Raw genomic sequence first — 54,714 nt, forward strand, 5'->3', positions numbered from 1 at the left:
TAACCGGTGACGTCGAGTTCGGCGTACATGCCGGCCGAGTAGTGGTCCGGGAAGTTGCACAGCAGCTCGTATCGGCCCGGTCGCAGTGTCAACGTGGTCCAGCTCGTGGATCCAGGAGCTATGCCGTTCCCGGCGCCCGCCCCGCACGTACGAGACGCCTCGCCGAGGCTGCCCGCCTCGCTGACGCGCCCGTCCGAACCGGTCACCCGCCGTCCCGGCGCGTGCCCCGCCGGGAGCGGCAGCACGACGACCTCGTGGGCGAGGACCCCCTTGTTGTACGCACGCAGCGAGACCTTGCCGGCGGGAACGCTCGAAGGCGTGGCCGTCAGTCTCATCCGCGTGCCATGCGGCCCTGAGCCGTACGGGGGGCCAGGGCGCACCATGCCGGATCCCATCTCCCCGAGGGACACATCCACCACATGCCCTTGGAGCGGTGGCGCAGTGCACGCAGGCTGCTGATGTGGCGTGATCGCCGCACCCGGCGCGGCTCCCCCCAAGCCGAGGTTTGCGCACATGACGGCGCTGATCGATGCGTACCTGATGGTGTGCAGCCACATGCTCGGCACCTCCGTCGCTCCGCCTCCGCTTGAGGCCGGCCGTCCTGAGGCTCTGGGTGAGGAGACCTCACCCAGGGCCCCTGCCCCAACGGAGCCATGGCATGCCCACGCCCCCATCCGTCTCGTGGCCGCCTTCGCCGTCGTTCAGTGCAGGCGAGTCAGCCAGGCAGCAACTCGCCGAGCAACTTCTCCACTTGGAGGCGGATGTCGTCGCGGATGGCTCGGACGGCGTCGATGCCCTGGCCGGCGGGGTCGTTGAGCTTCCAGTCCTCGTACCGCTTGCCGGGGAAGATCGGGCAGGCGTCGCCGCAGCCCATCGTGATGACCACGTCGGAAGCTTGGACCGCGTCGACGGACAGGACCTTGGGGCGGGCGGCGGTGATGTCGATGCCGACCTCGGCCATGGCCTCGACAGCGACCGGGTTGACCTGCTCGGCCGGGGCGGAACCGGCCGAGCGGACCTCGACGCGGTCGCCTGCCAGGTGGGTGAGCCAGCCGGCGGCCATCTGGGAGCGTCCGGCGTTGTGCACGCAGACGAACAGGACGCTGGGCTGGTCAGGCATGCATGGGCTCCTTGGCGAACAGGCGGCGGCCGGCCAGGCTGACGTAGACCAGGGCGACCAGGACGGGAACCTCGATGAGCGGGCCGACCACTCCGGCCAGAGCCTGGCCGGAGGTAACGCCGAAGACGCCGACCGCCACCGCGATGGCCAGCTCGAAGTTGTTGCCGGCGGCGGTGAAGGCCAGGGTGGTGGAGCGCTCGTAGCCCAGGCCGATCAGCTTGCCGGCCAGGAACGATCCGCCCCACATGAGCGCGAAGTAGGCCAGCAGCGGCAGCGCGATGCGCGCGACGTCGCCGGGCTGGGCGGTGATCGTGCCGCCTTGCAGGGCGAACAGGATGACGATGGTGAACAGCAGCCCGTACAGGGCCAGCGGGCCGACGCGTGGCAGGAAACGGCTTTCGTACCAGTCCCGGCCGCGGGCGCGTTCGCCGAGCCTGCGGGACAGATATCCGGCGGCCAGCGGGATGCCGAGGAAGATGAGCACGTACTGGGCGATGTCCCAGGCCGAGACCTCCAGCGCGGACTGCGCGAGGCCCAGCCAGCCGGGCAGCACCTGCAGGTAGAACCAGCCCAGCGCGCCGAACGCGACCACCTGGAAGACCGAGTTGAGCGCCACCAGGACGGCGGCGGCCTCGCGGTCGCCGCAAGCCAGGTCGTTCCAGATGAGCACCATGGCGATGCACCGCGCGAGCCCGACGATGATCAGGCCGGTGCGGTACTCGGGCAGGTCGGGCAGGAAGGCCCAGGCCAGCGCGAACATGACGGCCGGGCCGAGCACCCAGTTCAGCACCAGGGAGGAGAGCAGCAGGCGGCGGTCGCCGGTGACGGAGCCCAGACGGTCGTAGCGGACCTTGGCCAGCACCGGGTACATCATCAGCAGCAGTCCGAGCGCGATCGGCAGGGAGATGTCGCCGATCTTCACCGCTTCCAGCGCGGTGTTCAGCCCCGGGACGAGTCGTCCGAGCAGCAGTCCGGCGGCCATGGCCGCGACGATCCAGACTGGCAGGAACCGGTCGAGCGTGGACAGGCCGGCGATGACGCCCTGCGCGGGCGCGGCGGCCGGCGGTGAGGTGGAAGAGGACATCGCGTTGTTCCTCAGACGGGCGCGGGCACGTCGAGCAGGGCCGACAGCTCACCCAGCGTCTCGGGAACCAGCCGGTAGTACACCCAGGAGGCACGCCGCTCCGAGGTCAGCAGGCCGACCTCCTTGAGCACCTTCAGGTGGTGGCTGATGGTCGGCTGGGACAGCTGGAACGCGCCGGTGATGTCGCACACGCACACCTCGCCGCCGGCCCGGCTGGCCACGATCGACAGGATGCGCAGCCGTACGGGGTCGCCCAGCGCCTTGAACACGCGCGCCACCCCGGCCGCCTGCTCGGCGTCCAGGGGCTCGCGCATCAGCGGCGGGCTGCACTCCAAGAGCTCCAGAGGTTCCACGTCTTCTCCGTACGAAATCGATGTCTCTCTATATTGACACATATCGAAGCCATGAGACGTCGGGGAGCTTGGGTGAGATCTCGTACGGCGAAGGGCGCAACGCGGCTCCAGCCGAACGGCGGTCCGCGAACCGCCGTTCCGAGCGGCGACTCAGACCCCGGTCGAGGTGCTGCGGCGCTCGATCATCAGCACGTCCCGCCAGAGGCCGCGGTGACAGCCGATGCGCTCGCGGGTGCCGACCACCCGGAAACCGAGGCCCTGGTGCAGGGCCAGGCTGGCGGCATTCTTGGGGAAGACGCCGGACTGGATCGTCCAGACGCCGGCGTCCTCGGCGGCGGCGATGAACGCCGCCAGCAGCGCCCGGCCGATGCCGTGAGCCTGGCAGCCGGGGTGGACGTAGATGCTGTGCTCGACCACTCCGGCGTAGACCGGGCGGGACGACACCGCCGAGGCGGCCACCCAGCCGAGCACTTCGCCGGAGTCGCTGTCGGTCGCCACGTACCGCAGATGCGGCAACCGGCTCGCGGTGAATCCCTCCCAGCTGGGTGCGGTGGTCTCGAAGCTGGCCTGGCCGGTGTCGAGCCCGGCCTGGTAGATGGCCAGCACCTCGGCGGCGTCGCCCTCGCGCATCGGCCGGATCTCCAGGCCGGGCCCGATGGCGGGCTTGACGGCCTGGGCGATGGCCGAGTGCACGCCGTCTCCGTGATCGACGGTCAGCGTGATCACGACGGCGACGAAGCCGGCCGCGACGAGCAGATCCCGGTACTCCTGCACGGTGAGCGATCCGGCGGCGCAGCCGATGCGCTGCTGGGCCCGCCGTCGCGCCTGCTCGTCGAGCGCCTGCGCGGTGACGACGTCGCTGCCGCCGAACCGGCCGCCCGGCCGCAGCACCCGGTACGCCTCGGCCAGCACCGCCGCCTTGTCGTCGGACAGGTTGATCACGCAGTTGGAGATGACCACGTCCACCGTGTGGCCGGTGCGGGCCAGGGCGGAGCAGTGGTCGACGATCTCGTCGTGCGCCATGGGATCTCCTCAGTCGCAGACCGGTGCGGCCGGCACGGGGTTGCCCATCACCACGTCGGCGGCGGTGGGGAAACAGCTCACGCAGGCTTCGTTGATCCGGTACAGGCTCGACGTGCCTTGCCTCTCGACCAGCACGAACCGCACGTCGGCCAGGATCTTCAGGTGGTGCGAGACGGTGGACTGGCCTACCCCGGAAGCGGTCACGATCTCGCCCACGCTCATCGGCGCTCGCCTCCGCGCAAGCAGCGACACGATCTGAATCCGAGTGGCGTCGGCCAGGGCCTTGAACCAGCTCGCATACTCCTCAGCCTCGGCGCGCGGCAGAGGCCCCCTTGTCTCATTCATCGAAAATCGACGATAGTCGATTTACGGCGGGCATGGAAGCCTCTCATGGCACACGCCGCGAACACCGGCTCGCTGGACGCGACCCGCTCGCCGCGCCTGCCCTCGCGACTTGGCGTCCCCGACGCAGAAGCGCAGAGGCGACGAACCGATGTAGAGCGATCGGAGGGTGGGCGGCTTGCGGGTGCACTGCACGAACGAGGATCTGAGCAGGGCCGGACAGGAAGTCGAGCCGGCGGCCGAAGACGGCAACCAGGGCATCCTGCTCGCCGGGGCGGCGACGCCATCGGGGCCCAGGCCGCACGGAAGCGGCGAGAGGCCCCGACCAGCGCTGACTGGCCGGGGCCTCTTCCTGACGCGGCCGTCACCTACCGCTGTAGACGGGGAACACGCTGGAGTCGCCGTAGTCCCGGGCGTGCAGGTTCTTCAGGGCGCCCATGTCCGCCTCGGAGATCTCGAAGTCGACCTCGGCGTTGGAGCGCATGTGCTCGGGGTTGGAGGTCTTGGGCAGGGACACGGTGCCCAGCTGCAGCGTGTAGCGGACGCACAGCTGCGGGACGGTGACGCCGTACTTCTCCGCCATCGCCACCAGCTCGGCGTTCTTCAGGATCTCGCCATGCGCGATGGGCGAGTAGGCCTCGACGAGGATCTGCCTGTCCTCGCAGTACGCCAGGAGCTCGGTGGGCGTGTTGCCGGCGTGCACCAGCAGCTGGTTGACGTGCGGCGTGACGGTCGCGCCCCGCAGGAGGCTCTCCAGGTCCTGCTGCAGGAAGTTCGAGACGCCGATCGAGCGGATCCTGCCGGCCTTGTGCGCCTCCTCGAGCGCGCGCCAGGCCTGCCGGTTGCCCTCGGCGTAGTCGTCGCCGCGGAAGTCGTCCCACGGCTGCGGACTGTGGATCAACATCAGGTCGACGTAGTCGAGCCCGAGCTTCTTCAGCGAGCCGTCGATCGCGGCGACAGCCCGGTCGTGGTCCTTGATCTCCGCGGCCAGCTTCGTGGACACGAACAGCTCGTCGCGGGGTACGCCCGCCGTGCGCACGCCCTCGCCGACGCCGCGCTCGTTGCCGTAGGCCTGCGCGGTGTCGATGTTGCGGTAGCCGATCCCGACCGCCTCGCGGACGGCTCCGGCTGCCTTGTCGTCGTCGATGAACCAGGTGCCGAGGCCGAGCCTGGGGATCTGGACGCCGTTAGACAGGGTGTAGGTCTCGTTCAGGATGGTCATGCGCTCGTTCCGTTCTTCGGCAGCGAGCCGTACGCCTCGTCGGTGACGGGCTCGAGCCGTTCGTTGCCGAGGTTCTCGCCGGGGGTGATGACGGCGACGTGGGAGAACCACGCGTCGGCCTTCGCCCCAGATGTGCCAGTTGTTGCGACAGCCCGGCTCGAAGCTCCCCTTGCTGGCCGGGACGCTGCCGTCGGCCAACGGGGCCAGGTAGCTCTGGCCGATGAAGTGCCGCGCGTAGGCGTCGTTGGGCTCTGCGAGCGGGAAGCTCTGGTCGAACTGGGTGGCAGCCACTCGTGGTTACTTCCCAATCTCATGCGTACGCCACTCCGGGCGCGGTGCCCGACCACCGGGTCCGGAACGGTGGGGGGTGAACGCCTGCTGCGTGGCTTGCGCCGGTACGGCCAGCAGACCGGTGGCGCCGACCGCCATCGCGGTGGCGATGAGGGGGGCGGATCGGGAGCGTCTTCGTCATCTCTTTTCCTGTGAGTGCTCCGGATCTCACTCTGACGCGTGCCGCCACCCGGCGCCTTCTCGTCCGGAAGGGGTGAGCCCGGACCGGACGCGGCCGATGCGGGAGGTGGCCATGCCCGGGAAGCCGGAGGTGTGCCAGGTGGCGCCGGTTGGAGTGACGGCGAACGCTTCTACGCCGGAGAGCCCTTCGATCCAGGCCCGGGCCGCCGTGCCCATCGCGAAGGCGGCGGTGGCGTAGGCGTCGACCATGGTGAGGCCGGTGCCGGTGAGGGTGATCGAAGCCAGGTCCAGCGCGGGCCGGCCGGTGTGGGGGTTGGTGATGTGCGGCCCGCGTTCGGCCGTGCCGGAGGTCGCCACGGCCAGGTCGTCTCCGGCGATCACCGTGGCGGTCGTCCCCGGGCACAGCGGGTGGGCGACCGCGATCCGCCACGGCCGGTCGGGCGCGGGTCTTCCAGCGCACTGGAGGTCTCCGCCGCCGTTCAGGCAGTGATTCACGGCCCCGCAGCGGGTGAGGATGCGTGACGCCTGCTCGATGGCCCATCCTTTGACCAGACCGGACGGGTCGAGGTGGCCCGAGGGGCGGGTGGTGAAGTAGCCGCCGGACACCTCCGTCACCGACGTGCACAGTTCGAGGACGTCGGCCACTTGCGGCGGGCAGTCGTCCAGGCCGATCTCGCCTGCGTCCAGGCGGCTGACGGGGCTGTCCGCGCGGTAGGTCGAGAAGACGGCGTCCACCTGGTGCAGCCAGGCGACGGCCTCGGCGACGGCGTGCCGCCCGTCGCCGAACGGGGGGCGGAGGTCGAAGGAGAAGACCGTGCCCATGACGTGCTCGACGTGTCGCATCACAGCCCGGCCCGGTCCAGGGCGCTCTGCAAGGATTGGACGTAGCCCTCGCTGGTGTACGTGGCCCCGGAGACAGCGTCGATCTGGGCCGATCCTGCCGCCAGCGCCTCGTCATTGAGCGTCGGCAGCGCCTGGCTGTTGATGGCGACGTCGCGATGATTGCCGTCGGGGGCCTGGAGCACCCGGATGCCGGCCATCTTGCCGCCGGCCAGGACGAGCTCGATCTGCACGGGCCCCCAGCGAGTGGTGGCGACGTCACCCGTGACGACCTTGTCCCCGCCGGTGGCGCCCGCGACGGCGCCCGGCCCGGTCCAGGTGCCGTTGACCTGCGGGACGGTGACATCCTGCCGGCGAATCGAAGCGCTGTCTGCCTTCCCGTTCTCGTCCTCGCTGTCGTCGCCCACGTCCTTCTGCCGGCGGCCGGCGGGAGGCTCGCCGGCGCTCGACGGCGGGGCGGTGGCCTGGGAGACGGCGGACGGCGGCGACGCCACCGTGGTGAGCTCGTGCGGCTTGAACGACAGGAGCAGCACCAGGCCGACGGCGGTGACGAGGACGGCGAACATCGCTCTGCGCATGGGGATTCCTCAGAACTCGAACGACTCATGATGAATGTGGCGATCCGGTATTCCGGCGGCGCGCAGCGCGGATACCGCCGCGCCGGTCATCCCGGTGGGGCCGCACACGTAGACCTCGTGCCGCGCCAGCTCGGGCACCAACCTTGCCAGGACCTCCGGCGTGAACGGATCTCCGACCTGGTCGCGCGGGCCGACGCAATAGTGCAGGGCCGCCTCACGCCGGCCGGCGATCTCCGCCAGCTCCGTACGGAACACCAGATCCTCTTCGCTGCGTGCGCGGTAGAGGAGGGTGAGATCGCCGGGCGCGGCGGGGATCGACTCGAACAGGGCACGCAGCGGGGTGATGCCGACCCCGCCTGCCACGAGCAGCACCTTGCGCCCGTGGCGCCGCCGGCCAGGGGTGAACGCGCCGCTGGGGCCTTCGGCGACGACCCAGGTGCCCGGTCGCAGGCGAGCGAGACGTCTGCTCTGGTCTCCCAGGTCCTTGACGGTGATGCGCAGTTCGTCGGGCTGGGGGACGGCCGACAGCGAGTACGGGTTGGCTGACCACCACAGATCCCTGGTGAGGAACCGCCATCGGAAGAACTGACCCGGCTCGGCCCTCAGCCTGTCCAGGCGGCGGCCGGAGAGATAGACGGAGACGACGCCCGGCGCCTCCGGCTCTACCCGGTCGACCCTGAGCCGGTGCCGCAGCGCCTGGCGGATCGGAGTGAGGAACCGGTACCAGGCGAGCACGGCCGCGACCCCGAGATAGAGGGCGTACCAGGCGGCGCGGGCGACGGGCGAGCCGACGAACTCGCTGCCGGTCGACAACTGGTGCCCGAAGGCCAGCCATGCCGCCAGATAGGTGTAGAAGTGCAGGTGGAACCAGGTTTCGTAGCGCAGGAGCGGCCGGATCGCGCGTGCCGAGACGATGCCCACGCCCACCAGGAGCAGTACGGCCACCGTGGCCGCGAGCACGTCGGGGTACGACAGGTTCAGCGTCACCGTCTCGCTCGCCACGTCGGTGCCGTCCGCCACGGCGTAGCCCCAGATGATCAGCAGCGTGTGGGCCGTCGCCAGTGCGACCACGTAGCGACCGCCCATCGCGTGCCAGCGGGCGAGGCGATCGGAGCCCACGCCGCGCTCCAGCGGCGGGATCCTGGCCATCAGCGCGAGCAGCACGGCGATCCCGTATGCGGCCAGCAGACCGGTGATCCGGCCGGCCCCGCCGAGCCAGTCCCCGAGGCCGGCGACACGTGGGGTACCGCACCACCACAGGACCAGCACGGCCGGCACCCCTGCGGCGATGACCGACAGGACGGCGGCGGGATGGGCGCGGACGGCTCCGCGCCGCCCTGTCCCTGTCCCTGCCCCGGTCGCGACTCGTCCGGCCGAAGCGATGCTCACGATCGTCCCCCTTGGGCGGAGTTCCTTCTCCATCGCGAGCACACTGCCAGCCGAACTTCTCTGTTCCCTCTGAACGAGGCATATCTCCGCCGTTCAGAGGGTTCTCAGAGGTGAGACAGACGGTCCGCAGAGCGAACAGGGGGATCCTGATAGACACCATGCAAGCCAGTGCCCGTGAACTTCCCGAACTGCGCCGCGCCGACGGCGCGCCCGTTCGCGTGCTCGTCGTCGAGGACGAACCCGACCTCGCCGAGGTGCTCGGCACCGTGCTGCGCGAGGAGGGCTGGCAGGTCCGCACCGCGGGCGGTGGTGCCGTCGCCGTGAACGTGGCCCGTGACTTCCGGCCGGACGCGGTGCTGCTCGACATCATGCTGCCCGACCTGGACGGCCTGGAGGTGCTGCGTCGCCTGCGGGCCGACGCGCCGCAGGTGTGTGTGCTGTTCCTCACCGCCAAGGACGCGGTGGAGGACCGGATCGCCGGGATCACGGCAGGCGGCGACGATTACGTCACCAAGCCGTTCAGCCTCGCGGAGGTCGTCGCCCGGTTGCGCGGCCTGCTGCGCCGAGCCGGCATGGCCCAGATCGCCGAGGGGAACCGGCTGGTCGTCGGCGACCTGACCATGGACGAGGACGCCCGGGAGGTGACCCGCGCGGGGGAGCTGGTGGAACTCACCCCGACCGAGTTCGAACTGCTGCGTCTCCTCCTGCGTAATCCGCGCCGGGTGCTCAGCAAGGCCCAGATCCTGGACGAGGTCTGGTCCTACGACTTCGGCGGCCAGGCGCACGTGGTGGAGCTCTACATCAGCTACCTGCGCAAGAAGATCGACTCCGGGCGCACGCCGCTGATCCACACGGTGCGGGGCGTGGGTTACGTGCTCAAGCCATCATGACGCCGCATACCCTTCGCGGCCGGCTGATGGCCGGAGTGCTGGTCCTGCTCGCGCTGGCCTGCGCCACGATCGGCGTGGGCACCTCGATCGAGCTGGAGCGCTTCCTGGTGGACCGGCTGGACCAGCAGTTGTCCATGGCGGCCGGCCGGTTCGCCGTCACACTCGAGCACCGCCGGGAGGAGGAGCGCGAGCGCGGCGACAGCCGTGGTCAGTCGATCGGCACCCTTGGCGTGCGCATGGTGAACGGCCAGGTGATCAACGCAGCCGTGGTCCGGTCCCGTAGCGCGGACGACGCCGAGCCCAGTCTCTCCGCCCAGGACGTCGCCGCCTTGGCCGCCGTACCGGTGGACGGGCGCGGCCATGCCGTGGAGCTGTCCGAGCTGGACGACTACCGGGTCATGGCGACCCGGGGCAAGGACGGCGACGTGCTCATCGACGGGCTCCCGATGGAGGGAGTCGAGGCCACGGTGCACCGGCTGATCCTGGCTGAGTTGGTGGTGTTCGCCGTGGTGATGGCCGCGGCGGGGACGGCGGGCGCGCTGTGGGTGCGGCTGTCCCTGCGGCCGCTGCAGCGGATGGCTGCCACGGCGCAGCGGGTCAGCACGCTTCCGTTGTCCAGCGGTGAGGTGGCGCTGCCCGACCGCGTACCGGTTGAGGACCAGCGTACGGAGATCGGCCGGCTGAGCGAGGCCTTCAACCGGATGCTCGGGCACGTAGCTGATGCGCTCACCCGGCGGCACGCCAGCGAGCAGCGGATGCGGACCTTTGCTGCCGACGCCGGCCATGAACTGCGAACCCCTCTGGCCACCATTCGGGCTCACACGGAGCTGGCTCGCCGCCATGCCGCCGAGTTGCCGGCCGCGGTGGGGCACTCCTTGGAGCGGATCGAGGCCGAGTCGGCACGGATGGGCACGCTCGTCGACGACCTGCTGTTGCTCGCCAGGATCGACGCGGGACGGTCGCTGGCCCGCGAGGAGGTGGATCTGACCCGCGCGGTGATTGACGCGACCGGCGACGCCCGAGTCTCGGCCCCCGACCACCTCTGGCGACTGGAACTGCCGGAAGACCCGGTGACAGTGATCGGCGACGCCGCGCGTCTGTACCAGGTGGTGGTGAACCTGCTCAGCAACGCCGCCCTCCACACCCCTCGGGGTACCACGGTGACGGTATCCGTGCGCGTCCTGTCAGAGGAGGTGGAGCTGACCGTGACCGACGACGGGCCGGGCATCCCCGAGGAGATCCAGCAGGAACTGTTCGAACGGTTCGTCCGCGCCGACAAGGGCCGCTCGCGTGCCCTGGGCGGCAGCGGGCTCGGGCTGGCCATCGTCAAGGCCGTGACCCTCGCCCATGGGGGAGCCGTGTCCCTCCATAGCCGGCCAGGCCGTACCGCCTTCCGCGTGACTCTCCCCGCCGCGAGCCGTTCTGAGGCCGGACCGCATTAGATGGTCGAGCGAGGTCGACGACACGCTCGCCGTGGCCACCCTCTACTGGGCCACCAGCGGCATCGGTTCCTCCGCAGCTGACGCGGCTCCCGACGACAGCTGTGATTGTCCGCAGAGGAGCGGCGATCATCGCAGGTTGAGGTAGGCACGGTCGCTGGTTCGTAGCACCCCGCCGTGGAACATGCCGTCGTCGACCAGACGCCCGGGCCCTTCGTGGAAGCTGACGACCGGTGAGCGATCCGACGACCAGACGGCGGGGAGGACGGCTTCGGCCCATGTCGGATCAACGTAGTCGGCGCTCGACCACCCCTCAAAGGATGTGCGTGCGGCGTTCATGCGAGCCGAGCCGGCCGCCTGCCTACGCGCGGCCGGCCAGGGTGTGGGCGACCAGGGCGTTGGCGTGGCCGTGGCCCAGGCCGTGCTCGGTCTTGAGCCAGGCGACCAGTTCCATGTGCTTGGTCAGGGATGAGGTGTTGATGAGGTCGATCCAGTCCTGGACGGGACGTCCGTACCTGGTCTCGATCGAGGGGAAGTAGCTGGCGGGGTTGCCCTTGGCCGGTGCGGTCATTCTCTGAGCTCCGTTTCTGCTGATGAGGGTCAGGCCAGTGCCCTGCGGATGATGTCGGCGCTGGTGAGAGGGTCCATCGCCAGGCCCTGATGGTCGCCGGGGAACACCAGCGGCACAGTGCCGAGCCGGTCGGCCAGCGCCTTGGCCGACAGGGCGGGGACGCCGTCGCCGGAGGCGGCCCCGACCCCGACGAAGATCGGAACGGAACCGGACCGCAGCGCGGCGACGTCCGGCTCGAAGCGCAGCACGGGCAGCAGGACGTGGCCCAGGAAGTAGTCGAGGTTGCCCTGGATGCGGCCCATCATCTCCAGCGCTTCGGGCGGCATCAGGGAAGGGTCGGGCATGGCGGGCGGCGGGGCGTCCGGCCCGTCGACGGTGGCGATGAACTTGCCCATCGCCGCGCCGACGCCGTGGTCGCGGTGGGTGTCGTGAACGTCCTGGAACGCCGCCCGCCACCGGTCGTGGTCGGGCAGCAGTTCCGGGAGCGGCGGCTCGTGCACGACGAGGGCGCGCACCTGCTCGGGGTGGCGGGCCGCCAGCTCCAGGGCGGTGAGCGCGCCGCCGCTGTTGCCCAGCACGTAGGCGGGTTCGTCGGTCAGGGCGGCCAGCAGCCGGGAGGCGTCGGCGGCGAAGACCGTGACGTCGGTGTCGCCGGGTGGCCCGGTGAGGGGGCTGCGGGACAGGCCGCGCTGGTCGTAGGTGACCACGGTGTAGCGGTCGGCCAGCATGGCTGCCAGTCCGGCCAGCGCCCCGGCGTCGGCGGGGGCGCCGGGGATCATCAGCAGAAGCGGCCCGGACCCCCGCACCTCGTAGTGCAGACGCGCACCGGGCACCTGGAGCGTCTTGGTCTCGGCCTTGATCTGGACGTCGTTCATGAGGGTTCCGTTCTCGGTCGGTGAGGGTGAATCAAGAAGGGGATCAGGCAGGCCGGTAGGTCAGGTCGAGGACGCCGTTGGCGAAGGTGGCCGACCGGGTCAGCTCCAGCGGGACCGGCGGGGTGCCCTCAGGGAACAGGCGCATGCCGGCGCCGACGACCAGTGGGTGGACCAGGAGCCGCAGTTCGTCCAGCAGACCGGCTGCGAGCAGGGCGCGGACCAGGCTGATGCTGCCCGACAGCGTGATCGTGCCGCCGGGCTGGTCCTTGAGTTCCTTGACCGCCGCGATCGGGTCCCCCTCGATCAGCGTGGAGTTGCTCCAGGTGACCTGGGTCAGGGTCGTGGAGGCCACGAGCTTGGCGATGCCGTTGATCGCCTCGGCCATCTCGCCGTTCTGGTGCGGCCACACCGCGGCGAACGCCTCGTAGGTGACCCGGCCCATCAGCAGCGTGTCGGCCTCGGCGTACATGCCGCCCACCGCCGCGCCCATCTCCTCGCTCAGGTACGGGAAGTGCCACCGCTCCGGTGCCTCCACCACGCCGTCCAGCGAGACGAACAGCCCAGCTACGATCTTCCGGCTCATTTCACGAACTCCTGACCAGGTAAAACGTTATGTGGACGGCATCCACATCTGAATGCGAGAGGAGTATGGCATACTTTTGTGGACGCCGTCCACATGAGAGGTTCCGGCCATGCCCGAGCGCCCCGGCAAACCCACCCGCGACACCTACCGCCACGGCAACCTGCATCAGGCGCTCGTGGAGGTGGGCACCGAACTGGCCCGCGCCGGAGGCCCGGACGCGATCACCCTGCGCGAGGTCACCCGGCAGGCCGGGGTCGCCCCCAACGCCGCCTACCGGCACTTCCCCAACCGCGACGCCCTGGTGCAGGCGGTCTCACTCCGAGCCATGGCCGAACTCGCCCACGCCATGGAGGAGGACCTCGCCGCCCTCGATCCGACCGGCGACCCGGCCCGGACCGCCCTGGCCCGCTTCCGCGCCGTCGGCACCGGCTACCTGCGCTTCGCCCGCACCGAACCCGGCCTGTTCCGCGTCACCTTCTACGTCCCCGACGACATGACCCGGGCCCAGGTCCCCGCCTCCGCCGGACCAGGCGGCCTGACCCCGTTCCAACTGCTCGGCGCCGCCCTGGACGACCTGGTCTCCTGCGGTCTGATGTCCCCCGAACGCCGTCCAGGAGCCGAGTTCCTGGTCTGGTCGTGCGTCCACGGCCTGGCGGTCCTGCTCATCGACGGCCCCCTGCGCGGACTCCCCGACGAACTCGCCGATCCAGCCGTCCACGACCTGATCGACCTCGTCGAGAAGGGCCTGCGACCAGGCGCCGAGTAGTGCTGTGTCGGGTCCGCCGGCGAAACTGGCGCGGCGGGAGGCTGCGACTCGGCGTCGACCCCCTTGTATCGCTCTGCGAGTCTGTGGCGCAGATCAGCGCCGCTTGACTGTTCGCCACCCGGCGCACCTCCGGCGCGATGTCGTACCTGACCTGTCTCCCCTCGGACCAGTACGCCCCCGAGAGCGCCGCGGCGGCCAGCGCGCGTCCTCGCGCCGTGACGTAGGGGGCGACGAGCCGGTACGGTCCGCCACGGGCGATGTACGGTGGAGCAAGGTCGTCCGGCGAGGGCGGTGTGACGTCCGGCTCGGGGCACGTCAAGCTGACGCTTCCGGCGGAGCCGTACGACGTCGGGACCACCACGAAATCCGGGAGGACGAACGTCACGGTGACCGACGACCCCGGCACTCCCCGGAAGATCACCGTCACCAGGGCGGGGGCCCGGGCGGGTTCCGCGTCACGTCTGCTGTCCCGGGTGCGGTGTCCTGCGTCCAGCGGCGGCGGCGGTAGTCGCCGGGAGTGGTCCCGTACTGCTGGCGGAAGGCCAGGTGGAAGCCGACCGTCGAGTGGTAGCCGACGCGTTCGCCGATCCGGCTGTGGGGGAGGGTGGTCTCGCTCAGCAGGCGCGCGGCCTCCTGCATGCGGCGGGCGGTCAGGTGCCGGATCGGCGCCTCGCCGACCAGCTCGCGGAAGGTCGCCGCGAACGCCGAGCGCGACATCCCGGCCTGGGCGGCCAGCGACTCGACCGTCCAGGGCTCGGCGAACCTCGTCTGTACGGCGTGCAGCGCCGTCCCGATCGCCGGGTGACGCAACGCCCGCAGGACCGGCGAGCCCTCGGCCATCTCGCCCACCGCGGCCCGCAACGCCAGTACGAAGACCAGCTCGAAGGCGCGCAGCGCGACCAGCGTCGCGCCGGGTTCGGCCAGGTCCCATTCGCCGGCCAGCCGTCCGAGGGTGCCGTTGAGCAGCCCGTGGCCTTCCAGCGTGGCCCGGTCGAGCACCAGGACGGGCGGCAGCGCCCGGTAGATCGGCGAGCCGGCGGCCCGGTCGTAGTGGAGCCCGCCGCAGAGCAGGACGGTCCGCTCGCCGGGCCCGCCCAGCTCGACGGTGCGCACGCCGCCCTGCGGCCGCTCGGGCAGCACAGCCGCGAGCGGCACGGCGGGACGTCCCGGCCGGTCGCCCAGCCGGTGGGCGCTGCCGTGCGGGAAGACGGCCAGGTCCCCGGCGCGCAGCAGGACGGGCTCGGCACCGGGCAACTCGACGGCACACGTGCCCTCGTGCACATAGTGCAGCAGCGCGCAGTCCTCGGCCTCGCCCGCGACGCCCCAGGGCGACCCGGCCTGCCAGCGGCTGTGGAAGACGCCCTCCAGCCGCAGCGGGGCCAGCAGAGCGCTCAGCAGGTCACCATCCACCGGACGATCCTTAAATAAATCGATATTTCGTTTTATGGAGCGTATCGCCGACTCGGTGGAGGCTGTCCGGTATGACGTTTCTTGTGATCGGCGCGGCAGGCGCCCAGGGCGGCGCGGTCGCGCGGCGGCTCGTCGCCGAGGGGCACACGGTACGCGGCCTGACCAGGAGCGGCCGAGTGCCGCACGGGGTGGAGCCGGTCGTCGGCGACCTCGGCGACGCCGAGGCGGTGAAGGCGGCCTTCGCCGGGGTGACGCACGCCTCGGTGACGCTGCCCATGGTCTACGAGCCGGACACGGTGGCCGCCCACGTCCATCATGTGCGCGACGCCGCGCTGGCGGCCGGGGTGCGGCGGCTGGTGTTCAACACCGCCAACCGGCTGCCCGAGGCCGCCACGCAGGTGGCGGCCTTCGAGACGCGCCGGTGGGCGGTGCGGACGCTGCGGTCGGCCGGGCTGCCCGTCGTGGTGCTGTGCCCGCCGGTCTACCTGGACAACCTGGCCGCGCCGTGGGTGACGGGCCCGCTGGCGGCCGAGGGCGTGCTGCGCTACCCGCTGCCCGCCGACCTGCCGGTGCCCTGGCTTTCGCACGACGACCTGGCCGCCGCCGCCCACGCCGCGCTCGTGCGTGACGATCTGGAGGGAGCCGTGCTGAGGCTCGGCGGGCCCGACGTGGTGACCGGCGACGAGCTGGCGGCCGCCTTCGGCGCCCGTTACGCCGCTCAGGATCCGGCCGAGTTCGAGTCGGGCCTGACGATGGCGCTGGGCGCGCCGACGGCCGCCGCGGTGGCTGCCACCTACCGCTGGGCCGCCGCCGACCGCGACCTGTTCGCGCCCGACCCCGCGGTGGCCGAGCTGCTGGGCCTCCGGCTGACGCCGCTACGCACCTGGATCGCCGCCCAGCCCTGGGCGAACCGGTGAAGGGCGTCGAGGCGGAGATCGTCCGTCACCACGAGGTCATCGAACGCTGGCTGACCGGCGCCGCCGCGCGGCAGGAGTTCGCCTGCTTCGCCGACGCCCACGCCCCCGGCTTCACGCTCATCACCCCTGACGGCCGGACGCTCACCCGCGGCCAGGTCCTCGCCGAGGTCGAGGCACTCCACGGCAGGGCGCCAGAGCTGACCATCGAGATCCGCGACGTACGGATCGTCGCCTCCGACGGCGCGCTCGTGGCGGCCACCTACCAGGAGGTCCAGCCGGATCGGACCCGGCAGTCCACCGTGGTCCTCCGGTCCGCCACGTGGCTGCACCTGCACGAGACCTGGCTCCCGTGACGTCCCCGGAGGAGCAGCTCACGCGCGTCGGTGGTGACGTGGTCCTTGTCGTTCGCGGCGAGCACGATCCCGAGGCGATGGCCTTCCTGATCAGTTGCTCCGCTCCAGCCGGGACCGTCACCTCGCCACGTCGTGAGCGCCACGGCGGCCTGCCTGGCTGCTGCCCAATGTTGCCTACGCCGCCGTCGTCACGAAGGTACGACCGCCGCCGGCGCCGGCCGGCTCCTCTTGTCCTTCTCTACAGCACGCGGACGTTCTCGGCCACGTAATCGAAGCTGTCCTGTGACCGTTCGACGCAGTCGAATTCGACCTGAACGCGGGAACCTGGCCTGGCGCGACTACCTCGCCACGTGGACCCGGCTCACCCGCGACCTCCTGCTGTCCCGGCCCTGGCTGCTGGATCTGCGCCAGGGCACCCCGCCCATGGGCCCGCGGCGGCTGCTCTGGCTCGACCGGGCCCTGGACGCGCTGTCCGATACCGGGCTGGACGACGGCCAGAAGTTCAACGCCGCCACGGTGCTGAGCGGCTACGCCCTCACCGTGGCCACACTCACGCACTCGCTCGGCGCCGGCGGTAAGGAGCTCGCGGCCAGGGCCGAGGGAGCCGCCGAGTACGGCGAGGTGCTCACCGAGGTCCTGGACCCCGCGACGTACCCGGCACTGTCGGCCATGATGCGCTCCGGCCTGCTCAAAGACTCCACCGGCTGGACAGAGGACGCCGACTTCCGGTTCGGCCTCGACCTCCTGCTGGACGGCATAGAGGCGCTGATCGCCCGCCGGGCCCGATAGTCGCTCCCCGGCGGAGCAAGCCGTCGTTCCCGCCTCGTTCGGGCCGAAGAGCCGACTCGACACGGTTCTTCGTGCACCGCCTTGACCTGCTCGAACAGCCCGTAGCGCTGATCGCTGTCCCGTTGTTCTTCGCCCGCGAAGCATGCCCCGACCGGCTCGGGAACTTTCGGGTGATCGCTCGGACGCCCTGAAGATCACAATGACTTCCAAGCCAGACACCAGTGCCATGCACAACGGTGGGCGTCATCCCGACGGCGTGGGGTCGTCATACGGCAGCTACATCGGCAAGTGCCTGCGCGGGCAGATCGCGGTGAGCGGGGGCTACGAGATCATCGACTTGTACAACGAGGCGGCCGTGCCGGACGTCATCGTGTCCAAGGCGGCCCTGGTGTTCGACGCCGACGGCAAACCCCGCAGCTACGAGGTCAGGGCCAAGAATCCCACGGACCGGTTGCTCAACGTCTACTCCCGCGTGCACTGCGTCCCGGAGTGAGGCATCCTGCGAGATCAGGGTTGAGGTCAGGGTTCCGCGTTTCCGCAGACTTGATGCGATGGCCGTCGCCGTCCTGTTCGAACGCCACGGCCGCCTGCCAGGCCGCCGGGTGGCCGGCCTCGACCGACCTCGCGGACTGACACCTCGCCGATCAGGCGACGGGTAACGGCGGGCGCTCCGTCGTAGGCGTTCTGCTCATGAAAGGGGTCCGGGCAGATCAGCTCATGCGAGCTTGGCGTGCTCCCTGGGACCGGCCACGACACCATGTCCTTGCCGTACGCAGAGGCAGGAGGCAGGGGCGCCGCCGACGGCTGCCGGTACGGACGTGGCCGACGCAGTGCTCTGGAGCAGTACGCGCGGGTCGGGCTCGCCGTCCATCTCGAACGGCCAGGCCCATGTCACCTCCGCCGGCAGCCCGCGCCGAGCGGCCACGATCGTCGCCTGGGCACCCGGGTCGGCGTGCTCCGTCCAGGCAGCCATGGTGACCAGGGCTTGCACGCCACGCCACGCCCACTGGTCGAAGCCGGTCACGTCCTTGAGCACGTCATCGCCGGAGCGGCCGCATTCGGCGGTGCCACGGCGGGCCGTCGCGACCGCGCGGATCGCGGCCTTGGGGGAGGTGATCCAGAACCGTACCTCCAGCGGCTCGTCCAGTTCCGGGAGCAGCAGCTTGCCGCTGTAGGCGGGCACGCCGTCCGGCGGCATCCGTGAGAAACGGGCCGCGGGACGGCGGAGGCGCCGCTCAGTGGCCGCCACCGGCGGCGTGCTCGCGGCGGTCGAGGTCGGCCCGCAGCTGGGCGAGCCATTCCCGGCCCCTTCTACGCCCGTCGGGGAGCTGGTCGTCGCGGTCCCAACGCCAGGAGACCGCGAGGGCGAGGCTGAGGATCCGGCAGTCGGCGAGCAGCCCGGAGTCGGCGCCTGGGTAGTGCGCGGCGACGTCCTCCGGAGCATGGGCGAGGTCGAACTCGACGGGTCCGCGGCAGGCGGTCTCCAGGTCGATGAAGAGCGGTCCGTCCGCGGTGGCGAGCAGGTTGCCGGGGTGCGGTTCGCCGTGCAGGAGCTGTTGCCGCGGGCCGCGGTCCAGGATCGCGCGGCTGATTCCGTGGAGGGTGTCGGTCAGCAGGGCGCGTTCCGCGGCGCCGAGGTCCGGGCTGACGACGGGGTCCTCGACCACCCTGAGGGCGTCGGCGACGCGGTCGGTGAAGTGCGGGGCGGTGAAATGCGGGGCGGCGAGGTCGATGCGGCGTAGGCCGGCGTGCAGCCGGGCCAGGGCGTCGGCGTAGGCGGCGGGCGGGTGGTCCTCGGGTGCGGCGGTGGGCTCGTAGTAGGTCCAGAGGGTGACGGCGAAGCCGTCGCGGAGATGGACGCGCGGCTCGGCCCTCGGATCGAGCCCCGCCACCGGGCTGCCGGTCCCGGCGAGGCGCCGGACGAGCTCGACCTCGAAGTCGGGGCGGTGCGCGAGGGGCGCGACCCGGGCGAGGATGCCGCTGGGCCGCAGCCGGACGGCGATCCGGTTCGAGTTGTGCAGCACAGCGGCGTCGTCGGTGCCCAGGCCGTACTCGGCGGCCGTGTCGACGGCCGCGGCCACCGCCCGCGGGATCTCGGTGTCCTTCACGTGTTCGGTGCCTCTTCCTGCTGAAGTCGATGTGTGCGGGGCAAACCCGTGGCCTGGCCGAGCGTCCTTTACGTCGTGACCAGCCCGGCGCGGCCGGGCATGGCGGCCCCGAGGCCATGGTCGTCCCGGGCCGTCAGGGGCCGGTCAAGGAGAGCGCTCACGTCCGGATCACCCCGAAGCAGCGCCGTGCTGGAGCCGTCGCCGCTGAGCCGGTGGCCGGCCGCGGTGAGGGTGGGCGTGAGCGCGTCGGCCTGCTCGGGAGGGCGCGGCAGCGGGAAGGGGCCGAAGTGGCGGGCGTCGTCGGTGGGGACGCGGTTGCAAGGTACGTCCGGTGGGCGGCCGGCGTCGCGTCGGCACCTGCGTGCGGTCGACTGCTGATGGAGAAGTGCGAGGGCCGGTCACGTTGGTATGCAACACCACCCGGCCGGTTCGGCGCATGCGGTTTGTTGCCGGTGCTGGTGTCGAGCCGGTGGGGACCGCCACACGGGCATCGGCGGCTCGGGAACGGGCGGTGCGAAGCGCCGAGCCGCCACCGTCAGCGCGCCACCCTGAGCCGCGCTCACCAGGCCGACGAAGCCCTCGGCTCCACGGGTTCTTGGTCAGGTTGGTCGACGCGCTGCGAGACCGGCCGTCCGGGGGGAAGTGGATGACGCTGGGGCGTGCCAGGCCCTCGACAGCACTGGCGCAAAAAGTCAGCTCAATGCGCGACGCGCCGTAGATCCGCGAATTTCATCGCGGGATGGCCGCGCCTCAGCACATCGACGGGATGCAGGTGAACGGGTTCTCCATCGGGGACGGCGGCTGCGGCTGGGCGGGCGCCTGGGTGGGCTGCTGCGACGGCTCGCGCGTGGGCTCCGGCGGCTTCTCCGTGTTCCGGGCGGGCGTCGGGTGGGGCGCCGAGCCGTCGTCCATGGGGCTGCTCACCGCGTCGCCCGTCCTGGCCGGCCGGGTCGCGGGGGCCGAGGTCCTGGGCCGGGCCCGCGGCGTGGCCGACGGGGACGACGTCCGCCGCGCCGTGCTCCTGACCTGCTGCGGCGAGGCGGTGACCGCGGCCGGGGCCGGGGCGGTGGTGATGCCGGACGGCGGGGGAGCGGCCGAGCCGATCGTGGCCGGGGGCGGCGGGGGCGGGCCGTCCGCGACGATCAGCACGCCGCCCGCGACGAGCAGCGCCGCCGTCGCGGCGGCCGCCGCGGGCAGCGCACGCCGCCGCGCCCGACCGGCCTGACGCCCCGGCGGCAGGGGAGACCCGGCGACCGGTGCCGGTGCGAACTCGCGCGAGGTCAGCCCGGTGACCAGGTCGTCGGCGCTCGGCCGCGCGGCCGGGTCCTTCGACAGGCCGGCGGTGACGAGCCGGAGCAGGACGCCGTCCAGCCCGGAGACGGCCGGCTGCTCGTTCAGGATGCGATTGATCACGGCGGGGGTGGAGTCGGCGCCGAACGCGGGCCGCCCGGAGGCGGCGAACACCATGGTCACGGCCCAGGCGAAGACGTCGGCCGCGGCCGTCACCTGCCCGCCGCCGATCTGCTCGGGCGCCAGATAGGACGGCGTGCCCATCAGCGGGCCCGTCGAGGTGTTGCCCGGCGCGTCCAGGGCCCGGGCGATGCCGAAGTCGATCACGACCGGGCCCTCGGGTCCCATGAGGATGTTGGCCGGCTTGAAGTCGCGGTGGAGCACCCCGGCCCGGTGGATGGCGGCCAGCGCGGCGGCGGTGCTGATCGCCAGTCGCTCCAGCGCGGCCCCCTGCCGTGGTCCCTCGGTGGCGACCAGGTCGCGCAGCGAGGGGCCCGGCACGTACTCGCTGACGATGTAGGGCCGCCGGCCCGCCAGGTCGGCGTGCAGCACGGGCGCGGTGGAGAACCTGGCCACCCGCCGGGCGATCTCCACCTCGCGCAGGAACCCGGCGCGCGCGCCGGGATCGGTCAGCAGGCCGTTGTGCAGCAGCTTGACGGCCACCTGGCGGCCGGAGGGGTCGCGTCCCAGATAGACGACGCCCTGGCCGCCCTCGCCGAGCCGGGCGACGAGCTCGTACGGCCCCAGCCTGCGCGGATCGTCCTCCACCAGCTGGTCCATCTGGCTCCCTGGAACATATGAACGGACAGAACAAAAGGTGTTGCGATGACGCCTGTTCTTTCAGGCTGACAGTCCGCTCGGGTTGGCGTCGGCGACGAGGCCGAGAACGATGTCGTGCTCCAGCAGCGCCTTGAGGGCACTGATCAGGAACGTGAAGCCGCCGGTGGAGTCGGTTACGTGGTGGACGAGCTCGTCGCCGGTGCCGGTGAACCCGGTTTCGGTGACTTGGACGTAGGTGGTGTCGTCGGGCATGGGGATGAAACGGAACTCGACTGTGGTGGGGGCGTCGGGCGCGTAGTTGCCCCAGGTGAAGCGGATGCGACTGTATTCGTCCACCTCTTCGACCGAGGCTTGAGTCGACGCCCCGTACATCTCCCATTCCCAGGTCAACTCGGCGCCGGGGGTCATCGTCCCGCTGCTCTTGGTGTACCAGATCTTGCTCGTGATGGCGGGGTCCACGATGGCCTGGAACACCTCGTGGACGGGGCGGCGGATGAGCATGCCGACCTTCGTCGAGGGGGTCGTGGTGAGCTCGATCGTTCGTGCGGACATGCGGTGGTTCTCCTTTTCGCGGTCCGGCGGTACGCGGTCAACGTGTCAGGAAGGCGTGTAACGCGATGATCAGGGCGGCCGGATTGTCCTCCTGGACGTTGTGCCCGGCGTCCGGCACGACCACGAGCTCGCCGTTCGGGACGTGCGCGACCAGGCGTTCGGCGGCTGCCTGGGGGAGCACCCTGCTGCGTCCGCCGCGCACGAGCAGTACCGGCGTCCTGCTCAGCTGGGCGGGCAGCCGATCGATGGCCGCCAGGATGGCGGGGAAGTCCGGAGGCCGCGGATCGCCCTTCGGCACCCAGCCGCCGCCGGGTGCCCGGCGGAACAGCGTGCTCATGCGGTAGGCGACACTGGGCCGGTGGGCGCGTGGATTGACCCGCATCGCGGCCTCCACCACCGTCTCCAGATCCCGCACCGGACCGAGCCCGCTGATGAACGTCCGCACCCGCCAGGTGCTGTCGAAGTCCACGCCGGGTGCGACATCGATGAGCGCCAGCCGCTCCACCCGGCCGGGATGCTCATCGGCGACGTGGGCCGCGATGACGCCGCCCAGCGACATGCCGACCAGGTGGACCCGGTAGAAGCCGAGATGGTCGGCCGCGGCGACGACGTCGGCAGCAAGGGTGCCGACGCGGTAGTCGCCGGACCAGCCGCTCTCGCCGTGACCTCGCAGATCCAGCGCGATCAGCCGGGCAGCGCCGCGCAGGCCGAGGCAGACGAAGTCCCACGTGTGCGCGGTCAACGCGCCACCGTGCAACAGCAGCACGGGAGATCCCGTTCCGCCCCAGTCGAACCCGTGCAACCGGCAGCCCGCGCGGGAGATGTGGATCTCGCGGGGCGGAGCCGGATCGTCGATCGTGACACCCAGTGCCGCCGCCAGCTCGGTCATCGCCGGAATCGTGAAGTGTCCCCGCACGCGCCACCCCCTTACCTTGAGCAATCAAGGTAAGCGAGGCTGCCTTGGCCAGTCAAGGTAAGGTGGGCGCATGGCCACCCGAGTACGACGTCAGCCCGAGGATGCCAAGCGGCTGATCCTCGAGGCGGCGAGCAGGTTGCTCGCCGCGGGTGGCCCCGCCGCCGTGCAGGTGCGCGCCGTCGCCGCGGAGGTCGGTGTGTCCGACGCCGCGGTCAACCACCACTTCGGCACGCGTGACCGACTGCTGGAGTCGCTGTTGCGGTTCGGCGGGGCCAAACTGAAGGCCGAACTGCGCACCGTGCTCGACACGTGGGCTGACGCCCCGATCGATCCCGCCGAGCTGGTGCGCACGCTGGCCGCGCTGTACGCCGGTGGTTACGCCGAACTGGCGCTCGCGCTGCACCGTTCCGGCTGGCGGGACGCCGGTAGCGGAATGCTGGATGAGGTGGTGGACCGGCTGCACGTCCAGGCGCGGCAGCAGTGCGCGGCCATCGGGCGGCCGCCGCCGTCCCGCGAGGCGATCCAGCTGACCGTGTGTGCGCTGCACCAAGCCGTCGCGACGGAGCCGCTGTTCGGCGACGAGTTCCGCCGGAGCGTCGGACTGGACGACACCGCCCGGGACCGTCTGCTCGACTGGTGGACCGAGACCCTGCGCACGACTGTCGCCGGAGAGTACGGTGCGAGGTGAGTGTCTAGGGTTCCGCCGCCCGGCCCGTTTCATGCAGGTCTGGTGGGCCTGGTCCGAGCGACACCGCCGGCGGCTTCGGTGGCCACCGGTCAACTGAAGGGGCAAAAGCCTGGAGGTCGTGGTTCCCGCGAGTGTGGGAGCCGGAGAGGCCTTCCGGTGTGCCCGACCGTTGTCCTGTTCGTCCAGCATCTGCCCGGTGGGATCGCGCGACTGAGCGCGTCGGCTCTTGAGTCGTCCACCGGCCTCATCCCCGCGCTGATGACCGCGTCACTGCTGGCCTTCGCTCTGGCCTGGCTGTCGTCGGTGGGCGGCGTGGGTGGCGGCGTGTTGATGCTGATCGCGCTCACCGCCCTGTTCGGTCTTCAGGTGGCCCTGCCCACCCTCACGTTGACTCAACTGGCCAGTAACGGCGGCCGCGTCTGGTTCAACCGGCGCGCGGTCCAGTGGCGGCTCATCAAGTGGTACGCCCTGGGCGCCGTCCCCTTCGCCCTGGCCGGAGGTCTCCTGCTGCCCTACGTGCCGGTCGAACCGCTCAAGCGCGTTCTCGGCGCGTTTCTCGTCGTCACCGTCTTCTGGCGGCGCTTCCAGCCGGTCCGCGCGGTGCCGGCCGACAAGACGTTCGCCGCCATCGGCGCCGGTTGCGGACTCGTCTCAGCCCTGTTCGGGGCGGCAGGACCGCTCGCGGCCCCGTTCTTCCTGGTCAAGGGCCTCATCGGCGGCGCGTACATCGGCACCGAAGCCTCCGCCTCCCTGGTCATCCACCTGACCAAGATCGTCGCTTATGGCGCGGGCAGCCTGCTGTCCGTCCATGTGCTCCTCCTCGGTCTGGCTCTCACCCCGGCCGTCGTCGCCGGCGCGTGGCTGGGGAGAAGAACCGTCGCCCGGATGAACGCCCAGGCCCTCGTGCTGGTCATCGAGGCCGGAATCGTCGTCGCGGCGATCTTGTTGATCGCCGGGATCTGAGCCGCGGCGCATCCTGGTCGACGTCGTCAGGGCGGCGGCCCGCCGATCAGCGTCGCGATGCCCTCCAGGAGGCGGTGGAGCCCGAACTCGAACAGGGTGTCCAGGTCGAGTGAACGGAATGGGACGAGTGCGAGATTCGGGAACGCCGTTTCGCCTGAAGGCCCCATCAGCGCCGGTGTGCCGCGGGTGTCCATCCACTGCTCGTCGGTGATCCCCGAGTGGGCCACGGCCGCGGCCTCGGACTCCAGGTTCGCGGCCACCCCCCGGACGTAGGCGGCCACGCAGACATGGATGTGCAGGCTCGTGGCCGGGTCCAGGCCGAGCCCGTCCAGGGCGCGCATCATCCACTCGCTGTGGACCATCGCGCGGGGAGCGGGCAGCGGGCGGGTGAAGGAAATGGCCTGAGCCAGCCACGGGTGACGCCGGTACATGGCCCACTGCTGCCTGGCTGCCGTCTCCAGGCGGTGGCGCCATCCGGGCGGCAAGGGCTCCGGAAGCGGGAACTGGCCGAAGGCGGCGTCGGTCATGAGCAGGATCAGCTGCTCTCTGCTGGAGACGTGGCGGTAGAGGGCCATGGTGGTGACGTCCAGATCGGCGGCGAGGCGGCGCATGGACAGTGCGGCCAGCCCCTCGGCGTCCGCGATGGCCAACCCCGCGCGGACGATCCGGCCCCGGTCCAAGGACGCCGTCGGACGTCTGCGATCGTGCGGCGTCATCGAGCGGCCCCCCGGCGTGTCGACGACCGTGCCGACTCCGGGAACCGGCCGCGCCAGGCCGGCCTGCCGCAGGGCGGTCAGCGCCTTCGTGGCGGTGGCCATGGCGACGCCGAATTCCCGGACGATCTGCCGCGTGGACGGCAGCAGCTCACCGGGGCGGAGCTCGCCGCTGTCAACGCGTCGGCGCAGTTCGGCGGTGATGCGCAGGAAGGGCGGATCAGCGGGGGGCTCGGCAGGGCTCATCACAGAACTCCCTTCATGGGGCCGCACTAGTGCACCGACGCTCGAATCGGCCGTTGCTCCAGCCGCGTCATCCCATTTGAACCAGCCGCACTAGGGCACGCTTGGCCGTAGGCGCCTCCGCAGTCTACGGTGCACACATCCAGCCGGAACCGCCTGGTCGGAGACCGAAACGATCGGAGCACCGAGATGCCGAGCGCGATCCCCACCCCGGTACGCGCAGCACTGGATCTGGACGGACGCCACCTGTCCTACCTCGACTTCGGCGGCCCTGGCCGGCCCCTGCTGGCACTGCACGGACATCTCGGGCAGGGCGCGATGTGGAGCGGCCTGGCGGCCGAGCTGGGACCGCACTGGCGGGTCATCGCGCCCGACCAGCGAGGGCACGGCGAGTCGGACCGAGCCACGGACTATTCCCGCGAGGGGTACGTCGCGGACCTCGCGGCCTTGCTGGAGCACCTGGACGCAGGCCCGGTCGTGGCTCTGGGGCACTCGCTGGGCGGCCTGAACGCCTACCAGCTCGCCGCCGCTCACCCGGCCCTCGTCCGCGCCCTGGTCGTCGAGGAGATCGGCGCCGTCGTCTCAGGCCCGAGCCGTCTGGACTTCCTGCTGTCCAGTCCGTACGAGGCCGCCACCCGTGAGGAGCTGGTCGCCGGGCTCGGCGCGGCGGGTCCGATGTTCGCGGGCAGTCTGCGGCAACTGCCGGACGGCGGCTGGCGCCTGCCGTTCCACCCCCACGACACGGTCGAGTCGGAACGCGCCAACTGGGGCGACCACTGGGCCGACTGGCTGGCGACCGACGTCCCCGCGCTGCTTCTGGTGGGTGAGAACAGCCCGATCACCCGCGGCCAGGCGCACGAGATGGCCGAGCGGCGGCCGCACACCCGGCTGGTGACACTCCACGGTGACCACTTCGTGCACCTCCAGGACCCGGCGGGTTTCACCGGCGCGCTCCAGGACTTCCTGCGAACGCTCGACGCCACCTCCGCGTGACGAACGGCTGACGTTCCGCCGCCGGACCACGTACGTGCCGGCGGACCGCCGACCGTGACAGCGCCTACGTCGTGGCGGCCCGGACGCCGAGGACGACGAGCACCACCGCCGTCACCCTGGCGACCGCGCGCTTGAAGCGGGCCCTGTGCAGGATGTGCGCCCCTCGTCGAACCAGGACCGTCCAGGTCAGCAGCCACACCGCCATCAGCAGGGCATGGGCGGTGGCCAGGGTGAGGATCTGCCCGTCGAGGGGACGGCCGGGCACGATGAACTGGGGGACCAGGGTCAGGTAGATGGAGGCCGCCTTGGGGTTGAGCACGTTCGCCAGCAGGGCCTGGGTGTAGACGGAGCCGGTACGTCTCGGCCGATCCGTGAGCTCGGGAGGCGGGGGCAGGGTGGAGGAACGCCAGGTCCACAGGCCGAGGCCGATGAGGTAGGCCGCCCCGAGGAGCTTGACGACGGTGAAGGCCTGGCTGGAGTGCATGACCAGAGCCGACAGCCCGGCGATGGCCAGGGTCGCGTGGGCGTACAGCCCGCTGACCGTGCCGAGGATGATCGGGAGGGCCTGCCGGTGACCACCGGCCGTGACGTGCTGGACGAGCAGGGTCAGGCTGGCGCCCGGAGTGGCGATGACGGGCAGGATCGCCAGGAGGAACGCGGTGACCGCGTACGTGTGGGTCATGCCTGGAGCACGACGCGGAAGTGGGTGGTGAGGCGGTGGTCGTCGTCCAGGACGTGGAAGGCGAGGCCGGGCGGTTGGTCGCGGTCGGCGGGCCGGTCGCCCTCCCACGGCAGGCGCAGGGTCCAGGTGACGGCCGGCGCGACGATCAGGGGACGACCGGCGAACGTGGAAGCGGCCGCGGTGTGAGCGTGGCCGGTGAGCACGGCGACGACCTGCGGATGCGCGTCGAGCAGCGCGGCCAGGTCTCCGGGCGCCTCCAGCCGCCCGGAGTCGGGCAACGGGTGGTGGAGGACGACGGGCGGTTGATGGAAGGCGATCAGCGCGGGCGTGTCCGGCGCGAGCCCGTCGAGGGTGGCGTGCATCCAGGCGAGGGTTTCGGCGTCGAGCCGGCCCTCGTCGCGCCCGGGAATGGTGGAGTCGCACATCAGGATGGCGGTGCCGCCGACGTGGTGCACCTGGTTGACGGGGCCGGGCGCGGGTGGCCGTCGCAGCAGCGCCTTGCGGTAGGCCGGGCGGACGTCGTGGTTGCCGGGGCAGGTGAGCACCGGGAAGGGGGCGGCCAGGAGCTGGGCGGCCTGCTCGTACTCGGCCTCCGCGCCGTGATCGGCGATGTCACCGGTGACCAGCAGGGCGTCGACCGGGCGGGGCAGCGCCCTGAGGTGGTCCATGACCTGGGTGGCGCGCCGGGTCGCCCGGTCGGTGCCGTCCAGGTGCAGGTCGCTGATCTGGGCCAGGAGCAACGTCATCGTGCGATCCCCAAGCTGTCTAATGGTTAAATGGGATTTAGCGTTAGGGACCATAGAGTACAGAAGAGGACGTGAGCAACCGGGAGGTTGGAGTGGAGCGCTGGCCGGCACTGGAACTGGCGAGCACGATCCGCCACGACGGCGACGGCGGTGTCGCCGACGACCTGGCGACGGCGCAGAGCACGACCCGCTGGATCCATCAGCAGGCCGAGCTGCTGGCCGGCCGCGCCGACGTAGCGGAGCTCACGGTGGGGGAGGAGCTCAGGAGCGAGATCGTCGGGCTCCGCCGGGCCGTGCGGGCGCTGTTCGCGCATGCGGTCAGCCCGGCGCCTCCGAGCCGGGCCGACGCCCACCGGCTGATGCCGGTCGAGCAGGCGCTGGCGCACCTCAACGCCGCTGCCGCCCGTGAGGCGATCGTCCCGCAACTCGACTGGCCCGCGAGCGGAACACCCCGTACGGAAGTGTTGTCGACCGAGCGCGATGCGGGCGTCCAGTTGATCGCGGCGCTGGCGCGAGCCGCCATCGAGTTCCTGAGCGGTCCGCAGCGTGAGCAGTTGCGGGCCTGCAACGCGCCGCGCTGCGTACGCTACTTCGTCAAGAGCCATGGGCGGCAGGAGTGGTGCAAGCCGTCATGCGGCAACCGCGCCCGGGCCGCGCGCCACTACCAGCGCCACAACGCCACGACCGCCCAAGAGGTGGCCGGGCCCTGACCACTGCGGGATGAACCGGGCGGCGCAGCGGCGATCCTAGGCGGGATGACGCACGCGGCGCACGCCCTGGAGCCGCTGTCGCGCGTTGCTCAGCGTCGCCATGGGTTCCAGGATGCGATGGTCGTACGTCTCCAGCGGCAGGCTCCGCGACACGCGACGGGGGAGATCGGGGTTGGCCAGCGCGCCCCGGCCGATGGACAGCAGGTCGGCATGGCCGCCGGACAGAACCTGGGCCGCCTGCGAGAGATCGTGCATGCCGCCGTTGGCGATGACCGGAAGACCGCTCACCTGGCGAGCCAGACTCGTGATCGTGACGCCGCCGTCCAGCCGGGCGGTCTCGATCCAGTCGCGTCCCTCGCTGGCGATGTGCAGGTACGTGGCACCCGCCGCCGCCAGCGCGGCGAAGATGATCCGCGCGTCGGCCGCGCCGCCAGGCCAGCGGTGGCCGAAGTCGTTGACCTTGCCCTGCGACAGCCGCACGCCGACGCAGAAGTCGGCGCCGAGCTCGGCCCGGATCGCGGCCACCACCTCGGCCGTCAGCCGGATCCGGTTCGCGACCGGGCCGCCGTAGGAGTCGGCGCGGCGGTTGGTGTAGTCGGTGAGGAACTGGTCCAGCAGGTAGCCGTTGGCTCCATGAAGTTCGACCCCGTCGAAGCCGGCCTCCCGAGCCCGGACGGCCGAGGCCACGAAGCCGCCGATCGCCGCCTCGATGTCGGCGCCGGTCATCTCCCGGGGCGTGGGCCAGCTTCCGTACCCGCCGTACTCGGGCAACATCTCCGCACGCGGCCGCACGGCGGACGGCCCGACCGTGTCGGCGCGATACGGGTTCCCCTGCGACAGCGCGCCGGCGTGCATGAGCTGGAGCACGATGCGGCTCCCGGCGGCCCGCACCTTGCCGGTGATCTCACGCCAGGCCGACACGTGCGTGGCGGAGACGATGCCCGGCTGATTGAGGTAGCCCTGACTGTTGACGGTGTCGGTATAGGTGCCTTCCGTGATCACCAGCCCGAATCCGCCCTCCGCGTACCGCTCGTAGTATTCGGCCATCTCGTGGGTCGGCGTGCCGTCGGGGGCGGCGGACACCCGGGTCATCGGCGCGACGGCAAACCGGTTGGGCAGGTCGAGACCGCCGACCCGGACGGGCCGCAGCGTGTGGTGGTTCGTCATGGATGTACTCCCTTGATGCGTCGAAGGTCTGTTGCGGAACGCGCACGGCGGCGAGGAGGCGTGCGCGTTCCGCCTCCTCCCTCAGCAGCCCTCCACGCCGCATGAGGTCTGCACGGGCTCGGCGAGCTTGTCGAGGACCTCGCGGAGCGCGCCGGCCCGGGGGACGCCCTCGATCCGGTGGGCGCCGTCGATGATGATCGTCGGGACCGAGCGGATCCGCAGTTCGTGCGCCTGCCGGAGCGCGGCCCGGTGCGTCTCGCCGTAGCGGCCGTCGAGGAGGGCGGCGCGGAACTCCGCCGCGTCGAGGCCCAGCCCGGCGGCCAGGTCCGTGAGCACGTCCAGGTCGCCGATGTCGAGGCCGTCCTCGAAGAACGCCCGCAGCAGCCGGTCGTTGTAGGACTCGGCGTCGCCGTGCTCCCTGGCGTACTGGTAGCCCTCGAAGGCCAGCCGTGTGTACGGCTGGGGCGAGACGTCCGGCAGGTGGATGTCGACGCCCATCCGCTCCGCCATCGGGTAGATCGTCCGCTTCCAGATGTCCTGGAGGTAGGCGCCCTCGGGTTCCAACGTCGGAACGGGTTCGGGGCGCAGCTCGAACGGCATCCACTCGACCTCGACGTCACGTCCGGCGACGGCCTCCTGGATCGGCCCCTTGGCCAGCAGGCAGAACGGGCAGACGTAGTCGGACCAGATCTGGATCCTCATGAACGCGTCACTGCGGTCGCGTCGACCTCGATCTGCCAGTCGGCCTGGGCCAGCCGGGAGACCTGGATCAGGGTGTCGGCGGGGTAGGGCTCCGCGAAGAACTCCCTGCGCAGCCTGATGATGGTGTCCAGGTTGGGCTCCAGGTCGGTGACGAGAATGGTCACCTTGACCGCGTCGGCGAGGCTGGATCCCGCTTCCTTCAGCACCCGGTCGAGGTTGGCGAACGCCTGCCGGGCCTGGGCCTCGAAGTCGTCGCTGACGGTGACGCCGTTCTCGTCGAAGCCGGCCTGGCCGGAGGCGAACACCAACCCGTTCACCTTGATCGCCTGCGAGATCGCATAGGGCTCGTACCAGTCGGGGGTGGTGCTCACGCGCTCACGCTTCATGACATCTCCTTGTATGTGCATACTTTGTACGTGCAAGTAGATGTTGCATGTACATGTATATTCTTGTCAAGTCCTGAGGGGCGGAAGCCTCACCGGGACGCGCACATATCCGGAGGTCAAGCCGGTTGCCGCGGGTGAGCTGATGGCTCGGGTCGTGAAGCGCTGACAGAATCAGGTCGCTCGACAGACGTAGCTCACCGACCACCTGACGATTGCCGGAGCATGCGACCCTTTCACATCGACGTACCGGAGCACGTGCTCGCTGACCTGCGAGTACGCCTGTCGCGTACCCGGTTCACCCCAGCCTCGGACCGCACGCGATGGACCGCGGGCGCCGACCCCACGGACCTGCGTGCCCTGGTGGAGCACTGGGCGGACGGCTTCGACTGGCGCAGGGTCGAAGCCGGGCTGAACAAGTACTCGCACCACCTGGCCGACATCGACGGCCGGCGGGTGCATTTCGTCCACGTCAGGTCTCCGCGACGCGGCGCGTTGCCGCTGGTGCTCACCCATGGGTGGCCGAGCTGCTTCGTGGAGATGCTGGCACTGGCCGACCGGCTGGCCGCCGACTTCGACGTGGTCATCCCCTCACTGCCGGGTTTCGGGTACTCCGAAACACCCCACGGGCCTTTCACCGGTCGTCGGGTCGCCGAGACCTGGCAGCACCTGATGACCACCACCCTCGGTTACCAGCGCTACGGCGCGTTCGGCGGGGACATCGGCGGCAGCGTCACCCAATGGCTCGGCGCCCTGTTCCCGGCCGGCGTGGTCGGGATCCACATGACCTCCGGCAGCCTCACCGCCGGCATCGACTCCTCGGCCGTGAACCCGGACGAGCGGATCTACCTGGAGGCCGAACAGGCCTACGACGCCCAGGACGGCGGCTACAGCGCGATCATGGCAACCCGCCCGGACACCATCGCCGCGGCGCTGACGGACTCACCGGCAGGGCTGTTGGCCTGGATCGCCGACAAGTACCGCGACTGGAGCGACTGCGGGGGCGACCTCACGGCCCGGTGGGAGGCCGACGACTTGCTCACCGTGGCCACCCTCTACTGGGCCACCGGCAGCATCGGTTCCTCCTTCCGTCCCTACTACGACCATCCGCACACCGGGCCTCGCCCACCGATCACCGTGCCGACCGCGATCACCCTGAGCCACGAACCCCTGATGGCAGGCTTCCCCCGCAGCCTGGCCGAACGTGCCTTTCCCAACCTGCGACATTTCGCCCGCCCCGACCGCGGCGGACACTTCATGGCCCACGAGGAGCCGGACTACCTGGCAGACCAGCTCCGCGCCTTCTTCCGACCCCTGACCTGAACCGGAGATCTCTCCAGAGCTCTCCAGAGCCGGGCAGGAACCGTGCGTTCGACGGGCGGGTCAGATCCAGCCCTGGCGGGCCGCGTACAGGGCGAGCTGGAAGCGGGTGACGGTGCCGGCGCGCTGGTTGAGCTGCTCCAGGTTGCGGGACAGGGTGCGACGGCTGATGCCCAGCAGCTGCGCGATGGTGTCGTCGGTGATCCCGGTCCCGAGCAGTTCCAGGATCCGTACGTGCATCGGCCGTAACGCGGCCGGGACCCGGTCGCTCAGATGCATCGGGAACGCCGAGCGCCACGAGGTCTCGAAGAGCCCGGCCAGCGCCGACAGCAGGCTGGAGGGACGCACCACCAGCAGCGAGTCGTTGACCTCCGCCTCGACGAACGACATCGAGACGATCGCCACCCGCCGGTCGAAGACGGTGAGCTTGACCGGGACGGTCGGCAGCACCCGTGCATGCTCGCCCGCCGCGATGCAGGGCCGGATGTTGACGGCGTAGTAGAGGCCGTTCTCCACCGCGGACTTGGAGTAGACGACCCGGTACTCCACGCCGCGCTCCAGGTTGTGCACCTCGGTGGGATTGGCTCCCACGCGGACGTGGTACGGCGGCGAGTCGAAGCGCAGCACCTGCGACTCCACCGTGCCCTCGATGTGCTGGATCCGCTCGACGATGCGCGGCCCGGTCACCACCTCGACGAGATCGTCGGTGGCCTGGGGGCGCACCGAACGCCGGTAGTGACGGTAGGCGTTGACCGCCGCGGTGCGCGCCTGCAGAAGTTCCGCCGACCTGGCGTGGGACAGGTGGTCCAGCGCGATGGTGGGCTCCACGGCCGTGGCCTCCGGCCGTCCGGGGCCGCCGGCGGCGGCCAGGCCCAGGTCGACCAGGCGGCCGAGGGAGCGCTCGGCCTCGCCGGGCTGCCAGCCCAGATGCTCGGCCAGGTCCGCGGCGGTGGTCCGGCCGGTGTGCAGCATGGCCAGGTAGACCTCGGCCTCCTGCGCTGCCATCCCGAGGCGGCGCAGGTGCGCGAGCAGGTCGTCGTCGCTCATGAGGATCCCTTCACGTCCGGTTTGACGTGGCCGGGCAAATCCTGTCATGCAGGGGTTCGATCACGCAGGACCCACTTCCGCGCCGGCGGTGGCCGGTCCGCCGAGGGACCGCCGTGCCCATTCCGGCCACTGGCGACGGGTCGCCACCACCCGGCGGCGGACGGGAGTACACCGGACTCGACACGCCCCCCGTTCCCCTCCCAGAGGTGTCATGCGCCCTCGTCCGGACCATCCCGTCCTCCCGCCGACGCCACCCACGGCGACCCCCCTGCAAGGAGGTCCAACGATGCACTCCCGCATCGCCGTCCCAGCCCGCGTGCCCGCTCTGGCGCTCCTGGCCGCGCTCGCGCTCGCCGCACCACCCCCGGCGGACGCCGCCGTGCCCGCCGCCGTGCCCACTGCCGCAACCACTGCCGCAACCACTGCCGCGGCCGTCCCGCAGTTCGACCACGTGGTCATCGTCATGTTCGAGAACAAGAACTACTCGACCATCAAGGGCGGCTCCTCGGCCCCCTACCTCAACTCCCTGGCCTCGCAGGGAACGCTGTTCACCAGCTCCTTCGGCGTCACCCACCCCAGCCAGCCGAACTACATCGCGCTGTTCTCCGGCTCCCAGCAGGGCGTCACCAACGACGACTGCCCCAAGACGCTGAGCGGCGGCAACCTCGGCCAGCAGCTCCTGAGCGCCGGGCGCACGTTCAGGGCCTACTCCGAGGGCCTGCCCAGCGCCGGGTACACCGGCTGCAGCAGCGGCAGGTACCGGCGCAAGCACGCCCCCTGGGCGGACTTCCCCACGGTGAGCGGCTCCGCGTACCACGTGGCGTACTCCGCCTTCCCCAGCGACTACAGCATGCTGCCGACGGTCTCGTTCGTCATCCCCGACATGTGCAACGACATGCACGACTGCTCGGTCGGCACCGGCGACTCCTGGACCAAGAGCAGGCTCGACGGGTACGTCCAGTGGGCCAAGACGCACAACAGCCTGCTCATCGCCACCTTCGACGAGGACAACTTCACCTCCGTCAACCAGATCTACACCGTCTTCGCCGGAGCCCACGTCAAGGCCGGTTACCAGTCCACCACCCAGATCAACCACTACAACGTGCTGCGCACCATCGAGGACATGTACGGCCTGCCCGCGCTCGGCAACGCGGCCGGCAAGTCTCCCGTCACCGACGCCTGGACGACCTCCGCCCCCGGGACCACGGTCTTCTCCGACGACTTCGAGTCCGACCAGGGCTGGCAGGTCAACACGTCCGGGACCGACACGGCGACCGCGGGGACGTTCGAGCGCGGCGTGCCGCAGCAGAGCACCTCCACGTACAGCAATCAGATCAAGCAGCTGACCGCGGCCTCCGGCACCCACGCTCTGACCACGGGCGCGGCGGCCGGCGCCGACGACCACCTGCGGATCGGCGTCGCGGGCGGTCCCACCCTGATCGAACGGACCGGCGCCGCCGGCGAGACGGCGGGGGCCTGGCAGAGCGCCACCGCCGACCTGTCCGCCTACGCCGGCGCCACGGTACGGCTGTCGATCGAGGCCGCCGACACCGGCACCGCCAGCCTCTTCGAAGCCCAGATCGACGACCTGTCCATCACCCAGGGCTGACCCGAGCAGGCCCCCGCCGCCCGCCCGGCGGGGGCCTTTCCCCACCGCCACCGAGGAGGCGAACCAGCCCGTGTACCTGTCCACCATCGACCGGCCACCCCGGGGCCGCGCGGGCCGGGGCCTGCGCGCCATCGGCGTCAACGTCGTCGTGCTGGGAGCGGTGAGCCTGCTCACCGACGTCTCCGCCGAGATGGTCACCGCCGTCCTCCCGCTCTACTTCGTGCTCACCCTGCACCTCAGCCCCGCCGCCTACGGCCTGATGGACGGCCTCCACACCGGCGCGACGGCCCTGCTGCGGCTGGCCGGCGGCTACGTCGCCGACCGCCTGCGCAGGCGCAAGGCCGTCGCCGCCGCCGGGTACGGCATCTCCGCCCTGGCCAAGCTGGGCCTGCTGGCCGCCGGCGCCTCGATGCCCGCGCTCGGCGCCGTCATCGTCGCCGACCGGGCGGGAAAGGGGCTGCGTACCGCGCCGCGCGACGCGCTCATCACCCTGTCGGTCCCCGAGCCGCTGCTCGGCCGGGCCTTCGGCATCCACCGGGCGATGGACAGCATGGGCGCGTTCGCGGGGCCGCTGGCCGCGCTCGGCGTCCTGGCGGCCGTCGGGGCGGCCACCCCGGCCGCGTTCGACGCGCTGTTCCTGACCAGCTTCTGCGTCGCCGTCGCCGGGGTGCTGGTCCTGGCCGCCTTCGCCCGCGACCGCCGTGACAGGCGACCCGCGGCCTTCCCCGTCACCCTCCGCGCCGCCGGCGGCCTGCTGCGGGCCGCCGGGGTCCGCAGGCTGCTCTACGCCGCCGGCCTGCTGGGACTGGCCACCATCGGCGACGGCTTCGTCTACCTGCTCCTGATGGCCCGCCAGTCCATGCCGACCGGCTGGTTCCCGCTCCTGGCGGTGGGCACCAACCTCGTCTACCTGCTCCTGGCCGCCCCCTTCGGCGCGCTGGCCGACCGGTACGGCCGCCGCACGGTCCTGCTGGCCGGGTACGCCGCGCTCCTGGCCGTCTACCTGCTGCTGTGCAGCGCCCTGCCGGCCGTCCTCGTGACGGTGGCCGCGCTCTGCTGCTACGGCGCCTTCTACGCCGCCACCGACGGCGTGCTGATGGCGCTGGCCGGCCCGCTCCTGCCCACGGACCTGCGTACCACCGGGCTGGCCTGTGTACAGACCGCGCAGGCCCTGGCCTACCTCGCCTCCTCCCTCGCCTTCGGGCTCGCCTGGACGAACTGGGGCAGCACCGCGGCGACCGGGGCCGCGGCGATCGCCGCCGCCGTGGCCGCCACCGCCACGGCCGCCCTCCTGACGGGCCGCCGCACGACCGTGGAGAACGCGCCGTGACCGGCCGCGGACGGCTCCTGGCCGCCGGCATCGCCGGGCTCGCCGTCCTGGCAGCCGTGTCCATCGTGATCGCCAGAGCGGCCGGCACGTCCTCGCAGGCCGGGGCCGCGGACAGCGTCTCGCTCGTCCCCGGGCCGCGGCTGGTGGCGCTCAGCACCACCGCCGGCAGCTCCGGCCGGCTGCTGTCCGTCGCGGCCGGCGACCCCGCCGGAGCGCGCGCGGTCTCCGCCTTGTCGTGCGCCAGGCTGTACGCGGCCGGCGGCACCGGGCTGTGCCTGCGCGCGGACCCCGGGCTGACGACGTACCAGCTCGCGGTCCTGGACGCGCGGCTCCGGACGGTCAGGGAGATCCCCCTGGTCGGCGTGCCCAACAGGGCCAGGGTCTCGCCCAGCGGCCGGCTGGTGACCTGGACGGTCTTCGTCACCGGCGACTCCTACAACGGCGGCCGTTTCTCCACCCGCGTCGGCATCCTCGACACCCGTACCCAGGAGCTGATCCCCACCCTGGAGGACTGGCCGGTCACCGTGGACGGAAGGCCGTACCGGGCCAGGGACCTCAACTTCTGGGGCGTCACCTTCACCTCCGACGACCGCCGCTTCTACGCGACGATGTCCACCGCCGGGCACCGCTACCTGGTGCTCGGCGACCTCGACAGCCACCGCCTGCGGGCCCTGACGGACAACGTCGAGTGCCCCTCGCTCTCTCCGGACGGCACCCGGATCGCCTTCAAGTCCGCGCTCGGCGGTGATCCGGCCCGTGGCTGGCGCCTGTCGGTGCTGGACCTGGCCACCCGCCGGGTCACCCCGCTCGCCGAGACCCGCAGCGTGGACGACCAGGCCGCCTGGATCGACCAGCGGACCGTCGCCTACGCCCTCCCCCGGGGACGGGAGCACGCCGACGTCTGGACGGTCCCCGCCGACGGCACCGGCACCCCGCGGGTTCTCATCCCCGACGCCGCGTCCCCCGCCGCCCTCGGCGGCGGCGTCATCGGCACGGAGGCCGAGTGATCAGCGCGTTCGAGCCGCTACGGCGATCACTCCGCGCGGAGTCGCGCCAGGTGGTGGTCGAGCAACGCCGCGACCTCCTTGGGCGTGTAGTGCCCGACCAGGGTGGCGTTCACGATGCCCTGCGCGAAGGCGTACAGGATGCTCGCTTCCTTGCCGGCGTCCAGGTGGGCGGCGAGTTGCCCGGCGGTCTGGGCGGCCCTGATCTGTTCGGCGAGGAAGGACAGCAGGGACGAATACCCCGTCCGCATCGCGGCCGCCTGGTTCTCCGACACCACCGAGCTCGCCTGGAACGCCTGCCCGATGCGGTTGAGGTAGCTGCGCTCCTCATCCAGTGGCAACAGCTCCAGCACGGTCGCTCGCAGCACCTCCAGCGGCGTGGACTGGCGCGCGGCCACCGCCGTCACCCGGTCCCCGATCCAGATCCCGATGCGTTCCAGCGCCAGCAGCAGCATCTGGTCCTTCGTCGTGACGTAGTACTGCACCGCCCCCATGGACATGCCGGCCTCGGCGGCGACCTCCCTCAGGCTGACGCTCTCCATGCCCCTGTCGTGGATGACGCGGTGCACGGCCTCGGCGATGTGCCGCCGCCGGGCGTCGTGGTCGACGATCTTCGGCATCTCCCGCCACTTTCTCATGCGACCGCATGGTAAAAGCTCTCGTTCCCCGTTTATCGTGCGACTGTATGACAAAAGCGGACGACAGGGGGATCCAGATGCGGGTTCTGATCGTCGGAGTCGGCACGCGTGGGGACGTGGCGCCGTACGCGGGGCTGGGGATGCGGTTACGCGAGGCCGGACACGAGGTGGTGATCGCCGCGCACGAGCCGTACGCAGAGCTGGTGACCGAGGCGGGCCTGGGGTGCGTCCCGCTTCCCGGAGACCCGCTCCGCGCGCTGACCGGCCGCTTGTCCATCAGCGCCTTCAAGGAATACGGCGAGCAACTCGTGGAAGGCCTGGCCGGGCTCGCCGGACAGGAGGCCGACCTGCTCCTGCTCGGTGTCGCGGGCGCGCCCGGCTACCACGTCGCCGAGGCGATGGGCGTGCCGAGCATGGGGGTGCACCTGCAGCCGGTCGACCCCACAGGGGACTTTCCGCCGGTCATGAGCCTGTTCCAGCGGTCGCTCGGACGGTGGGGGAACCGCAGGGCGGCCCGGCTCGCGTTCGAGTCGCCCGCCGCCGGTCCGCTGCTGGCCGGGTTGGGCACGAAGATGCGTTCCCGGCTGGGACTGCCCCCGATGACCCCGCGCGCCCTCTACCGGCACCGGGAGAGCACGCGCTGGCCGGTCTTCCACGGGATCAGCCCGCTGGTGCTGCCGCGCCCGGCCGACTGGCGGCCAGGGCTGGAGATCACCGGCTACTGGTGGCCGCCCCGGCCGCGGGGATGGCAGCCGGAACCCGTGCTGCGCGACTTCCTGACATCAGGACCCACGCCGGTCTTCGTCGGCTTCGGCAGCCTGGCCGGCGCGCGGGCCGAGCAGTACACCGAGCTGGCTGCGCAGACACTGCGGCGGGCCGGGTTGCGCGGCGTGTTGCAGACCGGCCTGCGGGCACACATCTCCGACGATGTGCTGGCGATCGGCGACGTGCCGCACGACTGGCTGTTCCCCCAGCTGGCTGCCGTCGCCCACCACTGCGGCGCCGGTACCGCCGCGAGCGGGGTGCGGGCAGGGGTGCCCACCGTGGCCGTGCCGGTCATGAACGACCAGCCGTTCTGGGCGTCCAGGCTGACGGCACTCGGCGTGGCCCCGGCCGCCGTCCCGTTTCGCCGTCTGACGCCCGCACGGCTGGCCGCCGCGCTCACCACCGCAGTCACCGACCCGGCATACCGCCAGCGGGCCCAAGCCCTCGCGGCCCAGGTCTCGGCAGAGGACGGCGCGGCACCCGTCGTCGAGGCGGTGAACCGGCTCCAGACCACCCGCCGACCAGGATGACAAGCCGGAGGCGTCCCCGAGTTCGGTGCAGGTGGGATCGTGGCCGTCGGCCTCCGCTGCTCGAAGTTCTCCTCCAAGCCCTGTCGCCGGGTCGGAATGGCGGCCCTTGACCCGAACCCGGAGCCAGGTTCGGAACCGCCCGGAGCGACGGCGTCCCATCTGATTCTCCTGATCAGATGGGACCGCGTCGACCTTGGCAATACTGTCTGACAACGGCTCAGGTCAGAGTTGATTTGCCTCAGCATTCTCCTCCCCAACCCTTGTTCACCAGATCGATGTTCTGTCCTATGGCGTCGATGAGCCCGGCGCTTCCGTGGTCAATGTAATAGCCGGTCTGGGTGTTGAAGTGGATGCAGTAGCTCGTGTATCGAGGGAAGGCTCGCCGCGCTCGCCGGTTACGCGAGCGCCAGCCCAGCCAGAGCGGCGACGGCTGCCGGGATGAACCTCTTCAGCATGAGTTCTCCTCGCTTTGTTGCCTGGACGGTCCCAGGTCGTGAAAGGGGCGGCCCACCGAGCGGATAAGTGAAGGCTCGGTTCATCAGCCGCCTGGACCTGTGGCCATAACGAATCCAAAGCCGATCCATAGGGCCGCGTCCTACGGTGTGCCGCATGCGACCTACGACGGCAACGCGCCGCGCATTCATCATCGGGCTCGTAGCGGTGAGCGGATTCATCGCTGTCCCTGCGGGGCCGGCCTCCGCCACTACCGTCCAGATTGCCTCTGACCTGAGCTGTTACAAGCAGGTTCTCACTGTCCGCGGTGGAGGTATCAGAGGGTTCTCCGTCAACTGCACTGGCCCGGCAAGCAAGATCAGGACCTTCACCGTCCGGGGGTGGAGCCAGAACGCCAACACGGTGGGGAGCAGTGGGATGAGCGTCTACGGAGCTGAAAGCGGGTGGGTGTCGCTGCCGACGCTCTCAAACGGCACCTACGACTGGATCGACGTCAAGTGAACCCTGCTTCGGGTCCGGAACCTCTGCACGAGCAGAGAGCCTCCACGACCGAGCTCGCCCACCGGCCCCACTGACCCCCACCACCACGATGGCCGCCACCCCGACCAGGGCGGCGGCCATCGGCGGCTGTCACCGCTCGCAGCCGTACCCCGCTGGGCCTGCTCGCCCAACGCGCGGACGACGGGTGGCGACCGCCCTCGCTATCGTGATCACATGGGGGCAGACCACGTACGGTTCAACATTCTGGGCCGGGTCGAGGCGACGGTCGGCGAGCGGCCGGTGCGGCTGGGCGGTTCGCGGGCCCGGCAGGTGCTGGCCATGCTGGCGGCCGGCCACGGTCAGGTGCTCAGCATCGACCGGCTGGCCACCGCCTGGGGCCATGACCCGCCGGCGACCGTACGCAACCAGGTCATGATCGCGGTGGCGGCCTTACGCAAGGCCTTACGCAGGGCGGGCGCCGAGTCGGAGATCATCAGGACCGAAGGGTCCGGCTATCGGCTGGCCGGCGGCCTGGTGGACACCCAGCTCGCGGAGCAGCGCATCGAACGGGGCCGGCAGGCGGCTCAGGCGGGACGGCAGGCCGAGGCCGCCGACCTCCTGGGCCAGGCCCTGGCTCTGTGGCGCGGCCCGGTGCTCGGCGAACTGGAACTGGAGGAGCTGGCGGCCTTCGCCGGGCGATGGGAGGAACTGCGCCTGGCCGTCCTCGAAGAGCGGGCCGAACTCGACCTCGCCCTCGGCCGCCACCGCGACGTGGTCGGCGAGCTGTCGGAGCTGCTCGCCGAACATCCGCTGAGAGAGCGCCTGCGGGGGCTGCTCATGACGGCGTTGCACGGCTCCGGGCGGCGGTCCGACGCGCTGGAGGTGTACCGGCAGGGGCGAGCCCTGCTGGCGGACGAACTCGGCCTCGACCCCGGGCCCGAGCTGCGCCGGCTGGAAGCGGCCATCCTCGCCGACGCCCCCGACCTCGACCTCGAACCCTTCCACGGACGCGACGAAGCCAGGCAGGCGCCCGCCGAACTGCCCGCCGACGTGACCGGCTTCGTGGGACGCGAACGCGATCTGGCCCTGCTGCGCCGGCACGCCTGCGCCGCGGGCACCCCGTCCGTCACGACCGTCACCGGCGCGGCCGGCGCGGGCAAGACCGCCCTGGCCGTACGGTTCAGCCATCTCGTGGCCGAGGAGTTCCCCGACGGCCAGCTCTACGTCGACCTGCGCGGGCACGCGCCCCGGCCGCCCATGCCGCCGATGGAGGCACTTGTCCGGATGCTCGGCTCCCTGGGGGTGCCCCCCGAGCGCATCCCCGAAGAGCAGGAGGCGGCGGCCTCCCTGTACCGCTCACGTCTGTCGGGCCGGCGGATGCTGGTGCTGCTCGACGACGCGCGCACGGCCGAGCAGGTACGCCCCCTGTTACCCGGCGCTCCCGGCTGCCTGGTCCTCGTCACCAGCCGCAACGCGCTCGCCGGGCTGGCCGTCTCGCACGGCGCCCGAGATCTGTCGCTCGGCGTGCTCGACCGGGACAACAGCGTCCGGCTGCTGGCCTCCATGGTCGGAGATCAGCGGCTGTCCGCCGAACCGGACGCGGCCGAGCAGATCGTCCGGCTGTGCGGCCGCCTCCCGCTGGCCCTGCGCGTGGCCGCCGCCACGCTGGCGACGCGCCCGCGCAGGTCGCTGGGCGAGTACGCCGCCGCGCTGTCCGCGCGAGGGCTGGACCTGCTGCGGATCGACGGCGACGTGGCGGTCCGGGCGGCGTTCGAGCTGTCGTACGCGGGACTGCCCGAGGCGGAGCGGCGCCTGTTCAGGCTGCTGGGGCTGGTCCGAGGGCCGGACATCACCGCGCCGGCCGCCGCCTGCCTGGCCGACGTCGGGACCGCCGAGGCCGAACAGCTCCTGGACCGCCTCGCCGCCGCGCATTTGATCGAGGAGCACCGGCCGTACCGGTACACCTGCCACGACCTGCTCCGCCAGTACGCCGGAGAGCTGACGCTCCGCGACGACGCCCCCGCGACCGGCGTCCAGGCCCTCGAACGCCTCGGCGACTGGTACCTGGCCGAGGCCGTCGCGGCGGCCGAGAGCGCCTATCCCTCGATCACCCGCCTGCCGCTCCCCGTCACCTCCGGGCTCAGGCCCCGCGCCGAGGCGATGGCCTGGCTCAGCGCCGAACAGGCCAACCTCGTCGCCTTCGCCCTGCACGCCGCCGACGCCGCCTCCCTCACCCCCGCCGCCCGCCGGCCTCCGATCAGCGGGCCCAGGCGGCATGCCTGGCTGATCGCCGACGCCCTGCGCGGCCACTTCGTCCACCACACCGCCACCAGCCTGGCCGACATCGTGGCGGTCTCCGACGCCGCGGTGCACGCGGCCACCGTCGAGGACGACCCGCTCGGCCTGGCGGCGGCGCATCTCAGTGCGGGCACGGCCGCCCTGTGCCGCGCCGCCTATTCCACCGCCCGAGCCGCCTGCGAGCTGGCCGTCCGGCACAGCGAGCGCGCGGACTGGTCCGCCGGCGCGGCCGCCACGCACAACAACGCCGCCGCCGCCTGCCACGACCAGGGCGAGCTGGGCCAGGCCATCGACCATCTCGTCAGGTCCGTGGAGCTCAACCGTCAGATCGGCGACACCTACGGCGAGGCCCGCGCCACGGGCAACCTGGGCGCCGTACACCTGGAATACGGCGACCTGGAGGCAGCGGAACGACACCTGCGTGACGCCCTCGCCCTCCACCGCAACCTGCGCGACAGCGAGCTGAGCCACTCCCTCAACGAGCTCGCCACCGTCCGGCGCCTCAGCGGAGACCTGGACGAGGCACTGGCCCTCGCCACCGAGGCACTCCGCCACGACCGCGCACGCGACCTGCACGTGCCCGAGTCCAAGAGCCTGGCCACGCTGGCGGAGATCCACCGCGACCGCGGCCGTCTCGACCTCGCCCTTGAGGCTGCGCTCCTGGCCGGTGAGCGTGCGGAAGGAGCGCGCCACGTCTATGCCATGTGCAGCGCCATGCACGTGCTCGGCACCGTCCGGGCGATGACCGGACATCACGGCGAGGCCCTGGACGCCCACCAGCAAGCGCTCACCTACGCCGTCACGGCAGGCATGCGGCGTCTGCAGGTCAGGCCGCTGCTCGGCCTCGCCCGCGCGCATGCCGGCCTGGGCATGCACGACCGCGCGCTCCAGTACGCCCGTCAAGCGCTGGACCAGGCGTCCTCGACGGGCTATCGCCGGCTGGAGGACCTGGCGCTGTCGCTCTTGGCCGACCTCGAAGGGGGGCCACGGCCGGCGCCTCGCGAGGGGGACGGGCGCCGTACTCGGCGGTGATGCGGCGCGAGGTACGGGGTCGCGCTGGGAGGTCGAACGGCGCGGGACCTCCGACGCCACGTTGATCAGAGCGGATTCGACGGCGCGTCGGCAGCCGCTCGCTCCTGGGAGACGGCGGTCGCCGAGAAGCACGCCGGGTTGACGCGCGCCTGCTGGGCGAGGAGGTCGGCGAAGGCCACGGTGATGGCGTCGGGACGGGTGCGGGTGTAGGCCGCGAGGGTGCGGCGGATCGGCGGATCGGGGCGGAGCAGGACGCCGTCGAAGTGGGGCGGGATGATGTTGGCCGGAACCAGGGCCGGACCGAGTCCGGCGGCCGCGAGGAGAGGAGCGGCGGAGGTCTGCTCGGCGCGGATCGCCGCCTGCGGGTGGAAGCCCGCTTGGGTGCAGACCTGGTCGAGCAGATCGGCGAGACCGTTGTCGGGGGCGTAGTGGACCCAGGCGCGGTCGGCCAGATCGCTGAGGGCGACCCTGCCGGTGGGGCTGCCGGCCAGGGGGTCGTCGGCGGCCAGGACGATCCCGAACTCCTCGACGCCGAGCTCGCGGATCGGTCCCTCCCAACCGGCGGGCACAGGGCCGACGGCGAGGTCGGCGCGGCCGGCGGCCATGGCGGCCTGGAGCCGGTCGGCGTGCGGGTACTCGCGCAGCCGGATCCGTACGCCGGGGTGCCGGCCGCGCCAGGCCCGCAGGACGGGCGGCAGGATGCCCAGGCTGACCGAGTAGATGGCGGCCACCTCCACCTCGCCCTCCTCCAGTCCGGCCGTGCGCCGCGCCACCCTGTGCAGGCGCTCGGCCTCGGCCAGCGCGGCGCGGGCGTGCGGCAGCACCGCCCTGCCCATCGGGGTCAGGCGTACCGCGCGAGGAAGCCGTTCGAGCAGCGGGCCGCCGACCGCGGTCTCCAGCGCCCGCATCTGGTGGGAGAGCGCGGGCTGGGTGACGTGCAGGTGCTCGGCCGCGCGGGTGAAGGAGCCGAGGTCCACCACGGTCACCAGGTATTCGAGCTGCCGGAGCGTCGCCATCGCCATGAGCACAGTTTATCGATCCGGTAGAAAACAAGCCTTGGACTCATGGCAGGTGGGTGAGCCAGAGTCGTGGACGTGGCCGCCACCGGCAAGGTCGGGCGGCTGATCCCCGACTGTTCGAAGGAGTTCTCCCATGTCCGATGACACGCGCTTGAAGGGACAACGGCTCGTCGTGGTGGGCGCGGGTTCGCACACCGGACGCGCGCTGGCCAGGTCCGCGTCAGCGGCCGGCGCCGCCGTCGTGCTGGCCGGGCCGGATCTCCGCAAGCTGGAGTGGACGGCCGCCGAGCTGTCCGGGCCCGCCGAGGTCCGCGTGCTCGACCTCTGCGACGAGCGGTCGATCGCCGACTTCGCCGGAGGTCTCGGCCGGTTCGACCATCTGGTCTCCACCGCCGCGGCGCCGGCCAACGGCCCGCTGAAGGACCTCGAAGCGGCCGACGTGCAGCGAGCGTTCTCGGCCAAGGTGATCGGGCCGCTGCTGCTGGCCAAGAACCTGGTGGGGCAGGTGTCCGAGCACGGCTCGTTCACCTTCTTCTCCGGTGTGGTCGCCTGGCGCCCGGCGCCCGCGCGCACGGTGATGGCCACCACCAACGGCGCGCTGGCCTTCCTGGTGCGGGCGCTGGCGGTGGAGATCGCGCCGGTCCGGGTGAACGCTGTTTCCCCCGGCATCGTCGACACCGGTGCCTGGGACGGCATGGGCGCCGACAAGGCGGCGTTCCTGCGCGGGGTGGCCGAACGCAACCCGGCCCGCCGGGTGGGCACCCCCGAGGACCTGATCAAGGCCGTCCTCTACGCCATCGACAACCCCTACGTCACCGGCACCGTGCTGCATGTCGACGGCGGCGGCCGCCTCGCCTGACCGCTTCGCCGAGCAGCTCGGCGCTCAGTTCGGTCTCGCGCCGGAGGCGGCCGTCGACCACTTCGTCCGCGAGGTGCGCCGGCTGCCCAGTGCCCGGCTCGGCGAGCCCGAGGACGTGGCCCGGGTGATCGCCTATCTGCTCTCGCCGCTCGCGGGCCAGGTCACCGGTGCCGAGTGGGCCGTCGACGGCGGCGCACTGCGTCAGATCTGACCCGTCATCACCCCGTTCTTCCGCCCGGTCGAAGGGACCGGACGGCCTTCCCGGCACGCGCCGAGCGTGCCGGCTGATTCGAGGAGTACCGCTCATGCGCTCACGCACCCTTGTCCGCGTCGCCGTCGTCGCCGTGGCGGCGAGCCTCGCGGGCGGCATCGCCACGGCCGCCCATGCGCACGACGACAGTCACCGGCAGGGCCCGTACGCCTGGCCCCAGCGCCTGATCGACCACTCACCCGACCTGGTCCAGCCCAAGGCGATCACCGTGGACCGCTCGATCGGCGACAGGCGCGCGGCCCAGGAGGTCCGCCTGGCCCAGCAGCTGTACACGTTCTGGAACACCGGCGAGCAGAAGCACCTGGACGCCGCGGTCAGCCCGCGGTTCAAGGACAACACCCTGCCGGCCGGCCGTCCGCAGGGCCCGACCGGCCCGGTCTTCGCCTCGAAGAACTTCCGTGCCGCCGTGCCGGACCTGACCTGCGAGCTGGCCGACCTGCTGGTCACCGGTGACAAGATCACCGCCCGGCTGGTCTTCCGCGGCCACTTCACCGGCGCCTTCAACGGCGTCCAGGGCAAGGGCCAGAGCGTCGGCTTCAACGCCATCGACATCCAGCACGTCGGCACCGACAAGATCATCGAAGACTGGCACATCGAGGACAACGCGACGCTGCTGAGCCAGCTCGGAGTCGACGGCTGACACCTCGCCTGACCCCTACGCCGCGTGCCTGGCCACCGCGGCGGCGCCCGTGCCGGCCAGGACGAAGAGCGCGGCCAGGGCGAGCCAGCCCGCCGTACGGTGTTCGACGGCGGTGGTGACGAGGATCGGCGAGACCATGGCGGCCAGCGCGTAACCGGTCTGGCTGAGCCCCTGGTAGGCGCCCGCGCTGCGCGGGTCGGCCAGTTCGAAGGCCATGCCCCAGCCGCCCGCCTCGCCCAGGATCTCTCCCATGGTGTGGGCGAAGGCGGCCAGCACGAACAGGACGCAGGCGACGATCACGTTTCCGTAGGCGGCCAGGGCGTACAGACCGCAGGCGAGAGCGAGCAGCCACGAGGCGCGCCTGACCGTGAGCCCGGCCTGGCGCACGTCGTCGGTGCCCTGTGAGGCGCGCACCTGCAGCGCGGCGACGACCACGGTGTTCAGGACGAGCAGGACGGAGACGATGGCGGTGGGCGCGTCGGTGGTGGCGACCCAGAGCGGCACGCCGACGGTCAGCAGGCCGAACTGCGTGGCCACCACCGCGTTGCACACCACGCTCGCGACATACCTGCGGTCCCTGAGCGGCGAGGGCCCGCCGGACGCCGCGCGCTGCCTGACGGCGGTCATCCTGGCGGCCAGCTCCGGCACCTGACGTCCGAGCCCGGCCAGCGGCACGGTCGCCGCCAGCAGCAGGACCCCGGCGGCGACCATCGCCACCCGGTAGGCCGCCGCGGTGCCGATCAGCAGCGCCGCCGCGGCGGCGCCCGTGCCCAGGCCGATGAAGACGTTCGTGACCACCCGCATCCGGGCCCGGATCTCGACCCGCTCCGGGCCGGGGTACCACCGGGCCAGCATCGCCTGCTTGGCGGAGGACCCCACCGAACGCGTGATCACCGCCATGCAGGCGATCAGGGTGAACACGACGGCGTCGGAGACGAACGTGTAGGCGAGCAGTGCGAGCCCGTTGAGCCCCGTCGCCACCGTCTGGACGCGATGCGCGCCGACCCGGTCGGCCAGCCACCCTCCCGCGTACGAGGCCAGCACCCCGGTGCCGCCCGCGATGCCCAGCCCGAGACCCACCGTCTGCACGCCGAGCCCGATGACGAGCGTGAAGTACAGCGTGCTGACGGTGTAGAAGACGCCGCTGGAGAGCGCGAACGCCATCGTGCTGAGGGTCAGCGAGCGGGCGACGCGGTCGCTGGGGAAGAAGGTCTGGATCACGGTGGCTTTTATCCCGCGATAGGGCCTTTGTCGCCAATTGATGTAGCGTATGGCTTCATGGCGGGGCTGATCGAGTACGAGCTCGCGGGCATGGACGTCGCGGACGTCCGCTTCGCCATCTCGCCGCTCAACGAGCTCACGCTGTCGTTGCGCACGTTCCGCGACCCCGGGCGCTACCCGGTGCACCTGCCCTGGCTGCGCCGCACCGAGCAGGTCCGCTCCAGGCTGGACCTGCCCCTGCTGCGCGCGCTCACCAACGACGACATGTGGACGCCGGACTACCTGTCGCCCCGCCCCCACGCGCCGCTCACCCGCATCGACGACGAGTTCGCCGCCCTGGCCCGCGTGCCCGCCGGGCGCGTGCTCGACGACCTGCGCGCCATCCACCCTCGGCTCCCCGAGCCGTTGCGCGGCGACCCGTCGGCCCGCATCCTGGACGCGCTGCGCGACTACTGGCGCACCTGCTTCGCGCCGTGGTGGCCCAGGATGCGGGCGGTGCTGCAGGCCGACGTGGTCCACCGGGGCCAGGTCATCTCGGCCCACGGCCTGGCGGCGATGTTCGCCGACCTCAACGAACGCGTGCAGCTGAAGGACGGGGTCGTCCGCATGCGGCTGATCAGCGACGCCCGCTACCGACGCGCCACCAGCGGCGAGGGCCTCACCCTGGTCCCGACCCTCTTCAGCCGGGCACCCACGACCCCCATCTCGCCGTCGGAGCCCCCTCTGGTCATGTACGGCACCCGGGGCGCCGGCACGCTCTGGCAGTCCGAGCCCCGTACCTCCCCGGCGGTGCTCACCGACCTTCTGGGCGCCACCCGGGCAGGGCTGCTCACCACACTCGAAGCCCCCGCCTCCTCGACCGAGCTGGCCGGCCGCCTGGGCGTCACCACCTCGGCCGTCAACCAGCACCTTCGCACCCTGCGCGCCGCCGGCCTGCTGGCCAGCGCCCGCCACGGCCGCTCGGTCCTCTACCTGCGCTCCGAACTCGGCGACGCCCTGGTCGCCGGCTCGGGACTCCACCGTGAAGGGGATTGAGCCGGGCGCACTCAGGCACTCTCCGTCCTCCTGCGGAGGCCGTGCGCCGCATGGCGACCCTGGTGCGGACCGCCCGCGGCGGCGTCACGCTGACCGCGAAGGCGCCGGTCCGCGGCGGCGGTAGGTGGCGATCGACTCGGAGTCGCCGTTCCCGAACGACGCCATCAGCCACAAAACCGCCGTTCTCGCCGTGCCAGATCATCGCCCGCCGGTTCCACTGCTTGCCGCCCACCGCGACGTCCCCTCTGTCTGGGGCGGCTGGTGCCGGCGCCAGACCCGTCCGTCCCACTGCAGGGCGACACGACGGTCGAAGCCGTTGCCCACCGCCCACACGTTGCGGGGGCCGTCGGCGTCAGAGAAGGCGTGCGGGCCCCGTGGACTCACGCTCGATCAACGCCGGCCGTGACACCCACTCCCGTGCCTCCGTGCGCGCCCTGATCCGCTCCAGTGCCAGGTCGGCCGCGACGCGGCCCATGGCGGTGCCGTACTGGGCGATGGTGGTGAGCGAGAAGCGCGGGTGCGAGGCGAACTGGGTGTCGTCGTAGCCGACGACAGAGACGTCATCGGGCACTCGCAGCCCATGCTCCGACAGCGCCCGCAGGCTCCCGAAGGCTCCCTGGTCGGATCCGACGAACAGCGCGGTCGGCGGATCCCCCCGGTCGAGCAGCGCCGCCGTGGCCCGGTAGGTCTCGGCCTCGCTGCCGCCGCAGGTCACCACCGACAGGTACGCGTCGAGCCCCAGCCGTTGCATCGCCTCGCGGTAGCCGGACTCGCGTACGGCATGCGGGCTCAGCATGCCGGGCCCGGAGACGTTGTGCGAGAGGTGAGTGATCCGCCGGTGGCCCAGCGTCGCCAGGTGCTCGACGGCCAGGGCCGCGCCTGCTCGGTCGTCGTTGACGACGCGGTCGTAATGGTCGCTCGCGTCGTGCCTGGCCACCACCACCGTCGGCAGCCGCTGGGCGAAGGAGTCGAGCCAGGACGCGCGCACCTTCGGCGAGACGACGATGACCGCTTCCACCTCGCGGTCCCACAGCGACTCCATGCCGGGGTTCCGCTCGCTGGTCTCGTGGTCGAAGGGGGAGACGAGCATCCGGTAAGGGCCGGTGTCCAGCTCCTCGTAGACGCCGTCGAGGATGTCGGCGAAGAACTGGCCGCGCAGCAGGGGGACGGCCACCCCGATGGTGCGGGTGGCGGTGCGCATGGCGCGGGCGGCTTCCCGGGGACGGTAGCCGAGCTCGGCGATGGCCCTTTCGACGCGTTCGCGCATGCGCGGGCTCACGCCGTAGGCGTCGCGCAGGACCTTCGACACGGCAGCCCGTGACACCCCTGCCGCGGCGGCGACGTCGGAGATCGTGGGGCGCGAGGAACTCATGTCAGCAACATAGCGGTCCGGAACTTCCCTCTTGAAAAATGTAGATCGATCCACAATAGTCGCTTCACACAACGCGGACCAGCGGCGTGCGGGCCGTGGAACCCCCTACACGAGGTATCGACGCAGATGACACAGACGACGGCCAGGCGTGCCTGGAGGACGGCCGCGCTCGGCGGCATGGCCTCCTACATGGACGCGGCCACCATCGTGGGGACCGGCACCGCGCTGGTTCTGTACAAGCAGCAGCTCGGGCTGAGCCCGTGGATGATCGGCACGGCGTCGTCCGTCCTGACGCTGGGCCTGGCCCTTGGAGCCGTGTTCGGCGGACGGCTCGGAGATCTGCTGGGCAGGCGCAGGGTGTTCACCTACGACCTGGTCGTCTTCGTCGCCGGTCTCCTGCTGCTGGCCTTCGCCGTCCAGCCGTGGATGATCTTCGTCGGGGTGGCCGTCACGGGTCTGGCGATGGGCGCCGACATTCCGACCTCCTTGGCGCTGGTGGCCGAGGAGGCGCCGGAAGGCCGGCGTGCCAGGCTTGTCGCCTTTTCGCAGGTGCTCTGGAGTTGTGGCGGATTCGCTGCCTACCTCATCGCGTTCCTGGTCTCGGGGACCGGAACGATCGGCGCGCGGATCATCTACCTGCACGTGATCGTCGTGGCCCTGGTGGTGCTCGTGCTGCGCCGGCGGCTGCGTGAGTCGGAGGAGTGGGTACGCGAGCGCGACCGGCAGCAGGCCGGCCCGGCCGAGGGCGTGCGCGGCGACTCCTGGCGCGTGCTGACGTCCAGGCCGCTCCTGGGCGCCGTCGTCGGGCTCGGCCTCTTCTACGCCGTCGGCAACCTGGTCGCCAACACGTTCGGCCAGTTCCAGACGTTCCTGTTCACCGAAGTGGCCGGGGCGCAGGTGTCGACGGCCACCCTCGTGGGGATGCTGGCCTATCCGCTCGGATTCCTTACCATCCTGATCTTCATGAAGTACGTGGACGGGCCCGCCCGGATGCTGCTCTACACGATCGGTGTCGCGATCATGGCGATCGGAACGGCGATCCCGCTGATCGTGGGGCTGAACACGGTGACGCTGATCATCCTGAAGTTCGCCATCACGATCGGCGCGAGCTTCGCCGGCGAGGTCATCTTCAAGGTGTGGTCGCAGGAGTTCTTCCCCACCCTGATCAGAGGCACCGCGCAAGGCGTCGCCATAGCCTTCACCCGGTTCGTGGCGGCGGGCTTCGCGCTGGTCACCCCGGTGATCGCCGACGCCAGCCCCCAGGCGCTGATGGTGGTGCTGCTCGCCGCCGTGCTCATCGCCGCCCTGATCGCCTGGACGTGGATCTTCCCGCTGCGCCGCCGCATGCCGGCCACCGCCGACCCCGTGGCGGTCCGGTGAGCGTCGACCTGCGGCTGCACGGCATGCCGGCGCCGCGACCGCGTCTGTCCTGGCGGACCACCGAGCCGTTCGACGCCTACCGCGGCGAGCTCACCCTCGCCGGCGGGCGACCCGTCGTCCACACGGCGGAGGGCGCCGAACAGCTCGGCGTGCGATGGCCGTTCGCCCCACTGGACTCCCGCGCCGCCGGAGCGCTGCGCGTCAGCGTCGGCAGCCGGGGCCGCTGGGGCGACTGGAGCAGGCCGCTGGCCTTCGAGACGCCGCTCTTCGGCGCCGGGGACTGGAGCGCGCGCTTCGTCTCGCCGCGGACCCTCGGCGCGGTGCTCACCGCCGCGCCGCTGCTGAGCCGTACCGTGAAGCTGCCCGCGGCGGTGACACGCGCCCGCCTGCATGTCACCGCACTCGGGCTGCACGTGACGCGGATCAACGGCGAGCGCGTCACCGACGAGGAACTGGCGCCCGGCTGGACCAGTTACGGCCGGCGGCTGCGTTACCGCACCCACGACGTGACCGCCCTGCTCGGGCCGGGCGAGAACGAGGTCACCGCGCTGCTCGGCAACGGCTGGTACCGCGGCAGGCTCTACTCGCGCGGCGAGCGAGCCCTGTACGGCGACCGGCTCGCACTGCTGGCGCAACTGGAGATCGAGTGCGCCGACGGGAGCACGCATCTGGTGGTGACCGACGAGAGCTGGCGGGCGCACGCCACGGGCGTCCTCGCGGACGACCTCTACGACGGACAGACCACCGACCTGCGGATCGGACGCGGACCGGGCGAACCGGTGGAGGTGCTCGACGAGCCGCTCGACCAGCTCTTTCCCGGCGACTCTCCGCCTGTTCGGCCGGTCGCCGCAGTGCGGGGCGGCAGGCGGTACGCGGCCCCGTCGGGGGAGCTGCTGGTGGATTTCGGGGAGAACCTGGTGGGCTGGGTACGGCTGCGCGTGCGCGGGCGTGCCGGGCAGGAAGTGGTCGTCCGGCACGCCGAAGTGCTGGAGGACGGTGAACTGGGCGTCCGCCCCCTGCGCAGTGCCCAAGCCACCGACCGCTACGTGCTGGCCGGTGGACGGACCGAGGTGCTGGAGCCGTCGCTGACCTTCCACGGCTTCAGGTACGCGGGGCTGCGTGGCGTGGCTCCTGAGGAGATCGAGTCGGTCGAAGCTGTCGTCCTCAGTTCCGACCTGCGCCCCACAGGGCATTTCCGCTGCTCGGATCCCGATGTGCAGCGGCTCCACGACAACGTGGTGCGCAGCATGCGCGGCAACTTCCTCGACGTGCCGACCGACTGCCCCCAGCGGGACGAGCGGCTCGGCTGGACGGGCGACATCCAGGTCTTCGCGCCCGCGGCCGCCTTCCTGGCCGACTGCTCGTCCTTCCTGTCCTCGTGGTTGCGGGATCTGGCGGCGGAGCAGTTCGAGGACGGCTGCGTGCCGTTCGTGGTGCCGAACGTCCACCACAACATCCTTCCCGCGGCCGCCGCGTGGGGCGATGCGGCCACGATCGTGCCGTGGACCCTCTACGAGCGTTACGGCGACGCCGAGGTGCTGCGCGAGCAGTATCCGAGCATGCGGGCGTGGGTGGAACGGCTGCGCGCCTTCGCGGGGGAGGACGGCCTGTGGGCCGGCCGCTTCCAGTTCGGCGACTGGCTCGACCCGGCCGCTCCGCCGGACGCGCCCGGCGACTCCCGCACGGACAAGGACCTGGTCGCCACGGCGCACTACATCCGCAGCACCGACCTGCTGGCCAGGACCGCCACCGTGCTCGGCCTGAGCGAGGACGCGCGACGCTACCGAGACCTGGCGGCGCAGGTGAGGCGTGCGTTCGCGGCCGCCTACGTCACGGACCGCGGGCTGATGGTCAGCGACACTCCCACGGCTTACGCGATGGCCCTGCACTGGGACCTGCTGCCGACGCCGGAGCAGCGGGAAGCGGCTGGAACGAGGCTGGCCGACCTGGTGCGAGCCAACGGCTTCCGGGTGGCGACCGGATTCGTCGGCACGCCGTTGATCACGGACGCGCTCACCGAGGCGGGATACCCGCACCTGGCGTTCCGGCTGCTCCTGGAACGCTCCTGCCCGTCGTGGCTCTACCCGGTGACGATGGGGGCGACGACGATCTGGGAACGCTGGGACAGCATGCTGCCCGACGGCTCGATCAACCCCGGCCAGATGACCTCGTTCAACCACTATGCGCTGGGCGCGGTCGCCGACTGGCTGCACCGGCGGGTGGCCGGCCTCGCGCCCGCCGCCCCCGGCTACCGGCGGATCGAGGTCCGCCCGCTGCCGGGACATGGGCTGACCTGGGCGGAGGCCGATCTGGAGACGCCGTACGGCGATGCGGGCGTGGCGTGGCGGATCAGTGACGGCACCCTCATCCTCGAAGCGCGGGTCCCGCCGGGGACCGAGGCGATCGTGCACCTGCCGGGGCGCGAACCGTTCCGGACCGGTCCCGGCCGTCATCAGTGGAAGGCCGAGCTGCCGCCACCGGCGTCGCCGGAAGTGATCGCGGACGCCGTCGACGACGCTTGGCTGTGGGAGCGCCTGACACAGGTGATGACCGCCCATGGCGTGATCGGCGATCCGGCGGCCCTGGCCGCTCGCGGGTTGCGCCTGCCGCTGTCCGAGCTGGCCTCCGTCGTCGCCCCACGTGCCACACCGGAACAGGTCGCGCGGCTGCAGTCGGCCCTGGAAGAGCAACTGCGGCCGTGAGCCGAGGTCGGGCCGGGGGTAGACGGCCTCAGGATCGGTGGGCGGGAGGTCGTCCATCGAGGCATGGGACGAGCCCCAGCCGTCTCGGACATGGTCGCAGTGCTCAGGTTCTGGCGCCTGCGGCCAGGACGCGCCCGACGAGGATGTCGGTGAACCTGTCCGGCTGCTCGAACAGCGACCGGTGCCCGGCGCCGGGCAGGACGGTGTGTTCCTTGTGCGGCGCCACGAGCGTGGCGTACCAGTCGTCCAGCAGCCGGCTGCGCGCCGGGACCTCGTCGGCGCCGTCGATGAAGTGGACGGGGACGGCGAGCCGCGGGACGCGCGTCCGCAGGTCGAGGTCGCGGGCCCGCGGGTAGTAGCGGTCGTAGGCGTCGAGGAAGCCGGTGACGAGGTGCACCTTGTCGAGCAAGGAGTATTCGGGCGCCACCAGGCTCTCGTCGAGGCCGCCCTGTCCGTTCCCGGTCGCGTAGACCTTGCTCTCGGCGAGCAGCATCGGCTCGTAGCCGTACATGCCGGCATAGGGCGGGGGCCCGACGGCCTCCAGCGCGGCGGCGAGGTCGCGGTCACGGTGACCGCGCGCCCAGGCGAGGGTGTCGGCGTACTGGACGCGGTCGGCGGCGCCGGTGTTCACTGCTTGACCGACGCCGACGTAGGCGTGGAACAGCTCGGGCCGCCGTTGCACGGCGAGCACCGCCGGCAGGGTGCCCCCGGAGTGCGCCAGGAGGTAGATCCGGTCCTTGCCGAATCGGGTTCTGAGGTAGTCCGCGGCGGCGAGGATGTCGCCGGTCTCGCTCGCCGGGGTCAGCGTGGCGGTGGGTTCGAGCATCGGGTAGGAACTGCCGCCGCCGCGGCGGTCGAGGGTGGCGACGACGACGTGGTCCTCCAGCGCTGACAGGTGCCTGCGCACCGCTCCGCGTTCGGCCGCGCCGGGCGCGCCGGGGACGAACAACAGGACCGGCTTGGCCGTGTCCCGGCCGCGGATCATCAGTCCGAGCCGGTGGGAGCCGCTCGGGACGGTCGTCAGCTCGGCGACGGCACGCTCACCGGCGATCGGGGCG

56 protein-coding genes (1 of these 56 only partly in view) are annotated in these 54,714 nt (G+C 71.5%); 24 read left to right on the forward strand and 32 right to left on the reverse strand.

Annotated features, from left to right (window positions below; translation table 11 throughout):
• The 10 genes from ACWCSD_RS05555 to ACWCSD_RS05600 form a co-directional block, all read right to left on the reverse strand.
• Positions 1-335 (reverse strand): sulfocyanin-like copper-binding protein (locus ACWCSD_RS05555; protein ID WP_449913246.1); only part of this gene is annotated, 335 nt, incomplete at its 3' end.
• Positions 336-715: 380 nt separating this feature from the next.
• Entirely contained in the window at positions 716-1,120 is a 405-nt protein-coding gene (locus tag ACWCSD_RS05560; protein ID WP_397159462.1) for an arsenate reductase ArsC, read from the reverse strand.
• Positions 1,113-2,204, reverse strand: a complete 1,092-nt coding sequence (gene arsB, locus ACWCSD_RS05565; RefSeq protein ID WP_449913248.1) for an ACR3 family arsenite efflux transporter — start codon at positions 2,202-2,204, stop codon at positions 1,113-1,115. Before arsB ends, ACWCSD_RS05560 begins: the two co-directional genes overlap by 8 nt.
• An 11-nt stretch (positions 2,205-2,215) precedes the next feature.
• Positions 2,216-2,557 (reverse strand): ArsR/SmtB family transcription factor, encoded by a 342-nt coding sequence (locus ACWCSD_RS05570; protein WP_397159466.1) that lies wholly within the window; start codon positions 2,555-2,557, stop codon positions 2,216-2,218.
• A gap of 150 nt (positions 2,558-2,707) precedes the next feature.
• Positions 2,708-3,580, reverse strand: a complete 873-nt coding sequence (locus ACWCSD_RS05575) for a GNAT family N-acetyltransferase (protein WP_449913249.1) — start codon at positions 3,578-3,580, stop codon at positions 2,708-2,710.
• 9 nt (positions 3,581-3,589) lie between these two features.
• Positions 3,590-3,925 carry an ArsR/SmtB family transcription factor gene (locus ACWCSD_RS05580; RefSeq protein WP_397159470.1) on the reverse strand — a complete coding sequence of 112 codons (336 nt, stop codon included), beginning with the start codon at positions 3,923-3,925 and terminating at the stop codon, positions 3,590-3,592.
• 361 nt (positions 3,926-4,286) lie between these two features.
• On the reverse strand, positions 4,287-5,144 hold the full coding sequence (locus ACWCSD_RS05585) for an aldo/keto reductase (RefSeq protein WP_449913250.1): 858 nt from the start codon (positions 5,142-5,144) through the stop codon (positions 4,287-4,289).
• A 498-nt stretch (positions 5,145-5,642) separates the two neighbouring features.
• Complete coding sequence (locus ACWCSD_RS05590) at positions 5,643-6,458, reverse strand: FAD:protein FMN transferase (RefSeq protein ID WP_449913252.1); 816 nt, start codon at positions 6,456-6,458, stop codon at positions 5,643-5,645.
• Positions 6,458-7,033, reverse strand: a complete 576-nt coding sequence (locus tag ACWCSD_RS05595; RefSeq protein ID WP_449913253.1) for an FMN-binding protein — start codon at positions 7,031-7,033, stop codon at positions 6,458-6,460. Before ACWCSD_RS05595 ends, ACWCSD_RS05590 begins: the two co-directional genes overlap by 1 nt.
• Before the next feature lie 9 nt (positions 7,034-7,042).
• Positions 7,043-8,422, reverse strand: coding sequence for a ferredoxin reductase family protein (locus tag ACWCSD_RS05600; protein ID WP_449913254.1), 1,380 nt, complete (start codon positions 8,420-8,422; stop codon positions 7,043-7,045).
• Between the two features lie 158 nt (positions 8,423-8,580).
• On the opposite strand from ACWCSD_RS05600, the gene ACWCSD_RS05605 reads away from it, so the two are divergent.
• Positions 8,581-9,312, forward strand: coding sequence for a response regulator transcription factor (locus tag ACWCSD_RS05605; protein WP_397159480.1), 732 nt, complete (start codon positions 8,581-8,583; stop codon positions 9,310-9,312).
• Positions 9,313-9,338: 26 nt separating this feature from the next.
• The gene (locus ACWCSD_RS05610) at positions 9,339-10,754 is read left to right on the forward strand and encodes a sensor histidine kinase (RefSeq protein ID WP_449913256.1); all 1,416 of its coding nucleotides are present in this window, start codon (positions 9,339-9,341) and stop codon (positions 10,752-10,754) included.
• Positions 10,755-10,880: 126 nt separating this feature from the next.
• On the opposite strand, the gene ACWCSD_RS05615 is transcribed toward ACWCSD_RS05610, so the two are convergent.
• Genes ACWCSD_RS05615 through ACWCSD_RS05630 form a run of 4 tightly spaced genes read right to left on the reverse strand, consistent with a single transcriptional unit; the run spans position 10,881 to position 12,780 of the window.
• On the reverse strand, positions 10,881-11,090 hold the full coding sequence (locus tag ACWCSD_RS05615; protein ID WP_397159482.1) for a hypothetical protein: 210 nt from the start codon (positions 11,088-11,090) through the stop codon (positions 10,881-10,883).
• Between the two features lie 22 nt (positions 11,091-11,112).
• A complete protein-coding gene (locus tag ACWCSD_RS05620; RefSeq protein WP_397159484.1) occupies positions 11,113-11,322 on the reverse strand; it encodes a DUF4287 domain-containing protein in 210 nt (69 codons plus the stop codon).
• 29 nt (positions 11,323-11,351) lie between these two features.
• Positions 11,352-12,197 carry an alpha/beta fold hydrolase gene (locus tag ACWCSD_RS05625; RefSeq protein WP_449913258.1) on the reverse strand — a complete coding sequence of 282 codons (846 nt, stop codon included), beginning with the start codon at positions 12,195-12,197 and terminating at the stop codon, positions 11,352-11,354.
• Between the two features lie 43 nt (positions 12,198-12,240).
• A complete protein-coding gene (locus tag ACWCSD_RS05630) occupies positions 12,241-12,780 on the reverse strand; it encodes a dihydrofolate reductase family protein (protein WP_397159488.1) in 540 nt (179 codons plus the stop codon).
• A 109-nt stretch (positions 12,781-12,889) separates the two neighbouring features.
• Here ACWCSD_RS05630 and ACWCSD_RS05635 point away from each other — a divergent pair, with 109 nt between their 5' ends.
• Complete coding sequence (locus ACWCSD_RS05635) at positions 12,890-13,546, forward strand: TetR/AcrR family transcriptional regulator (RefSeq protein ID WP_397159490.1); 657 nt, start codon at positions 12,890-12,892, stop codon at positions 13,544-13,546.
• A gap of 423 nt (positions 13,547-13,969) precedes the next feature.
• Here the strand turns inward: ACWCSD_RS05635 and ACWCSD_RS05640 are convergent, their stop codons facing one another.
• Entirely contained in the window at positions 13,970-14,956 is a 987-nt protein-coding gene (locus ACWCSD_RS05640; protein ID WP_449913260.1) for an AraC family transcriptional regulator, read from the reverse strand.
• Positions 14,957-15,027: 71 nt separating this feature from the next.
• Here ACWCSD_RS05640 and ACWCSD_RS05645 point away from each other — a divergent pair, with 71 nt between their 5' ends.
• From ACWCSD_RS05645 to ACWCSD_RS05660, 4 genes are all read left to right on the forward strand, one after another.
• Positions 15,028-15,873, forward strand: coding sequence for an SDR family oxidoreductase (locus tag ACWCSD_RS05645; protein WP_397159494.1), 846 nt, complete (start codon positions 15,028-15,030; stop codon positions 15,871-15,873).
• Positions 15,870-16,226 (forward strand): DUF4440 domain-containing protein, encoded by a 357-nt coding sequence (locus ACWCSD_RS05650; protein ID WP_449913262.1) that lies wholly within the window; start codon positions 15,870-15,872, stop codon positions 16,224-16,226. The genes ACWCSD_RS05645 and ACWCSD_RS05650 overlap by 4 nt, the downstream gene beginning before the upstream one ends.
• A gap of 282 nt (positions 16,227-16,508) precedes the next feature.
• On the forward strand, positions 16,509-17,015 hold the full coding sequence (locus ACWCSD_RS05655; protein WP_449913263.1) for a TetR/AcrR family transcriptional regulator C-terminal domain-containing protein: 507 nt from the start codon (positions 16,509-16,511) through the stop codon (positions 17,013-17,015).
• Positions 17,016-17,214: 199 nt separating this feature from the next.
• Positions 17,215-17,508: a hypothetical protein gene (locus ACWCSD_RS05660; RefSeq protein ID WP_397159505.1), complete on the forward strand. Its 294-nt coding sequence runs from the start codon at positions 17,215-17,217 to the stop codon at positions 17,506-17,508.
• Positions 17,509-17,730: 222 nt separating this feature from the next.
• Here ACWCSD_RS05660 and ACWCSD_RS05665 read toward each other — a convergent pair whose 3' ends face one another.
• The 5 genes from ACWCSD_RS05665 to ACWCSD_RS05685 all read right to left on the reverse strand — a co-directional run bounded on the left by ACWCSD_RS05665 (position 17,731) and on the right by ACWCSD_RS05685 (position 22,634).
• Positions 17,731-18,213, reverse strand: a complete 483-nt coding sequence (locus ACWCSD_RS05665) for a hypothetical protein (protein ID WP_449913265.1) — start codon at positions 18,211-18,213, stop codon at positions 17,731-17,733.
• Positions 18,214-18,250: 37 nt separating this feature from the next.
• The gene (locus ACWCSD_RS05670) at positions 18,251-19,123 is read right to left on the reverse strand and encodes a phosphotransferase (protein WP_449913267.1); all 873 of its coding nucleotides are present in this window, start codon (positions 19,121-19,123) and stop codon (positions 18,251-18,253) included.
• A 750-nt stretch (positions 19,124-19,873) separates the two neighbouring features.
• Positions 19,874-21,193, reverse strand: a complete 1,320-nt coding sequence (locus tag ACWCSD_RS05675) for a serine/threonine-protein kinase (protein ID WP_449913268.1) — start codon at positions 21,191-21,193, stop codon at positions 19,874-19,876.
• A 60-nt stretch (positions 21,194-21,253) separates the two neighbouring features.
• Positions 21,254-21,745 (reverse strand): SRPBCC family protein, encoded by a 492-nt coding sequence (locus ACWCSD_RS05680; RefSeq protein ID WP_449913270.1) that lies wholly within the window; start codon positions 21,743-21,745, stop codon positions 21,254-21,256.
• 37 nt (positions 21,746-21,782) lie between these two features.
• The gene (locus ACWCSD_RS05685; RefSeq protein ID WP_449913272.1) at positions 21,783-22,634 is read right to left on the reverse strand and encodes an alpha/beta fold hydrolase; all 852 of its coding nucleotides are present in this window, start codon (positions 22,632-22,634) and stop codon (positions 21,783-21,785) included.
• 97 nt (positions 22,635-22,731) lie between these two features.
• On the opposite strand from ACWCSD_RS05685, the gene ACWCSD_RS05690 reads away from it, so the two are divergent.
• Positions 22,732-23,349, forward strand: coding sequence for a TetR family transcriptional regulator (locus ACWCSD_RS05690; protein WP_449913273.1), 618 nt, complete (start codon positions 22,732-22,734; stop codon positions 23,347-23,349).
• Between the two features lie 42 nt (positions 23,350-23,391).
• On the forward strand, positions 23,392-24,312 hold the full coding sequence (locus ACWCSD_RS05695; RefSeq protein WP_449913274.1) for a sulfite exporter TauE/SafE family protein: 921 nt from the start codon (positions 23,392-23,394) through the stop codon (positions 24,310-24,312).
• A gap of 26 nt (positions 24,313-24,338) precedes the next feature.
• Here the strand turns inward: ACWCSD_RS05695 and ACWCSD_RS05700 are convergent, their stop codons facing one another.
• Positions 24,339-25,271 carry a TetR/AcrR family transcriptional regulator C-terminal domain-containing protein gene (locus ACWCSD_RS05700; RefSeq protein ID WP_449913275.1) on the reverse strand — a complete coding sequence of 311 codons (933 nt, stop codon included), beginning with the start codon at positions 25,269-25,271 and terminating at the stop codon, positions 24,339-24,341.
• 186 nt (positions 25,272-25,457) lie between these two features.
• Here ACWCSD_RS05700 and ACWCSD_RS05705 point away from each other — a divergent pair, with 186 nt between their 5' ends.
• Complete coding sequence (locus ACWCSD_RS05705) at positions 25,458-26,261, forward strand: alpha/beta fold hydrolase (RefSeq protein ID WP_397159523.1); 804 nt, start codon at positions 25,458-25,460, stop codon at positions 26,259-26,261.
• A 64-nt stretch (positions 26,262-26,325) separates the two neighbouring features.
• Here ACWCSD_RS05705 and ACWCSD_RS05710 read toward each other — a convergent pair whose 3' ends face one another.
• Complete coding sequence (locus ACWCSD_RS05710) at positions 26,326-26,943, reverse strand: LysE family translocator (protein WP_449913276.1); 618 nt, start codon at positions 26,941-26,943, stop codon at positions 26,326-26,328.
• A complete protein-coding gene (locus ACWCSD_RS05715; RefSeq protein WP_397159527.1) occupies positions 26,940-27,689 on the reverse strand; it encodes a metallophosphoesterase in 750 nt (249 codons plus the stop codon). Before ACWCSD_RS05715 ends, ACWCSD_RS05710 begins: the two co-directional genes overlap by 4 nt.
• A gap of 71 nt (positions 27,690-27,760) precedes the next feature.
• On the opposite strand from ACWCSD_RS05715, the gene ACWCSD_RS05720 reads away from it, so the two are divergent.
• A complete protein-coding gene (locus tag ACWCSD_RS05720; RefSeq protein WP_387675786.1) occupies positions 27,761-28,399 on the forward strand; it encodes a CGNR zinc finger domain-containing protein in 639 nt (212 codons plus the stop codon).
• A gap of 36 nt (positions 28,400-28,435) precedes the next feature.
• Here the strand turns inward: ACWCSD_RS05720 and ACWCSD_RS05725 are convergent, their stop codons facing one another.
• The 3 genes from ACWCSD_RS05725 to ACWCSD_RS05735 form a co-directional block, all read right to left on the reverse strand.
• Positions 28,436-29,566 (reverse strand): oxidoreductase, encoded by a 1,131-nt coding sequence (locus ACWCSD_RS05725; RefSeq protein WP_449913278.1) that lies wholly within the window; start codon positions 29,564-29,566, stop codon positions 28,436-28,438.
• Positions 29,567-29,647: 81 nt separating this feature from the next.
• Positions 29,648-30,268 carry a DsbA family protein gene (locus tag ACWCSD_RS05730; RefSeq protein WP_397159533.1) on the reverse strand — a complete coding sequence of 207 codons (621 nt, stop codon included), beginning with the start codon at positions 30,266-30,268 and terminating at the stop codon, positions 29,648-29,650.
• Positions 30,265-30,654 carry a RidA family protein gene (locus tag ACWCSD_RS05735; RefSeq protein WP_449913280.1) on the reverse strand — a complete coding sequence of 130 codons (390 nt, stop codon included), beginning with the start codon at positions 30,652-30,654 and terminating at the stop codon, positions 30,265-30,267. The genes ACWCSD_RS05730 and ACWCSD_RS05735 overlap by 4 nt, the downstream gene beginning before the upstream one ends.
• Positions 30,655-30,876: 222 nt before the next feature.
• Here ACWCSD_RS05735 and ACWCSD_RS05740 point away from each other — a divergent pair, with 222 nt between their 5' ends.
• Positions 30,877-31,974, forward strand: coding sequence for an epoxide hydrolase family protein (locus tag ACWCSD_RS05740; RefSeq protein ID WP_449913282.1), 1,098 nt, complete (start codon positions 30,877-30,879; stop codon positions 31,972-31,974).
• A 60-nt stretch (positions 31,975-32,034) separates the two neighbouring features.
• Here the strand turns inward: ACWCSD_RS05740 and ACWCSD_RS05745 are convergent, their stop codons facing one another.
• Positions 32,035-33,018, reverse strand: coding sequence for a helix-turn-helix domain-containing protein (locus ACWCSD_RS05745; protein WP_387675798.1), 984 nt, complete (start codon positions 33,016-33,018; stop codon positions 32,035-32,037).
• Positions 33,019-33,304: 286 nt separating this feature from the next.
• On the opposite strand from ACWCSD_RS05745, the gene ACWCSD_RS05750 reads away from it, so the two are divergent.
• From ACWCSD_RS05750 to ACWCSD_RS05760, 3 genes are all read left to right on the forward strand, one after another.
• Entirely contained in the window at positions 33,305-34,627 is a 1,323-nt protein-coding gene (locus ACWCSD_RS05750) for an alkaline phosphatase family protein (RefSeq protein ID WP_449913285.1), read from the forward strand.
• Between the two features lie 70 nt (positions 34,628-34,697).
• Positions 34,698-35,957 carry an MFS transporter gene (locus ACWCSD_RS05755; protein WP_449913287.1) on the forward strand — a complete coding sequence of 420 codons (1,260 nt, stop codon included), beginning with the start codon at positions 34,698-34,700 and terminating at the stop codon, positions 35,955-35,957.
• Positions 35,954-36,964 (forward strand): TolB family protein, encoded by a 1,011-nt coding sequence (locus ACWCSD_RS05760; protein WP_449913288.1) that lies wholly within the window; start codon positions 35,954-35,956, stop codon positions 36,962-36,964. The genes ACWCSD_RS05755 and ACWCSD_RS05760 overlap by 4 nt, the downstream gene beginning before the upstream one ends.
• 26 nt (positions 36,965-36,990) lie before the next feature.
• Here the strand turns inward: ACWCSD_RS05760 and ACWCSD_RS05765 are convergent, their stop codons facing one another.
• Positions 36,991-37,599: a TetR/AcrR family transcriptional regulator gene (locus tag ACWCSD_RS05765; RefSeq protein WP_397159546.1), complete on the reverse strand. Its 609-nt coding sequence runs from the start codon at positions 37,597-37,599 to the stop codon at positions 36,991-36,993.
• A gap of 77 nt (positions 37,600-37,676) precedes the next feature.
• Between ACWCSD_RS05765 and ACWCSD_RS05770 the strand changes: the two genes are divergently transcribed.
• The 3 genes from ACWCSD_RS05770 to ACWCSD_RS05780 all read left to right on the forward strand — a co-directional run bounded on the left by ACWCSD_RS05770 (position 37,677) and on the right by ACWCSD_RS05780 (position 43,157).
• Complete coding sequence (locus ACWCSD_RS05770; RefSeq protein ID WP_449913290.1) at positions 37,677-38,894, forward strand: glycosyltransferase; 1,218 nt, start codon at positions 37,677-37,679, stop codon at positions 38,892-38,894.
• A 609-nt stretch (positions 38,895-39,503) separates the two neighbouring features.
• Entirely contained in the window at positions 39,504-39,848 is a 345-nt protein-coding gene (locus tag ACWCSD_RS05775; RefSeq protein WP_449913292.1) for a hypothetical protein, read from the forward strand.
• 213 nt (positions 39,849-40,061) lie between these two features.
• Positions 40,062-43,157, forward strand: a complete 3,096-nt coding sequence (locus ACWCSD_RS05780; protein WP_449913293.1) for a BTAD domain-containing putative transcriptional regulator — start codon at positions 40,062-40,064, stop codon at positions 43,155-43,157.
• 65 nt (positions 43,158-43,222) lie between these two features.
• On the opposite strand, the gene ACWCSD_RS05785 is transcribed toward ACWCSD_RS05780, so the two are convergent.
• Positions 43,223-44,179: a LysR family transcriptional regulator gene (locus tag ACWCSD_RS05785; RefSeq protein WP_449913294.1), complete on the reverse strand. Its 957-nt coding sequence runs from the start codon at positions 44,177-44,179 to the stop codon at positions 43,223-43,225.
• Between the two features lie 130 nt (positions 44,180-44,309).
• Between ACWCSD_RS05785 and ACWCSD_RS05790 the strand changes: the two genes are divergently transcribed.
• From ACWCSD_RS05790 to ACWCSD_RS05800, 3 genes are all read left to right on the forward strand, one after another.
• Positions 44,310-45,035, forward strand: a complete 726-nt coding sequence (locus ACWCSD_RS05790) for an SDR family oxidoreductase (RefSeq protein ID WP_358298086.1) — start codon at positions 44,310-44,312, stop codon at positions 45,033-45,035.
• A complete protein-coding gene (locus tag ACWCSD_RS05795; RefSeq protein ID WP_449913296.1) occupies positions 45,007-45,246 on the forward strand; it encodes an SDR family oxidoreductase in 240 nt (79 codons plus the stop codon). The genes ACWCSD_RS05790 and ACWCSD_RS05795 overlap by 29 nt, the downstream gene beginning before the upstream one ends.
• A gap of 94 nt (positions 45,247-45,340) precedes the next feature.
• Positions 45,341-45,946: an ester cyclase gene (locus ACWCSD_RS05800; RefSeq protein ID WP_449913297.1), complete on the forward strand. Its 606-nt coding sequence runs from the start codon at positions 45,341-45,343 to the stop codon at positions 45,944-45,946.
• A 15-nt stretch (positions 45,947-45,961) separates the two neighbouring features.
• On the opposite strand, the gene ACWCSD_RS05805 is transcribed toward ACWCSD_RS05800, so the two are convergent.
• Entirely contained in the window at positions 45,962-47,167 is a 1,206-nt protein-coding gene (locus ACWCSD_RS05805; RefSeq protein WP_449913298.1) for an MFS transporter, read from the reverse strand.
• 57 nt (positions 47,168-47,224) lie between these two features.
• On the opposite strand from ACWCSD_RS05805, the gene ACWCSD_RS05810 reads away from it, so the two are divergent.
• Positions 47,225-48,202, forward strand: coding sequence for an ArsR/SmtB family transcription factor (locus ACWCSD_RS05810; protein WP_397159560.1), 978 nt, complete (start codon positions 47,225-47,227; stop codon positions 48,200-48,202).
• Between the two features lie 352 nt (positions 48,203-48,554).
• Here ACWCSD_RS05810 and ACWCSD_RS05815 read toward each other — a convergent pair whose 3' ends face one another.
• Positions 48,555-49,574, reverse strand: coding sequence for a LacI family DNA-binding transcriptional regulator (locus ACWCSD_RS05815; RefSeq protein ID WP_397159562.1), 1,020 nt, complete (start codon positions 49,572-49,574; stop codon positions 48,555-48,557).
• A gap of 126 nt (positions 49,575-49,700) precedes the next feature.
• On the opposite strand from ACWCSD_RS05815, the gene ACWCSD_RS05820 reads away from it, so the two are divergent.
• Complete coding sequence (locus tag ACWCSD_RS05820) at positions 49,701-50,954, forward strand: MFS transporter (RefSeq protein ID WP_397159564.1); 1,254 nt, start codon at positions 49,701-49,703, stop codon at positions 50,952-50,954.
• Positions 50,951-53,656: a family 78 glycoside hydrolase catalytic domain gene (locus ACWCSD_RS05825; protein ID WP_449913301.1), complete on the forward strand. Its 2,706-nt coding sequence runs from the start codon at positions 50,951-50,953 to the stop codon at positions 53,654-53,656. The genes ACWCSD_RS05820 and ACWCSD_RS05825 overlap by 4 nt, the downstream gene beginning before the upstream one ends.
• 103 nt (positions 53,657-53,759) lie before the next feature.
• Here the strand turns inward: ACWCSD_RS05825 and ACWCSD_RS05830 are convergent, their stop codons facing one another.
• Positions 53,760-54,714, reverse strand: partial view of an alpha/beta fold hydrolase gene (locus tag ACWCSD_RS05830; protein ID WP_449913302.1) — the 3' portion only. The gene runs 491 nt beyond the window's last position; only the last 955 of its 1,446 coding nucleotides appear in the window; its start codon lies beyond the right edge, outside the window; its stop codon occupies positions 53,760-53,762.

It is taken from the genome of Nonomuraea sp. NPDC001684, assembly GCF_053596515.1.

Excerpts from the sequence above, each read along its gene's own strand:
- ACWCSD_RS05560 (WP_397159462.1), bottom strand. The coding sequence starts at position 1,120 with ATGCCTGACCAGCCCAGCGTCCTGTTCGTCTGCGTGCACAACGCCGGA.
- arsB (WP_449913248.1), bottom strand. The coding sequence starts at position 2,204 with ATGTCCTCTTCCACCTCACCGCCGGCCGCCGCGCCCGCGCAGGGCGTC.
- ACWCSD_RS05575 (WP_449913249.1), bottom strand. The coding sequence starts at position 3,580 with ATGGCGCACGACGAGATCGTCGACCACTGCTCCGCCCTGGCCCGCACC.
- ACWCSD_RS05580 (WP_397159470.1), bottom strand. The coding sequence starts at position 3,925 with ATGAATGAGACAAGGGGGCCTCTGCCGCGCGCCGAGGCTGAGGAGTAT.
- ACWCSD_RS05585 (WP_449913250.1), bottom strand. The coding sequence starts at position 5,144 with ATGACCATCCTGAACGAGACCTACACCCTGTCTAACGGCGTCCAGATC.
- ACWCSD_RS05590 (WP_449913252.1), bottom strand. The coding sequence starts at position 6,458 with ATGCGACACGTCGAGCACGTCATGGGCACGGTCTTCTCCTTCGACCTC.
- ACWCSD_RS05595 (WP_449913253.1), bottom strand. The coding sequence starts at position 7,033 with ATGCGCAGAGCGATGTTCGCCGTCCTCGTCACCGCCGTCGGCCTGGTG.
- ACWCSD_RS05605 (WP_397159480.1), top strand. The coding sequence starts at position 8,581 with ATGCAAGCCAGTGCCCGTGAACTTCCCGAACTGCGCCGCGCCGACGGC.
- ACWCSD_RS05610 (WP_449913256.1), top strand. The coding sequence starts at position 9,339 with ATGGCCGGAGTGCTGGTCCTGCTCGCGCTGGCCTGCGCCACGATCGGC.
- ACWCSD_RS05615 (WP_397159482.1), bottom strand. The coding sequence starts at position 11,090 with ATGAACGCCGCACGCACATCCTTTGAGGGGTGGTCGAGCGCCGACTAC.
- ACWCSD_RS05620 (WP_397159484.1), bottom strand. The coding sequence starts at position 11,322 with ATGACCGCACCGGCCAAGGGCAACCCCGCCAGCTACTTCCCCTCGATC.
- ACWCSD_RS05625 (WP_449913258.1), bottom strand. The coding sequence starts at position 12,197 with ATGAACGACGTCCAGATCAAGGCCGAGACCAAGACGCTCCAGGTGCCC.
- ACWCSD_RS05630 (WP_397159488.1), bottom strand. The coding sequence starts at position 12,780 with ATGAGCCGGAAGATCGTAGCTGGGCTGTTCGTCTCGCTGGACGGCGTG.
- ACWCSD_RS05635 (WP_397159490.1), top strand. The coding sequence starts at position 12,890 with ATGCCCGAGCGCCCCGGCAAACCCACCCGCGACACCTACCGCCACGGC.
- ACWCSD_RS05645 (WP_397159494.1), top strand. The coding sequence starts at position 15,028 with ATGACGTTTCTTGTGATCGGCGCGGCAGGCGCCCAGGGCGGCGCGGTC.
- ACWCSD_RS05660 (WP_397159505.1), top strand. The coding sequence starts at position 17,215 with ATGACTTCCAAGCCAGACACCAGTGCCATGCACAACGGTGGGCGTCAT.
- ACWCSD_RS05665 (WP_449913265.1), bottom strand. The coding sequence starts at position 18,213 with ATGCCGCCGGACGGCGTGCCCGCCTACAGCGGCAAGCTGCTGCTCCCG.
- ACWCSD_RS05675 (WP_449913268.1), bottom strand. The coding sequence starts at position 21,193 with ATGGACCAGCTGGTGGAGGACGATCCGCGCAGGCTGGGGCCGTACGAG.
- ACWCSD_RS05680 (WP_449913270.1), bottom strand. The coding sequence starts at position 21,745 with ATGTCCGCACGAACGATCGAGCTCACCACGACCCCCTCGACGAAGGTC.
- ACWCSD_RS05685 (WP_449913272.1), bottom strand. The coding sequence starts at position 22,634 with ATGACCGAGCTGGCGGCGGCACTGGGTGTCACGATCGACGATCCGGCT.
- ACWCSD_RS05690 (WP_449913273.1), top strand. The coding sequence starts at position 22,732 with ATGGCCACCCGAGTACGACGTCAGCCCGAGGATGCCAAGCGGCTGATC.
- ACWCSD_RS05700 (WP_449913275.1), bottom strand. The coding sequence starts at position 25,271 with ATGAGCCCTGCCGAGCCCCCCGCTGATCCGCCCTTCCTGCGCATCACC.
- ACWCSD_RS05705 (WP_397159523.1), top strand. The coding sequence starts at position 25,458 with ATGCCGAGCGCGATCCCCACCCCGGTACGCGCAGCACTGGATCTGGAC.
- ACWCSD_RS05710 (WP_449913276.1), bottom strand. The coding sequence starts at position 26,943 with ATGACCCACACGTACGCGGTCACCGCGTTCCTCCTGGCGATCCTGCCC.
- ACWCSD_RS05715 (WP_397159527.1), bottom strand. The coding sequence starts at position 27,689 with ATGACGTTGCTCCTGGCCCAGATCAGCGACCTGCACCTGGACGGCACC.
- ACWCSD_RS05725 (WP_449913278.1), bottom strand. The coding sequence starts at position 29,566 with ATGACGAACCACCACACGCTGCGGCCCGTCCGGGTCGGCGGTCTCGAC.
- ACWCSD_RS05730 (WP_397159533.1), bottom strand. The coding sequence starts at position 30,268 with ATGAGGATCCAGATCTGGTCCGACTACGTCTGCCCGTTCTGCCTGCTG.
- ACWCSD_RS05735 (WP_449913280.1), bottom strand. The coding sequence starts at position 30,654 with ATGAAGCGTGAGCGCGTGAGCACCACCCCCGACTGGTACGAGCCCTAT.
- ACWCSD_RS05740 (WP_449913282.1), top strand. The coding sequence starts at position 30,877 with ATGCGACCCTTTCACATCGACGTACCGGAGCACGTGCTCGCTGACCTG.
- ACWCSD_RS05745 (WP_387675798.1), bottom strand. The coding sequence starts at position 33,018 with ATGAGCGACGACGACCTGCTCGCGCACCTGCGCCGCCTCGGGATGGCA.
- ACWCSD_RS05750 (WP_449913285.1), top strand. The coding sequence starts at position 33,305 with ATGCACTCCCGCATCGCCGTCCCAGCCCGCGTGCCCGCTCTGGCGCTC.
- ACWCSD_RS05765 (WP_397159546.1), bottom strand. The coding sequence starts at position 37,599 with ATGAGAAAGTGGCGGGAGATGCCGAAGATCGTCGACCACGACGCCCGG.
- ACWCSD_RS05770 (WP_449913290.1), top strand. The coding sequence starts at position 37,677 with ATGCGGGTTCTGATCGTCGGAGTCGGCACGCGTGGGGACGTGGCGCCG.
- ACWCSD_RS05775 (WP_449913292.1), top strand. The coding sequence starts at position 39,504 with ATGCGACCTACGACGGCAACGCGCCGCGCATTCATCATCGGGCTCGTA.
- ACWCSD_RS05780 (WP_449913293.1), top strand. The coding sequence starts at position 40,062 with ATGGGGGCAGACCACGTACGGTTCAACATTCTGGGCCGGGTCGAGGCG.
- ACWCSD_RS05785 (WP_449913294.1), bottom strand. The coding sequence starts at position 44,179 with ATGGCGATGGCGACGCTCCGGCAGCTCGAATACCTGGTGACCGTGGTG.
- ACWCSD_RS05790 (WP_358298086.1), top strand. The coding sequence starts at position 44,310 with ATGTCCGATGACACGCGCTTGAAGGGACAACGGCTCGTCGTGGTGGGC.
- ACWCSD_RS05795 (WP_449913296.1), top strand. The coding sequence starts at position 45,007 with ATGTCGACGGCGGCGGCCGCCTCGCCTGACCGCTTCGCCGAGCAGCTC.
- ACWCSD_RS05800 (WP_449913297.1), top strand. The coding sequence starts at position 45,341 with ATGCGCTCACGCACCCTTGTCCGCGTCGCCGTCGTCGCCGTGGCGGCG.
- ACWCSD_RS05810 (WP_397159560.1), top strand. The coding sequence starts at position 47,225 with ATGGCGGGGCTGATCGAGTACGAGCTCGCGGGCATGGACGTCGCGGAC.
- ACWCSD_RS05815 (WP_397159562.1), bottom strand. The coding sequence starts at position 49,574 with ATGAGTTCCTCGCGCCCCACGATCTCCGACGTCGCCGCCGCGGCAGGG.
- ACWCSD_RS05820 (WP_397159564.1), top strand. The coding sequence starts at position 49,701 with ATGACACAGACGACGGCCAGGCGTGCCTGGAGGACGGCCGCGCTCGGC.